At 62.4% G+C, this 57,671-nt stretch carries 49 protein-coding genes and 1 pseudogene (2 of these 50 cut by a window edge); 23 read left to right on the plus strand and 27 right to left on the minus strand.

Annotated elements, in window-relative coordinates:
• From A6V37_RS13270 to A6V37_RS13340, 15 genes are all read right to left on the minus strand, one after another.
• Positions 1 to 5,756, minus strand: the 5' portion of a protein-coding gene (locus A6V37_RS13270; RefSeq protein WP_064286048.1) for an ESPR-type extended signal peptide-containing protein. Its footprint begins 472 nt before the window's first position; 5,756 of the gene's 6,228 nt are visible here — the first part of the coding sequence; the start codon lies at positions 5,754 to 5,756; its stop codon lies off the left edge, out of view.
• A 1,162-nt stretch (positions 5,757 to 6,918) separates the two neighbouring features.
• Positions 6,919 to 9,267 (minus strand): beta propeller repeat protein, encoded by a 2,349-nt coding sequence (locus tag A6V37_RS13275; protein ID WP_064286049.1) that lies wholly within the window; start codon positions 9,265 to 9,267, stop codon positions 6,919 to 6,921.
• Between the two features lie 202 nt (positions 9,268 to 9,469).
• Positions 9,470 to 11,017: a methyl-accepting chemotaxis protein gene (locus A6V37_RS42820; RefSeq protein WP_064265747.1), complete on the minus strand. Its 1,548-nt coding sequence runs from the start codon at positions 11,015 to 11,017 to the stop codon at positions 9,470 to 9,472.
• Positions 11,018 to 11,275: 258 nt separating this feature from the next.
• Positions 11,276 to 13,531 (minus strand): LamG-like jellyroll fold domain-containing protein, encoded by a 2,256-nt coding sequence (locus A6V37_RS13285; RefSeq protein WP_064265748.1) that lies wholly within the window; start codon positions 13,529 to 13,531, stop codon positions 11,276 to 11,278.
• Positions 13,532 to 13,760: 229 nt separating this feature from the next.
• Positions 13,761 to 14,723, minus strand: a complete 963-nt coding sequence (locus A6V37_RS13290; protein ID WP_064265749.1) for a mannuronate-specific alginate lyase — start codon at positions 14,721 to 14,723, stop codon at positions 13,761 to 13,763.
• Positions 14,724 to 14,748: 25 nt separating this feature from the next.
• Positions 14,749 to 15,087 (minus strand): L-rhamnose mutarotase, encoded by a 339-nt coding sequence (locus A6V37_RS13295; protein WP_064265750.1) that lies wholly within the window; start codon positions 15,085 to 15,087, stop codon positions 14,749 to 14,751.
• 145 nt (positions 15,088 to 15,232) lie between these two features.
• A complete protein-coding gene (locus A6V37_RS13300) occupies positions 15,233 to 15,472 on the minus strand; it encodes a hypothetical protein (protein WP_064265751.1) in 240 nt (79 codons plus the stop codon).
• Positions 15,473 to 15,544: 72 nt separating this feature from the next.
• On the minus strand, positions 15,545 to 17,074 hold the full coding sequence (locus A6V37_RS13305) for a UxaA family hydrolase (RefSeq protein WP_064265752.1): 1,530 nt from the start codon (positions 17,072 to 17,074) through the stop codon (positions 15,545 to 15,547).
• Between the two features lie 14 nt (positions 17,075 to 17,088).
• On the minus strand, positions 17,089 to 18,231 hold the full coding sequence (locus A6V37_RS13310) for a mannitol dehydrogenase family protein (protein ID WP_064265753.1): 1,143 nt from the start codon (positions 18,229 to 18,231) through the stop codon (positions 17,089 to 17,091).
• Positions 18,232 to 18,263: 32 nt separating this feature from the next.
• A complete protein-coding gene (locus tag A6V37_RS13315; protein WP_064265754.1) occupies positions 18,264 to 19,274 on the minus strand; it encodes a zinc-binding alcohol dehydrogenase family protein in 1,011 nt (336 codons plus the stop codon).
• A gap of 35 nt (positions 19,275 to 19,309) precedes the next feature.
• Positions 19,310 to 20,170, minus strand: coding sequence for an amidohydrolase family protein (locus A6V37_RS13320; protein ID WP_064265755.1), 861 nt, complete (start codon positions 20,168 to 20,170; stop codon positions 19,310 to 19,312).
• Positions 20,167 to 21,183, minus strand: coding sequence for an aldo/keto reductase (locus tag A6V37_RS13325; RefSeq protein WP_064265756.1), 1,017 nt, complete (start codon positions 21,181 to 21,183; stop codon positions 20,167 to 20,169). Before A6V37_RS13325 ends, A6V37_RS13320 begins: the two co-directional genes overlap by 4 nt.
• A gap of 101 nt (positions 21,184 to 21,284) precedes the next feature.
• Positions 21,285 to 22,232, minus strand: coding sequence for an ABC transporter substrate-binding protein (locus tag A6V37_RS13330; protein ID WP_064265757.1), 948 nt, complete (start codon positions 22,230 to 22,232; stop codon positions 21,285 to 21,287).
• A 37-nt stretch (positions 22,233 to 22,269) separates the two neighbouring features.
• On the minus strand, positions 22,270 to 23,301 hold the full coding sequence (locus A6V37_RS13335; RefSeq protein WP_064265758.1) for an ABC transporter permease: 1,032 nt from the start codon (positions 23,299 to 23,301) through the stop codon (positions 22,270 to 22,272).
• On the minus strand, positions 23,294 to 24,844 hold the full coding sequence (locus A6V37_RS13340; RefSeq protein WP_064265759.1) for a sugar ABC transporter ATP-binding protein: 1,551 nt from the start codon (positions 24,842 to 24,844) through the stop codon (positions 23,294 to 23,296). The genes A6V37_RS13335 and A6V37_RS13340 overlap by 8 nt, the downstream gene beginning before the upstream one ends.
• A 237-nt stretch (positions 24,845 to 25,081) precedes the next feature.
• Between A6V37_RS13340 and A6V37_RS13345 the strand changes: the two genes are divergently transcribed.
• The 3 genes from A6V37_RS13345 to A6V37_RS13355 all read left to right on the plus strand — a co-directional run bounded on the left by A6V37_RS13345 (position 25,082) and on the right by A6V37_RS13355 (position 27,339).
• A complete protein-coding gene (locus A6V37_RS13345; protein ID WP_064265760.1) occupies positions 25,082 to 25,783 on the plus strand; it encodes a FadR/GntR family transcriptional regulator in 702 nt (233 codons plus the stop codon).
• A 183-nt stretch (positions 25,784 to 25,966) separates the two neighbouring features.
• Positions 25,967 to 26,923 (plus strand): alpha/beta hydrolase family protein, encoded by a 957-nt coding sequence (locus tag A6V37_RS13350; protein WP_064265761.1) that lies wholly within the window; start codon positions 25,967 to 25,969, stop codon positions 26,921 to 26,923.
• An 89-nt stretch (positions 26,924 to 27,012) separates the two neighbouring features.
• Positions 27,013 to 27,339 (plus strand): EthD family reductase, encoded by a 327-nt coding sequence (locus A6V37_RS13355; RefSeq protein ID WP_064265762.1) that lies wholly within the window; start codon positions 27,013 to 27,015, stop codon positions 27,337 to 27,339.
• A 268-nt stretch (positions 27,340 to 27,607) separates the two neighbouring features.
• Here the strand turns inward: A6V37_RS13355 and A6V37_RS13360 are convergent, their stop codons facing one another.
• Positions 27,608 to 27,985, minus strand: coding sequence for a hypothetical protein (locus A6V37_RS13360; protein WP_064265763.1), 378 nt, complete (start codon positions 27,983 to 27,985; stop codon positions 27,608 to 27,610).
• Between the two features lie 133 nt (positions 27,986 to 28,118).
• Positions 28,119 to 28,949 (minus strand): immunoglobulin domain-containing protein, encoded by an 831-nt coding sequence (locus tag A6V37_RS13365; RefSeq protein ID WP_131799815.1) that lies wholly within the window; start codon positions 28,947 to 28,949, stop codon positions 28,119 to 28,121.
• A gap of 491 nt (positions 28,950 to 29,440) precedes the next feature.
• Here A6V37_RS13365 and A6V37_RS13370 point away from each other — a divergent pair, with 491 nt between their 5' ends.
• The gene (locus A6V37_RS13370; RefSeq protein ID WP_064265765.1) at positions 29,441 to 29,728 is read left to right on the plus strand and encodes a DUF1330 domain-containing protein; all 288 of its coding nucleotides are present in this window, start codon (positions 29,441 to 29,443) and stop codon (positions 29,726 to 29,728) included.
• Positions 29,729 to 29,991: 263 nt separating this feature from the next.
• Here the strand turns inward: A6V37_RS13370 and A6V37_RS13375 are convergent, their stop codons facing one another.
• Both A6V37_RS13375 and A6V37_RS13380 read right to left on the minus strand, forming a co-directional pair.
• On the minus strand, positions 29,992 to 30,786 hold the full coding sequence (locus A6V37_RS13375; protein WP_064265766.1) for an SDR family NAD(P)-dependent oxidoreductase: 795 nt from the start codon (positions 30,784 to 30,786) through the stop codon (positions 29,992 to 29,994).
• A gap of 459 nt (positions 30,787 to 31,245) precedes the next feature.
• Entirely contained in the window at positions 31,246 to 31,620 is a 375-nt protein-coding gene (locus tag A6V37_RS13380; protein ID WP_064265767.1) for a nuclear transport factor 2 family protein, read from the minus strand.
• A 103-nt stretch (positions 31,621 to 31,723) separates the two neighbouring features.
• Here A6V37_RS13380 and A6V37_RS13385 point away from each other — a divergent pair, with 103 nt between their 5' ends.
• The 3 genes from A6V37_RS13385 to A6V37_RS13395 all read left to right on the plus strand — a co-directional run bounded on the left by A6V37_RS13385 (position 31,724) and on the right by A6V37_RS13395 (position 34,457).
• Positions 31,724 to 32,632, plus strand: coding sequence for a LysR family transcriptional regulator (locus tag A6V37_RS13385; RefSeq protein ID WP_064265768.1), 909 nt, complete (start codon positions 31,724 to 31,726; stop codon positions 32,630 to 32,632).
• 375 nt (positions 32,633 to 33,007) lie between these two features.
• Entirely contained in the window at positions 33,008 to 33,310 is a 303-nt protein-coding gene (locus tag A6V37_RS13390) for an ArsR/SmtB family transcription factor (protein WP_064265769.1), read from the plus strand.
• Positions 33,311 to 33,395: 85 nt separating this feature from the next.
• Positions 33,396 to 34,457: an alkene reductase gene (locus tag A6V37_RS13395; RefSeq protein ID WP_064265770.1), complete on the plus strand. Its 1,062-nt coding sequence runs from the start codon at positions 33,396 to 33,398 to the stop codon at positions 34,455 to 34,457.
• 200 nt (positions 34,458 to 34,657) lie between these two features.
• Here the strand turns inward: A6V37_RS13395 and A6V37_RS13400 are convergent, their stop codons facing one another.
• On the minus strand, positions 34,658 to 35,185 hold the full coding sequence (locus A6V37_RS13400) for a GNAT family N-acetyltransferase (RefSeq protein ID WP_064265771.1): 528 nt from the start codon (positions 35,183 to 35,185) through the stop codon (positions 34,658 to 34,660).
• 137 nt (positions 35,186 to 35,322) lie between these two features.
• Between A6V37_RS13400 and A6V37_RS13405 the strand changes: the two genes are divergently transcribed.
• On the plus strand, positions 35,323 to 35,970 hold the full coding sequence (locus A6V37_RS13405; RefSeq protein WP_064265772.1) for a VTT domain-containing protein: 648 nt from the start codon (positions 35,323 to 35,325) through the stop codon (positions 35,968 to 35,970).
• A 102-nt stretch (positions 35,971 to 36,072) separates the two neighbouring features.
• On the opposite strand, the gene A6V37_RS13410 is transcribed toward A6V37_RS13405, so the two are convergent.
• The 3 genes from A6V37_RS13410 to A6V37_RS13420 form a co-directional block, all read right to left on the minus strand.
• Entirely contained in the window at positions 36,073 to 36,534 is a 462-nt protein-coding gene (locus A6V37_RS13410; RefSeq protein ID WP_064265773.1) for a VOC family protein, read from the minus strand.
• Positions 36,535 to 36,736: 202 nt separating this feature from the next.
• The gene (locus tag A6V37_RS13415) at positions 36,737 to 37,072 is read right to left on the minus strand and encodes a YbjQ family protein (RefSeq protein WP_064265774.1); all 336 of its coding nucleotides are present in this window, start codon (positions 37,070 to 37,072) and stop codon (positions 36,737 to 36,739) included.
• A 44-nt stretch (positions 37,073 to 37,116) separates the two neighbouring features.
• The gene (locus A6V37_RS13420) at positions 37,117 to 37,938 is read right to left on the minus strand and encodes a prohibitin family protein (protein ID WP_082902582.1); all 822 of its coding nucleotides are present in this window, start codon (positions 37,936 to 37,938) and stop codon (positions 37,117 to 37,119) included.
• A gap of 465 nt (positions 37,939 to 38,403) precedes the next feature.
• Here A6V37_RS13420 and A6V37_RS13425 point away from each other — a divergent pair, with 465 nt between their 5' ends.
• The 3 genes from A6V37_RS13425 (at position 38,404) to A6V37_RS13435 (ending at position 40,841) form a co-directional block, all read left to right on the plus strand.
• Complete coding sequence (locus A6V37_RS13425) at positions 38,404 to 38,856, plus strand: MarR family winged helix-turn-helix transcriptional regulator (RefSeq protein ID WP_064265776.1); 453 nt, start codon at positions 38,404 to 38,406, stop codon at positions 38,854 to 38,856.
• 16 nt (positions 38,857 to 38,872) lie between these two features.
• On the plus strand, positions 38,873 to 39,436 hold the full coding sequence (locus A6V37_RS13430) for an isochorismatase family protein (RefSeq protein WP_064265777.1): 564 nt from the start codon (positions 38,873 to 38,875) through the stop codon (positions 39,434 to 39,436).
• Between the two features lie 64 nt (positions 39,437 to 39,500).
• Positions 39,501 to 40,841 (plus strand): MFS transporter, encoded by a 1,341-nt coding sequence (locus A6V37_RS13435; protein ID WP_064265778.1) that lies wholly within the window; start codon positions 39,501 to 39,503, stop codon positions 40,839 to 40,841.
• An 84-nt stretch (positions 40,842 to 40,925) separates the two neighbouring features.
• Here A6V37_RS13435 and A6V37_RS13440 read toward each other — a convergent pair whose 3' ends face one another.
• Together A6V37_RS13440 and A6V37_RS13445 are read right to left on the minus strand one after the other, a co-directional pair.
• Positions 40,926 to 42,449 (minus strand): CoA-acylating methylmalonate-semialdehyde dehydrogenase, encoded by a 1,524-nt coding sequence (locus A6V37_RS13440; protein ID WP_064265779.1) that lies wholly within the window; start codon positions 42,447 to 42,449, stop codon positions 40,926 to 40,928.
• 237 nt (positions 42,450 to 42,686) lie between these two features.
• Positions 42,687 to 43,745, minus strand: a complete 1,059-nt coding sequence (locus A6V37_RS13445) for a hypothetical protein (RefSeq protein ID WP_064265780.1) — start codon at positions 43,743 to 43,745, stop codon at positions 42,687 to 42,689.
• 240 nt (positions 43,746 to 43,985) lie between these two features.
• On the opposite strand from A6V37_RS13445, the gene A6V37_RS13450 reads away from it, so the two are divergent.
• From A6V37_RS13450 to A6V37_RS13460, 3 genes are all read left to right on the plus strand, one after another.
• Positions 43,986 to 44,891, plus strand: coding sequence for a LysR family transcriptional regulator (locus tag A6V37_RS13450; RefSeq protein WP_064265781.1), 906 nt, complete (start codon positions 43,986 to 43,988; stop codon positions 44,889 to 44,891).
• Positions 44,892 to 45,023: 132 nt separating this feature from the next.
• Entirely contained in the window at positions 45,024 to 45,707 is a 684-nt protein-coding gene (locus A6V37_RS13455; RefSeq protein WP_064265782.1) for an HAD family hydrolase, read from the plus strand.
• A gap of 4 nt (positions 45,708 to 45,711) precedes the next feature.
• Positions 45,712 to 46,851, plus strand: a complete 1,140-nt coding sequence (locus tag A6V37_RS13460; RefSeq protein ID WP_064265783.1) for a DSD1 family PLP-dependent enzyme — start codon at positions 45,712 to 45,714, stop codon at positions 46,849 to 46,851.
• Positions 46,852 to 46,861: 10 nt separating this feature from the next.
• Here A6V37_RS13460 and hpaR read toward each other — a convergent pair whose 3' ends face one another.
• Positions 46,862 to 47,269, minus strand: a complete 408-nt coding sequence (gene hpaR / locus A6V37_RS13465) for a homoprotocatechuate degradation operon regulator HpaR (RefSeq protein ID WP_035520696.1) — start codon at positions 47,267 to 47,269, stop codon at positions 46,862 to 46,864.
• 180 nt (positions 47,270 to 47,449) lie between these two features.
• On the opposite strand from hpaR, the gene A6V37_RS13470 reads away from it, so the two are divergent.
• The 7 genes from A6V37_RS13470 to hpaI all read left to right on the plus strand — a co-directional run bounded on the left by A6V37_RS13470 (position 47,450) and on the right by hpaI (position 53,502).
• Positions 47,450 to 48,223: a fumarylacetoacetate hydrolase family protein gene (locus A6V37_RS13470; protein ID WP_064265784.1), complete on the plus strand. Its 774-nt coding sequence runs from the start codon at positions 47,450 to 47,452 to the stop codon at positions 48,221 to 48,223.
• Entirely contained in the window at positions 48,220 to 48,978 is a 759-nt protein-coding gene (locus A6V37_RS13475; RefSeq protein ID WP_064286050.1) for a fumarylacetoacetate hydrolase family protein, read from the plus strand. Before A6V37_RS13470 ends, A6V37_RS13475 begins: the two co-directional genes overlap by 4 nt.
• Positions 48,979 to 49,004: 26 nt before the next feature.
• The gene (hpaE, locus tag A6V37_RS13480) at positions 49,005 to 50,462 is read left to right on the plus strand and encodes a 5-carboxymethyl-2-hydroxymuconate semialdehyde dehydrogenase (RefSeq protein WP_064265786.1); all 1,458 of its coding nucleotides are present in this window, start codon (positions 49,005 to 49,007) and stop codon (positions 50,460 to 50,462) included.
• 89 nt (positions 50,463 to 50,551) lie between these two features.
• Entirely contained in the window at positions 50,552 to 51,415 is an 864-nt protein-coding gene (gene hpaD, locus A6V37_RS13485) for a 3,4-dihydroxyphenylacetate 2,3-dioxygenase (RefSeq protein ID WP_064265787.1), read from the plus strand.
• A 23-nt stretch (positions 51,416 to 51,438) separates the two neighbouring features.
• Complete coding sequence (locus A6V37_RS13490) at positions 51,439 to 51,840, plus strand: 5-carboxymethyl-2-hydroxymuconate Delta-isomerase (protein ID WP_064265788.1); 402 nt, start codon at positions 51,439 to 51,441, stop codon at positions 51,838 to 51,840.
• Between the two features lie 44 nt (positions 51,841 to 51,884).
• Positions 51,885 to 52,688 carry a 2-oxo-hept-4-ene-1,7-dioate hydratase gene (hpaH, locus tag A6V37_RS13495; protein ID WP_064265789.1) on the plus strand — a complete coding sequence of 268 codons (804 nt, stop codon included), beginning with the start codon at positions 51,885 to 51,887 and terminating at the stop codon, positions 52,686 to 52,688.
• 10 nt (positions 52,689 to 52,698) lie between these two features.
• Entirely contained in the window at positions 52,699 to 53,502 is an 804-nt protein-coding gene (gene hpaI / locus A6V37_RS13500; RefSeq protein ID WP_064265790.1) for a 4-hydroxy-2-oxoheptanedioate aldolase, read from the plus strand.
• A 57-nt stretch (positions 53,503 to 53,559) separates the two neighbouring features.
• Here the strand turns inward: hpaI and A6V37_RS13505 are convergent.
• Positions 53,560 to 55,890 (minus strand): annotated as a pseudogene (locus A6V37_RS13505) (EAL domain-containing protein).
• Positions 55,891 to 56,317: 427 nt separating this feature from the next.
• Between A6V37_RS13505 and bcsD the strand changes: the two are divergent.
• Positions 56,318 to 56,773, plus strand: a complete 456-nt coding sequence (gene bcsD, locus A6V37_RS13510; RefSeq protein WP_064265792.1) for a cellulose biosynthesis protein BcsD — start codon at positions 56,318 to 56,320, stop codon at positions 56,771 to 56,773.
• A 27-nt stretch (positions 56,774 to 56,800) separates the two neighbouring features.
• On the plus strand, positions 56,801 to 57,671 hold the 5' portion of the coding sequence (gene bcsP, locus A6V37_RS13515) for a cellulose biosynthesis protein BcsP (protein ID WP_064265793.1). 128 nt of this gene lie beyond the right edge of the window; the window shows 871 of its 999 coding nt (coding positions 1-871); it begins with the start codon at positions 56,801 to 56,803; the stop codon falls past the right edge of the window.

Here is a 57,671-nt window from a genome sequence, read left to right on the forward strand (position 1 = left end):
CCCACCGCAGTCGAACTGCTGCCCGACGCCGTCGAGCCGTTGCCCACCGCCGAGCTGTTGTTGCCGGAAGCCACCGCCCCTTGCCCGCCCGCGGACGAATTCGACCCGGAGGACGCCGGCGGAGTCGGCGTGCCGGGCGAGGACGTGAAGCTGCCGCCGTTGTTGACGGTGGTGGTCTGCTGGCTGATCAGCGTCGTCAACTTGCTTGCCACCGCATCGAGCTGCGAGACATTCACGGCGTCAGTGCCCGCCTTGCCGGCGGCGAGCCCCGTGATCTGCCGATTGCCGACGTTGACCTCACCCGCCGACGACTGCGGACTGCTCAAGCCGTATGCGATGTAATTGCTCAACGCGCCGACTGTCGTAACCGATCCGGCTCCCAACGCGACACTGTTCGCGAACGTCGCGCTCGCGCCGGCACCCAATGCGAGCGCGTCGATGGCGCTACTGCGCGAACCCGAGCCGATTGCAATGGACCCGGCGTTGGCCGCACTTGCGTTTGCGCCCTGCGCGATCGACTGCGCGCCGCTCGCAACTGACCCGCTGCCCACCGCAATCGCATCCGCCTGCGCCGAATTCGCAGCCTGGCCGATTGCGACGCCGCCTGGCGCCGTCGCATCGACGATCGCGCCGTTGCCCACGCCCACGCCGTTATCGCCGTTGACCACCGTCGTCGGCCCGACCGCGATCGACTGCGCGCCCACCGCGAGCGAATCCGCCGCCGTCGAGTTCGCATGGAAGTACAGCTGGCCGGTCACCGCGAACGACGACAATGCGCCGGCCAGCTGCCGGATGGTCACCGCGTCGTGCTGCTGCGTACCGTCGGCGACGTTCGTCAACTGGCGATACGTGTTGCCGCTTGCGCTGCCGAACGACACCGCGCCGAGCAGAGTTTGATCCGAAGTGTTGAACGGAATCGCGTGCGTGCCGTTGGAGATCGAGCCGACACCGGAGAGCACCGCGCGGTCCGACACAGAGCCCGCGCCAATCGCAACGCCCCCCGCCACCGATGCACTCGACAGAGCGCCCAGCGCCACCGCGTTGTCCGCCAGCGCGGCAGCGCCATTGCCGCCGGCAAAGCTGCTCACGCCGCTCGCCGTCGCCGCCACGCCAGCCGCCAGCGCGTTGAGACCGGTGGCGCCGTTGTTGTTGTAGTTGCCGCCTTGTGTGCCGCCGTCGTTGACGCTGTAGTAATGCTTCGCATTGGCCGTCACCGTGCTGGCCAGGTTATCGACGGCCTGATCGGTGGCGTAGAGCTGCGAACCGTTCACGGCATCCGTGCTGCTCGCGCTGACACGGCCCGCGGCCACATTGGTCACGGTGCGCTCGTGACCCGCGCTGCCGACACTGACCGTGCTCGTGGGCGAAGTGCCTGCATACGTATAGGCCGTGCGGTTGATGGTGTCGCCCGGGGTCGCCACGGCGGCGGCGGTCGTCGAGCCGCTGCCCAACGCCACGTCGTTCGCGTTGTTCGCCGTCGCGCCCTGGCCGAGCGCGGTGCTGCCCGCGCCGGCAGCGACGGTCCCCACGCCCGCCGCCAACGCGTTCGTGCCGGTCGCGCCGTCGTTGTTGTAGTTGCCGCCCTGCGTGCCGCCGTCGTTGACACTGTAGTAATGCGTTTTGCCGGCGGCGACGGTGGTCGCGAGAGCGTCGATTGCCTGATTGCTCTGGTACAACTGCGAGCCGTTCACGGCGTCCGTGCTCGTCGCGCTCAGGCGGCCGGCCGCCACGTTCTGGATCTGCCGTTCGGCGCCCGCTGCGCCCACGCTCACCACGCTGGTCGGCGTGGTGCCGGCGAAGCCGTAGACCGTGCCATTGATCGTCGTGCTCGGCGTCGGCGTTGCCGTGCCGGTTTGCGAGCCCGAGCCCAGCGCGACACTGTTCGCGGATGTCGCGCTCGCGCCGGCGCCCAATGCGAGCGCGTCGATCGCGCTGCTGTGTGAACCCGAGCCGATTGCAATGGACCCGGCGTTGGCCGCGCTGGCATTTGCGCCTTGCGCGATCGACTGCGCGCCGCTCGCAACCGACCCGCTGCCCACCGCGATCGCATCCGCCTGCGCCGAATTCGCAGCCTGGCCGATGGCGACGCCGCCCGGCGCCGTCGCATCGACGATCGCGCCGTTGCCGACGCCCACACCGTTATCGCCGTTGACCACCGTCGTCGGCCCGACCGCGATCGACTGGGCCCCGACCGCGAGCGAATCCGCCGCCGTCGAGTTCGCATGGAAGTACAACTGCCCCGTCACCGCGAACGACGACAGCGCACCAGCCAATTGCCGGATCGTCACCGCGTCGTGCTGCTGCGTGCCGTCGGCGACGTTCGTCAACTGGCGATACGTGTTGCCGCTCGCGCTGCCGAACGACACCGCGCCGAGCAGAGTTTGATCCGAAGTGTTGAACGGAATCGAATGTGTGCCGTTGGCAATCGAGCCGATGCCGGAGAGCACCGCGCGGTCCGACACAGAGCCCGCGCCAATCGCAACGCCACCCGCCACCGATGCGCTCGACAGAGCGCCCAGCGCCACCGCGTTGTCCGCCAGCGCGGCAGCGCCATTGCCGCCGGCGAAGCTGCTCACGCCGCTCGCCGTCGCCGCCACACCCGCCGCCAGCGCGTTGAGGCCGGTGGCGCCGTTGTTGTTGTAGTTGCCGCCTTGCGTGCCGCCGTCGTTGACGCTGTAGTAGTGCGTCTTGTCGGCGGCGACGGTCGTCGCCAGACTGTCGATCGACTGGTTGGTCTGGTAGAGCTGCGAACCATTCACGGCATCCGTGCTGCTCGCACTCAGGCTGCCCGCTGCCACATTCTGGATCTGGCGCTCGGCACCTGCCGCGCCCACGCTCACGACGCTCGTCGGATTGGTGCCGGCAAAGCTGTAGACCGTTCCATTGATCGTCGCGCTCGCGGTGGGTGTGGCGGTGCCGGTCTGCGACCCCGAACCGAGCGCGACATCGCCCGTATTGCTGGCGACCGCGTTCGGGCCTATTGCGACGCTGTTGGTCCCGATCGCCTGGCTGTCCGGCGCCGTCGAGTTCGCATGGAAGTACTTGATGCCGGGCGCGCTACCGCCGCCGGTGATAGCGTTGACGAGATTCTGTACCGATGTATAGGTGTTGCCACCGTAACTGAGGTTGGTGGTCAGCGCCCCGGTTGTGCTGTTGTACGTGGTGCTGCCGCCGAGACTCGACGCGATGGTGTTGCCCAGATTGGTTACCTGTGAACCCACGGTCGTGATCGCGGTATCGGCGGCGAACAGTTGCGAGCCGTTGACCGCGTCCGTGCTCGACCCACTCACGCGTCCGGCCGCGACATTGGTGATCTGACGCGGCGCCGCCGACGTGCCGACACTGACCACGCCGGCAGGCGCGCCGCCCGCGTAGATAAAGCTCGTGCCGTCGACGGTGCCGCTCGCGGTAGGCACCGCGGCCGACGTCACCGACGATCCCTGGCCCAGCGCCACATTGGAACCGGTCATGCCGTTAGCGATGCTCGCGCCCTGGCCCAGCACGGTGGAATTCGCCACGCCGTTGTCGGTCGCCTGATTGCCGACCACGAGCGAGGCCCCGCCGCTCGCCGTTGCGCCGAAGCCGCCGGCCGCCGCATTCGCACCCGAGGATACCGGCTGCGTCGACGTGACCGAGCTGTTGGACACGAACGGGCCCACGGTGCCGCTCGTCAGGTTGTCGACTGCCTGGTTGGTCGCATACAGTTCGCTGCCGTTCACCGCGTCGGTGCTGGTCGCGCTCACGCGGCCCGCGGCGAGGTTCGTGATCGTCCGCTCATTGCCCACCGAACCGACGCTCACGGTACTGCCAGGCGTTGTACCTTGCACCGGATGCGTGACGCCGCCAACCGCGACGCTCGCCGTATCGACAGGCGCGGCGGTGGTGCTGCCGGCGCCCAGCGCCACTGCGTTCGCATTGTTGGCCGACGCGCCGGCGCCCAGCGCGATTGCGTCGCCCAGGTTCGCCACTGCCGAGTCGCCGAGCGCGAGCGCGCTCGCGCCGGTCGCGTTGCTCGCGTTGCCGAGTGCGACGGCGCCCTGGCCGCTCGCCGTGTTGCCGTTGCCCTGCGCGAGCGCGCCGTTGCCAGTGGCCGTGTTGTCCGCGCCTACCGCGATTGCGCCGTTGCCCGTTGCGCTATTGGGGTCGCCGATAGCAACGGCACCGTTGCCGCTGACCGTCTGCGCCTGACCGAGCGCCACCGCACCCGTCCCGCTCAGCACCTGGGAGCTGTGGCCACCGGCTATCGAACCGGCGCCTGCCGCCGCCGCAGCTTTGTTGCTATCGCCGATGGCCACGGTCGACGCGGCGAGAGCTTGCGATGTAAAGCCAACCGCTGTCGCATTGCCATTGCTCGCGAGCGCCTGGTTGCCCAGCGCGACGGCGCTGTTGCCCGACGCCGTCGCATTCGTGCCCATCGCGATGGCATTGGCGTTGGTGCCCGTGCCGGCCGAATCTCCTATCGCAATCGACGACGAACCCGCTGAGCTCGCGCCAGAGCCAATCGCTACGGCGCGAATGCCTGACGCTGCGGCGCCCGCCACGGCGGCCGGCGCAGACGAACCGCCTTCCGCGATGGAATCGGACGCACCCAACGCTATCGCATTCGCACCGGTGGCCCGCGAGCCGTTCATCATGCCGAGCGCGTTGAGTCCCGAGGCGAAGGATCCCGCACCCAATGCGACTGCATTCTGTGCCGAAGCTGTGGCCACGGTGCCGGCGGCGAGCGAAGATGGACCTGAAGCCGTGACGTCCGTGCCAACGCCAATGGCACCCGCCGCCGTTGCGCCCGTGCCCGCGACGTTACGCGCGCCCAGATAAACGGCGTTCAGGCCGCTGGCGATGGACTGAAAGCCGACAGCGATAGCGTGCGTCCCTGAGCCGTCGGCGATATAACCCAGTGCGACAGCCGCAGGGCCGCTCGCCACCGACTGGAAGCCGAAGGCGGCGGCATAGTCGCCGGTAGAGGTAACGTCGGTGCCAATCGCGATGGACGATAGCCCCGTCGAACCGGTGCCCGCGGCGGTGCGCGCGCCCAGATAGACCGCGTTGACACCGGTGGCAGAGGCGCCCGAACCAACAGCGACGCCGTTGGTTTGCGAGCCGATGGCTCCGCTGCCCAATGCAACCGCGCCTGACGCGGCAGCGCTGGAGCTTGCGCCCAGTGCAACGCCGTTGTCGCCGGTCGCCTTCGCGGAGGGGCCGACCGCAGTCGACAGGTTGCCACTCGAGACTGAGTCGACGCCAATACCGATGGCAGCCGAACCGCTAGCGGCGACATCAGTGCCGATCGCAATCGCCGACTGCGCGGTCGCGCCGGTACCCGGAGCAGTGCGCGCCCCCAGATAAATGGCATTAATATTAGACGCTATGGCTTGAAAGCCGAAGGACAAGGCATTCAGTCCCGTACTGGTGGCGCCGTAACCTACCGCGGTGGCTCCGCCTCCCGAGGCGGATGACGTGAAACCCACGCACGTGGTGCTGCCGCTGTAGAAGTTGTAGGGGGCCGCGGAGCAGCTCACCTGCGCCTGTGCCTGCGCGGTCCATCCGCCAACCCCCATAGCCAGCAACACTGTCAGCACGCGCGGATTGGCACCGCGCAGCGTCAAAGCACCGCATTCGCCCAGCTCCGCGTTGCGGCCCTCACATACGGCGGCAGCCGCCCCTGACTTCCCTTTGCCGCGCGACGTGTCCAGCTCCGATGCGGCGACGAAAACGCCCAGCGCCTTGTTCCAGATGGTCCGATATGCCTTGTTCATGTCGTTGCCTCGATAAGTAATTGGCCATGCGAATTTTGTAGTGATGGGCATGCTCACCCAATCCTACTAATTAGGATTACTAGTTTTATTCAATAAACGTCTGGCTGCGGCATGCGGTTTTTTAGTGTTTTCTACAGCACGCTGCCTCTGCCCTCGATGAATTTTTAGCGCGAGCGAGTACCTCTTCAAAAGAAGTATTTCGCATGTCTAATTTAAATAATGGCAGCCGACCGGACGGTCGATTCTTTTTAGCGAACTGACCGCCGCGGCGATCGACGCATTGCTGCGTTACGAGGGTCCAAAGGGCTGCGGCATAGGGGCGACGATGGCGCGGCAGAGCACTGATCGCTCGCCTGACTGGTATGCCTGTTTCGCCGGGCCAGCGCCCGACTTTGCCCCAACTGGAATACTCATGGTTACCGGACCCCTCGATAGCGCGTCACATCCGTTTCGTCGGCACATGGGCTTGGCAAACAGCTTCATGCCATGCAGCAAGCGCCGCTTCTTTTGCAACATGAGCACTATGTGAGACAAGGGCCGCTCCATTTTGTATTAGATGTGCGCCCCTTACTCTGGCAATTCGTGTAACACAAAGAAACTTATGTGCTCGTGGGAACTTTCTCATACGCCTTTTCATTTGTCTACAGAAAAGACTTACTTTATTGCGGGCTTTGCAAGATTTAATAATTAGGGAATGGATGCTATTGAGGATTGCCTTGACGCTGCCTTATTTTTTTCGAGGAATTGCCATCCCGACGTGACTAGGAATCCCTGCACGGGCAATGCCCACGCGATGGATATGCCCCAAAACAGTTCAAACACCTCGTCAGATTTTCTATGACAAAATTAAGAACTCACGAGAATTTTTTATGCATTTCGCCTTAAATCATTCTTGCCATCCAATTCTTTCTTCCTCTAATACAGCTTACAAAGAGGTTCGCTGTCTGGTCCGAATTTCATGAAACCACGTGACACTCGTCCTCTGCAAAATTCCGCGGCGCTTCGCCCGCTGCCGCAACACAAATGCAACGGCAGCGGATACACACAACTTACTTACCAGCGATAGCCGACACCCGCGCCTGCACCTACGGAACCGTGGCCCGAAACAGAGGTCGTGATCGAGCCCTTGACCAACCATCCCACAAGCTCGACTGAAGACAGATCAGGTGGACGAAGTACCGTAGAGAATGCCTCGACCGCTGTTGGGCGCCACGTAGACGGTCCCGAACGTCCTGGGGTCCCCGACCACCAGCGTGTAACCGCCCCATTGATGCAGGGCGTCGTTGATCTGCACCCAGGTCGCGCCCTGGTCGATGGAGCGGAACAGGCCGATCACGCCATTGACCGTGCCCGCCAGATAGAAGGTCTGACCGTTCGCTCCCGGCGCCGCCATGCCGAAACCGATCGAGATTGCCGACGTGATAATGCCCGGCTGGAACGCGTTCCAGGTCCAACCCGAGTTGCTGCTGCTGTAGAGGCCGGACGACGTCGCGAGCCAGATCTGCCCCTGAACGCCGGTCACCGTCGAAGCTTGGCCGCCAATGGGCAGGCCGCTGGCGGAAATCTGCCACGTCACGCCCTGATCGCCGCTGCCGTAGAAGACGCCGTGGGTAGCATCCCATGCATAGAGCAGGTTGGCGTTGAGCCCGTCCGAAAGCACCTGGACACCGACTGGCAGCGGCGTTTGCGTCCACGCGCCCAGGCACGGGAGCCAGCTCGCGCCATTGTTGGTGGAGTAGACCGGCGCCACATCGGACGGCGCCCACACGATCGTGCGCCCGTCCGCGGACAAGGCCACTCCACCGGAACCCTTGGACGAGCCGGCCTGACTGGCGAAGGCCGTCCACGTCGCGCCGCCGTCCTGCGAGACTGCACCGTATGCACCCGTGCTGCCAACGCCGGTTCCGACCAGGACCATCTTCGCGGGGACGTTCCGCGCGAAATCGACGCCTGTGCCGTTTCCGTTGGTGATATTTGCGGCTGACTGCGTCGGCGCCGCGGTCAAGCTGGTGTGGACGAACCCGCCCACGTCGCCGAGGCCGCTGATGAGCGTGGCGCCCGCCGTCGGCGAGGCCAGCGCGAGCACCGCGGTTTCTTCGATGCCATTGGCGCCGATGCTCCAGTGGGTCGGCAGACCGCGATCGGCATCGGTCAGATTGGACGTGGTCCAGATGCCGCCGCCGGTCGTATAGAACGCGTGGTCGATGTTCGACGGATCGATCACGGCCTGGGCCCAATTACCGAAGCCGGGCTCCGATTGGCCGTGTGCCATCCAGGGCGCGAGGCTCGCGTCCCGCACAGCGTTCGCGCCGACGTCCGTCCACGTCTTGCCGCCATCGCCAGTGCGATACATCGTGTCTTGCGGCCACCAATGGTCCATCGTCATGACGATCGCGACACCGGGGTTCCACGGATCGAGCGCGAGGCCGCTGAAACCTGACGGGTAGTTGATCGGATCGTGTGGCGTGATGTTCTCCCAGGTGCCGGCGTCGATACTGTACTTCCACACCTGGCCGGCCGTCATGCCGTTGGGGCCTTTGACATTGCCGTACGTGACGTACAGTTGACGATCGGGCCCGATCAGGCCGCGCTGCGGCATCATGGGGCTCGTCGGGCCGCCCGCAACCGGGCTCCACGTCACGCCGCCGTCGCCGCTGCGATAAAGGGTCGACGCCGCCGTGCCGGTGGAAACGCCGGCAAAGATGGTCTGGCTCGGCGAACCATTGCCGCCGGATCGCGGATCGAACGCGATAAACGCCACGCCCGCCCCAGTGCTGTCGCTGGAAAGCGCATTGAAGCCGCTCACCTTCGTCCACGTCTGGCCGCTGTTGGCGCTCGTCCATAGACCGTTGGAGCTTGGCTGGGAGCTGTTATTGGAGCTCCCGTAGAACAGCGTCGACCCATGGTTCGGATCCACCTGCAACCGCTCGCCGACCTGGCGTCCGTCCTCGTTGCCGCCAACCCGAAAGCTCAACGGATACGATGTGAAGCTCGCGCCCTGGTCCGACGACACGAGTACGGCGCCATTCTGTGCCCACCAGCTGGTATAGAGGCCGACGACCATATAAAGCATGTTCGGATTGCCCGGATCGACGGCAATGCTCTCAATCCCCATCCAGTGAGCGTCCGATGGCGGTGTCCAGTCGTTCAGCGGGATCCATGTGCTGGTCGCCGCGTTGTAACGATAGGCGCCGCCGATATCGGTGCGCGCATAGAAAACCCCTTGCTTCCACGGATGCGCGACGATACCCGTGACATAGCCACCGGCGACGACCCGCACGTTGCCCCAGGCATCGGCGGGCTGGGCAGACGCGCCGCCGGCCTTGGCGGCCATGGCCATGGCTTTGACGGATGTCGACGCCGGTCCGCCGCCGTCCGCTCCACCGCAGGCGGAGAGGAGCGTTGCGGCGCCAAGGCTCAACAGAAAGTGCCGTCGAGCGTTGCTTTCGATACTGCCGTCCGCGGATTGATGTGCAGCCGGCACGCGTGCCGGCGTATTGGTTTGATCCATGAATGCACTCCAATTGTCGTTGTTGATGAACGTACGCCAGCGTCAAACGAACAGCACTGCCCGCATCCGCGCAAAACCATCATGTCGTTTGCGATCGTCGGATTCGGTGACTGAGGCAGTATTTGGGGTTTAGCCACTGCGGCGCGGCTGTAGAAGCAAACCGGCTATGTTAGTTATGCAAAGCAATTGCTCGTGACGCAGATTACGCATCAGCGACCTTGAACACCGAGACCACATCTTTAAGGCTCGTCGCCTGCTCTTCAAGCGACTGCGCCGCGGCGGCTGCCTGCTCAACCAGTGCCGCGTTCTGCTGAGTCACTTCGTCCATTTGACCGACGGCCTGATTCACCTGCTCGATACCACGGCTCTGTTCTTCAGAAGCTGCCGCGATTTCTCCAACGATATCGGACACCTGTTTGATTGCCTGCTTGACCTGCCCCATGGTCGTGCTGACTTCTGCTGCCTGTCTTGAACCATCCTGGATTTTGGAAACGGACGCAGTGATCAGTTCCTTGATTTCTTTGGCTGCGGTCGCGGAACGCTGAGCGAGGCTTCGAACCTCACTCGCCACGACGGCAAAGCCGCGCCCCTGTTCACCAGCGCGTGCCGCTTCCACGGCCGCGTTGAGCGCCAGAATGTTAGTCTGGAATGCAATGCCTTCAATCACTCCGGTGATTTCGGAAATCTTGCTCGAGCTACCGCTAATGTCTTCAATCGTTCCAACCATACCCAGAACGGATTCGTTACCGGCGTCCGCCATATCGGTAGCACGGGCGGCTAGCGCGTTCGCCTGACGTGCGTTCTCGGCGTTCTGCTTTACCGTCTCGGTCAGCTGCGTCATGCTGGCAGCGGTTTCCTCAAGCGACGCGGCCTGTTCCTCGGTGCGGGCCGACAGGTCCGTGTTGCCGGCTGCGATCTCTTTGGCCGCTACCGTGACAGACTCGGACGATAGTCGAACCGACCCAACTGCCTCCGCCACGCGCGTCAACAGTTCATTGAACGCGGTAGCGGTATGCCCAATTTCGTCCATGCGCTCTACCGGGGCTCTCCGCGTCAGGTCGAGCGACATTTTCACGTGCTGCAGGGAGTCCCGCATGCCTGAGAGGCTGCTGCTGATTACCCGATGCAATTGGATCGCCATGCCTCCAGCCAGAACCGTTGCCAGGGCGATAATCGCTGTCAGAATCCACACGGTCCTCGTGTGTGACACCAGATTCTCGTTACGCAGATCAACGCCGAGCTGGACGTTGAACGCGATATGATCGTCAAGCGCCTTCTGCAGGGCCCTGTTCGCTTCGCGCACGGCCCCGCCTTCATCCAGCGCTTCTGCTGCGCCTTGCATGTCGTTGGCCTTCACCTGCGCAATAAAGTGGCTCTGCGCCGATATGAAGTCCGCCAGCTTCGCTCGATCGAGATCCAGCAATTTGCGGTCGGCGTCATTGGTTATGTCGTCCTTTTCATATTTGTTCAAAACCTGCCCAATATCTGAATTCATCTTCCGCATTTCAGATTCAAGCGCCTCTCTTTTTGCGCTGGACGTGAAGATGACATAGCGATAGTCAAGAATCCGATCTCGATAAACCAGGGCTCCTTCGTCAGTCAGATTTTTGATTGCCTGAGTGACGTTATTCTGGAAATATTCGAATCGGTTTTGAGCCTGGTTGATTTGCCAAAGTCCAACTATTCCAACGGTCAGCATGGATAGTAGTGCTATGGAAATAGACGACAGTAGCCGGTTTGAGATTGTCATGAGCTAACCCGCGAGATTAAGAGCGGCGCCTTGCCTTCTTCGAGGAAATGGCATCGAAACACTCCCCGTTATGTTTCGTAAGGCAAAGCTGATGGGCACTGTTCGAATTAAGCGGTTTCGATTGTATCGCATACAAACTAGATAGTTAACTTCAACAACTGAGGTATTTTGTAGGGATTTCCTGATTTTCTGGTCAGGCGTTCGCATGCACTCTGCACAGCTTGCGTGACGCCCGGCCCGGTCAGGCAGCGTGAACGTTCAGACAGATGACGCCCCCTGAGCAAGCAACGCGATCTGACTGGCCGACAGCGCGCCGCGGTAGATCCGGAACTCGTCGACGAGGCCGTTGAAATACGGATCCGCTGGAAACTGCGAACGTCCAATCCAGTTCTGCGCTGTCGGACCGATGCGCCACGGCGCAAACGGGACGTTGCTCAGGCTGTTCGCTGCAGCGCCGTTGACGTAGAGCGTTAGTGTCGTGCCTGACAGCATGACCGCAACATGCGTCCATTGGCCTGTCGGCAATGCCGCCGTGCCGTCGAGCCGATACTCGCCATACGGACCGTTGGTCGTGATCGCAAAGCGCACACAATTGTCCGGGCCGCCCTTCGGAGACAAGTACAGGTAGCGTCCCGTGCCGGAGCCGAAATCGAACACGCGCTGCCATGCTGCCCCGCCGTTCCAGTACACCCATGCCGCGACCGTGAAATCCGACACGTCGGCGACGAGGTCTTCGGGCAGGCTCACATAACCGCTCGAGCCGTCCAACAATACGGCGCGGTTCGACTTTCCTGCCGCATGTGTGACGCCACCGACGAGCGTGCCTGCATGGTTGTTGCCGCTCGAATCAGCGGCTGCGGCGCCGCTGGTTTCGTCGAACGTCAGCCAGGTATGCAACTGCGCAACTGTGACAGCTGTGGCTTCGGGCGAGTTTGCGCTCTCACCAGACGACGTCTGAGCGCTCACGACGTAGTACCAGGTGCCGGGCGACGGACTGTCGGTGTACGTCAGCGGATCGGTGACGCCTTGCGCAATGGTCGCGTACGGGCCACCGGATTTTGCCGCGCGCTTCACGTTGTAGCTCGTGCCGTTGGCAACGCCCCACCACGACAGCGCGACCTGTCCCGCGCCCGGCCACGCGGTCAGCCCGCTCGGTGCCACGGCCGGCGCAACGGGGTCGCGTGTAAAGGTCAACGTGCCGTAGCCGAGTTGATCGAAAGCCCCGCTGTCGTTACCGGTAGGGCCGCCTTCCGGTTGGACCTGCACGGCCATCTTCTGTGTCCAGGGCGCGGCCAGTCCCTTCCGGTTGACGTAGTGGTTGTACACCAGCGCCCAGCACGAACGCAGCGTAGGTTGCGCGTTCGACGAGAGCTGCGTCTGCGTGACGTCCTTGTTGGAGTAGGTCAGATAAGGCACGGTATAGATAGTCGTGCCGTCCGGCTCATATAGATTGGACTTGGCGACATACTCCGCGCCGGCGAGGAAGCGATTGTTGTCGTAGCCGTACAGATCGATACCCTGATTCCATGCCATCTCGCAGATCGCGCCACCCAGCGCGATGCCGAGCGTGGTGTGCCCCTGGTCGCGGCCGGTCTCCTGCCATTGTCCGAGGTAACCGGGATGCAGATAGTAGACGGCCTGTCTGATCGCGCCGTTGCCGGTGCCAAAGAGGAAGTAGTTGACTGCCTCGTCGAACAGCGAATGGTCATCGCACAGAACGCCGATCGCCATGATTGAAGCGATGTTGCATAGGTCCCAGTTGGCCCAGTAATGGGTAATGTCGGTGCCGTTGTGGCCGCTCAGAAAGGCGATATTGATCGGATAAAAGACGTTCTTCATCATCGACTGGAATGCGGCAAGATTCGCTGCCGACAGGCCGGGGTAAGTCCGCATGATCTCGCCGACAATCGCGAACTCGTAGCCGTAGATGCCCGCGGCAAGATCCTGGTTCGTGTCTCCCGTCACCTGCTGCAGCGTCGAAGACCACCCATTCATGATCTTCACCGCCGTGTCAGCGTGTGTCGTACTGCCGGTCACCTTCCAGTACAGCGCATTGGCATAGGCCGCTGCGATGTTCTGCATCAGATGCGGATAGCTGCCGCCGGTCGCAGTGCGCGTGATCACAGCCTCCGCGAGGAGCGTCTGGTCCGCACTCGAATGCCCGTTTGCGATCAGCGCCTGCCAGCCGTCGTACCACGGCGCAGCCTGCGCGCCGACCTTGGTGGACATCCGGTCGAAATCCGACTGCAGATGCAGTAGGCCGGGATGCACGAAGGCCGCGCTGGTGGAGACGGCGGTCTCACCCGTCGCGGCTCGGGCGAGCGCGTCGTTTGCTGCGAGGACCATAGCCGACGCCGCGCGGCTGCTCGCTCCCGCCGAAGCGGCCGGGCTCTCACCTCCGCATGCCGAAAGTGCAAGCGCGCCGAGGCTGTACAGGAACGTACGCCGTGAAAGGGTCGTGTTCACGACATCGAATCCGTTGCTTTGCTTGCTCTTCTGCTTGTTGACCAACATGCTCTCCTGCGGTTCGAACGAGGTGGGAACGGATATGAATACATCCGCGCAAACGTTTGCTCTTCGGCTGGCACGACGACAAGCGTAGCCGTCCAGCCTTGATAACGGCCGGGCCGCTGATGGTCTTTAGGAAAAAATACGGCGACGTTGCCGCGAGGCGCTCTGCGCGATGGTTGACGCCCAGTGCAGGTCTACGGCAACGCGCACGGCCAACGGCCTGAAGAAGCGCTCACCGATCCGGCAGCGGTACTCCCCATGCTGCCGTGACGTTGCCACCTAACCGCCATTCGCTGAACGGACGGCGCGGCGCAATGAGCGCCGCTAAACGGCGATCCCTGACGCGCGCGTAATACGGCTCGAACCAGCACAACTCGTCCTGAAAGGTCCATGGGAACAGATCCTGTTTGACTGGTGTGATCTTCGCAAAGCTTGCGGGGTCCTCGACCGATTCGATCACGAGATTCGCCAAACGGTCGATCGCGCGGTCGTTTTCGCGGTAGAGGTCAATATTGCGTTGCCGTACCAGTTCAGCCGCAAAAACCAGCGGAATCAATGCGAACGTGTGATAGTGCAGCGCACGGTTGCCGCGCTTGACTTCCCGCGCCAGCGCACCGTCGGGACCGATATCGCGAATCCCCTCGCGGACGCGCAGAAGTCCCGAGTCGACGAGACTCGCGTTGCCGGTCGCGCTACCGATTGCGATCAGATCGAGCCCTGCCCAATATACGAGATTGTTGTGCAGATGATTGATCGCTTCCGAATCGCGAGTAGCGATCGCGATTCGCTCGAGCCAGGGATCGACCGCGTTGAATCGCGCCTGATTAGTCTCGCGGAATTCGCGCGGCATGCGCAGAATGACCATTGCGAAGTCCGTTCCCGCCCACGAACGTTCGTAGTAGCCCTGATAACCGGAAATATGCCCCATCAACGCATCGGCTTTCGCCCAGCTTTCCAGCAGGTCGAGTGCACATGACCAGTCACCCTTGGCGGCCGAGCTGTTCAGTCGCGCAACGAAGTCGCGCATGGGCTTCACAGCGCGTGCATAACCCGTTGCGTCATCGTAGTAACCCGGCGGGTCGATTGTTTCCACCGGGGCCGGTACCGCGCATGCGTGAGCTGAACGCTCGAAGCCGAAGGCCGCGCTTGCCGCAAGCAGGACAATGAACAACACTCGAACGGATACATGGTGCATCGTGGCCTCGGCGCTGATTTATCCCTTAGAACTGCTGCAAGTCGAATATCCGCTGCATCGGTATCCACTTCTGTCCGGCTGGCGTCCAGGGCGTGGGAGCCTGGAACTTCCACATCAGTTCCTCCCACTGTCGAACCGCCGTATTGGTTTCTGCGGCATGGGCCATTCTGTCAGCATCGAAAGTGGCGTCGTCCGTTTCCATGATCATGAATAATCGCGTCCCCAAGCGGTAGATCTCCATACTCAAGACTCCATGCTCGCGTATGTGCGTGACGACATCCGGCCAGACCTCGCGGTGAAGCTCCTCGTAACGCGCAATCAGACTCGGATCATCTCTCAAATCCAGGGCAAAACAGTACCGCATAGCCGTTTCCTTTCACGAAGCATTCGAATCGACAACGAACGGATCGGCGGCAAAGCGTGTCATTTTCAGACTTCGCCTGACGCGAGCCCGGCGAACCGCCTACCGTCATGCCATCGAACTTCCTGAGTCGTCTGGCATTATCAAATCAATCATGCTGTCCGCTGAATTGCCTTTGCAGCGCGATGATTGCGGGAAGTTGAAAGTCGTGAACATCGGGAGCCGCGTTGCCTCGTCGGCGGCAGACCTCGGTGGCAAGTTCCAGTGCGCGGGCGCGCGTATCGATCAACAGGGATAGCGCCTCCCACAGCAAGCCTCTCTGCAGCGCGGATAGCTGAAAAGCTTGCCCGGCGTCGACAACTGCAAGTTCAAACGCTTCAGTATCCATTGGCAATGGTGCCCGACAGTTCATAGTCACTCCTTGAGTGCGACGCTCATCTTTACCACAAGGCGCTTACCGTCACATGACTGCCGCGCCTCGCAGCCACGGCACGAACTCGCGTTCGCCGATGCCGTTTTCCTCGCTGCAAGTCTTGCCGCCCGAGGCGACGGTCAGCATCAGCTGAAACAGCCGCGCCCCCGCCTCTTCAATACTGAGCGAGCCGTCGACGATCTCCCCGCAGTTGAAGTCCATGTCCGAACGCATCCGTTCAAAAAGCCCCGTGGTTGTCGCGACCTTGATCGTTGGAACCGGCTTCGAACCAAAGACAGAACCTCGCCCGGTGGTGAAGCAGATCAGATTCGCCCCTCCCGCAATTTGTCCGGTTGCGGACACTGGGTCGTAGCCCGGCGTGTCCATGAACACGAGGCCACGTTCGGATACGGGGTCCGCATAGTCGTACACGGCCTTGAGCGCGGTGCTCCCTCCTTTCGACACCGCGCCCAGCGATTTTTCCAGTATCGTCGTGATACCTCCCGCCTTGTTTCCCGGCGACGGGTTGTTGTTCATTTCTCCACCCGCATCGCCTGCGTAGTGCTCCCACCACTGTAGCTTCTCCAGCAGCCGATCGGCCACACCGCGCGACGCGGCTCGCGCCGTCAGCAGGTGTTCGGCACCATAGATCTCCGGCGTCTCGGAGAGTATTGCGGTTCCGCCGTTGCGTACAAGCAGGTCAACGGCTGCACCAAGCGCGGGGTTAGCGGTGATGCCGGAGTATCCGTCGGAACCGCCGCACTGCAAGCCCAGCTTCAATCGCGCTGCGGGTACTTCCGTGCGGCTCGCGCGGTCGGCCGCGTCGAGCAGGTCGCGGACGATCACGACCCCGCGGGAGATCGTCTCGCGTACACCGCCCTCTTCCTGTATGACGAGTGTTTTGATCGGACCTGGATTGAGCGGACCCAGCAATTCGGCCAGATCGTTCACCTGGTTGACTTCGCAACCGAGTCCAACGAGCAACACGCCTGCGAAGTTCGGGTTGCACGCGTAGCCAACAAGCGTGCGGCGCAACAATGCGATGCCGTCCCCCGTGGCCGACAGGCCGCAGCCACTGTGGTGCGTGATGGCAACCACGCCGTCGACCCTTCCGTATGCCGCCATCGCGTCGCCCTTGAACGCATCCGCGATGGCGTGGCAGACACTCGCCGAACAATTGACGCTGCCGATTACACCGACGTAATTGCGTGTTCCGACCTGGCCGTCCGCTCGCTCGAACCCGAGGAACGTATCCGAGCGGTCCGCTTCGACGATGCGATACGCCGCATCGTTCAGCAACCGCTCGCTCTGGTAATGTTCTGGCATCCCGACGTTATGTACGTGGACATGCTCTCCCGCCGCGATGTCGCACAAAGCAACGCCGATCGTCTGCCGATATTTGACGATGTGCGCTCCACGTGGGATATCCCGGGTCGCGAGCTTGTGACCGGCAGGAATGGGAGTCAGGATTCGTAATGGCTGCCCGAGCGCGTCGATCCACCCATCCGCGCTCAATGCGACGAGCGCCACCGCTACGTTGTCTTCGCCGTCAAGTTTCACGACAGTCTGGTCTTTCATGATGCCTGCGCCCCTTATTTGGTCTGCAGCAGCCCGTGCCTCGCCAGGGTGCTCCGCAGACGCGGCTGATCCGCTTGCAATGAGAGCGAATCCGCGAGTTCGATCAGCGGCAATATCCGCCTCCTGACCTTTTCGACATGGTTCTGCGCGATATCCGCGATTCGATGATTGAGATACGGGTTGAGAAACCGCTCACGCACGCTCGCGATATAACACTCGGCGCGACTACGTAAATCCATCGCGGCGAATACCTCAAGGACTTCTTCCTGCCACACTGCCTCGATTCCATCACGCAGCCGTACATCGTTCATTGCGTCAAGAACCGTTTCGGACGAGGCGCGGCGCTCGTTGAGCCACTGATCGGCCAGCCAGGTATGGGCCAGATTGAGGAAGAACAGTTTCAACCGCTCATAACTGCGTAAATCGTCCGTGAGAATGATGTTCTCGTGTACGCATGGAAGTTGCATGCCGTCGCGGCGTTCAATTGCCCACAGCGCATAGGGTTCGGCTACCGCGCCGACCGGATCGATCGGCTCGGATACGATCCGGTCGACGAGGGAGTTCACCCAGACGCAGTCCTCCTGCAAATAGCCGACAAAACTCTGAGGAAGCGTCCATCGTTGAGCCAGACCGAGCACGATGTCTCGAAGCGTGTCGCCGTTGTTCGCAACGAGTTCGCACGGAAGAATTGACACGCCGGCACCGGGCCTCTCGCGCCAGCGTGCATGAAGCAACGTCAGCAGTTTGGCGGGATAACTGTGCGGCGCCTGCGCAGTGTTCGCCAGTAGGTCCGCCGAATCACGCGCGTCGAGCCGATAGCCTGTGTCACCGGTGTTCGACACGATTACGCGGACGTCTTCGATCGTCGCGCGTCGAACTGCAGCCCAGTCTTGATCGGCGGTCCATGCCGTGCGTATGGCATGGCATTCGATCGTTTTGTCCACGACCGAGCCGCCTTCCACGCCGCGAATTCTCACGGGGTAACTGCCCGCTTGCGAGAGCGCAGCGACACGCGCGCGGCTGGATGGATTCGCGGTCGTCTGCACCACACTGATGCCGCCGATCGCATCTCCACGCTCGAGTGCCTGAGACACGAACAGCGCGACGTGAGCCAGCAGGAATCGGCTCGTGCCAAACTGAAGAATAGGTTCGCTCATCCTGTCCGTCCTGATTGGTCCGCCACCACCGGTCAGCACTCCACCAGCGCCTTCACGACGGTCTGCCCCGGTTCGAGCAGACGCGGAAACGCATCCGGCACTTCCGCAAGCTGCATGCGGTGCGTGTTGAGTGCCTGGTCGGGAATGTGTCCCGCGCGCATCGCCTCGAGCACGGTTTCGAAGTCGATGGTCGTGGCGTTGCGGCTCGCGAGCAGCGTGGTTTCGCGCTTATGAAACTCGGGATCGGAGAACGTCACCTGGCCCGGAACGATCGAGATGAGCGTGTATTTGCCGCCATGCGCGACAAAGCCAAAGCCGCGGTTCATCGCGTCAATGTTCCCCGTCGCATCGAAGACGGCATCGAAGAACTCGCCGTCTGTCAGCGACGCGAGTTGCTCCGTATCATCCGTGCCGACCGCGACGGCTGCATGCACACCCAGTTGCGACTCGCAGAATGCGAGGCGGTCGGCACGCGTGTCGAGACAGGTCACGGTGGCGCCGCGCAGCTTCGCGAAGATCATCGCGGCCATCCCGATCGGACCCGCTCCGACCACCAGCACCCGTTGTCCCGCCAGGACATCTGCGCGTCGCACCGCATGCGCCCCGATGGCGAGGAATTCGAGCATCGCGGCCTGATCGAGTGTCACGCCTTCAGCCTTGTGCACGAACTGGGCCGGCACGCTGAGATACTCGGTGAGCGCGCCGTCGCGATGCACGCCCAGCACCTTGATGCTGACGCAACAGTTCGTTTTACCCTGGCGGCACGCAACGCAATGCCCGCACGACAAATATGGCATGACGTAGACGCCATCGCCGACGGCAAGCCCGGAGTCGGGTTCTGTTTCTACGACCACCGCGGAAAGCTCGTGGCCCATCACGCGCGGGTATTCCAGATAGGGCTGATTGCCGGTAAAAATGTGAAGGTCGGTGCCGCAAATCCCGACGCGACTGACTCGCAACAGCACTTCGCCGTTTCCGCGCGCGGGTATGTCGCGTTGTTGCGCGCGCAAGACGCCCGGGGATTCGCAAATCACGCTAAGCATGGTGGTTTCCTTTTGATCAAGTTAAGTGCGGCGGGTCATACGCCGATGCGATAGAAACGGCATGCATTGCCACCAAACACGTCGGGGAGTGCCGCTGCGGCAAAAAGACGCTCGCAGTCGTCTTCGCACGCGGACAGCCACTCGCCATAATCACCGCGGATTGCTGCGAGGCGCAGCACGGGCCAGTCGCTGCCCCACATCAATCGTTGCGGGCCAAATAGATCGGCGAGGATGCGGACATACGGATGAAGGCGCGCGCGAACCGCTTCGACGTCGGCTGCGAAACCTGCTTCGGTCCATAGCCCGGAAAGCTTGCAATGCACATTGGGCAGGTGCGCGAGGCGCGTCATGGCCGAATGCCAGGGCTCTCTTTCGTCCGTCGCGATGTGGGGTTTCGCCGCATGATCAATGACGATCGGCAAATCGGGGTAACGTCGTGCAAACGCGTACAGCGAGTCGAGATGACGTGGCATGACCAACGCGTCGAAGCGAAGATCGTGCTCAGTCATCGCCGCAATCGCGCCGTCGAGAGCCGGGTCATCGATCCACGTATCGTCGGCCAGATCCTGAAGCATCGGCCGTAGAGCGCGAGCCTTCGGATGCGCAGCGAATGCCGCGATCCTGGCCGCGGCATCCGCGGCCTTCAGATCGACCCAGCCGACAACGGCGAGCACGGTCCCGGTTTCATCGGCGAGGTCGAGCAAATAGCGCGTGTCTTCGGCGGTGGGTAGTGACTGCACAAGTACGGTGCCGTCGATGCGGCCCGCTTCGAGTTCCGGTGCCAGATCGCCGGGGCCGAAATCACGGTAAATCGGGCTCAGTTCGCGGGGAGGCCAGTGGCCCGCACGCTCGCTGATTCGCCAATAGTGCTGGTGAGCATCGATACGTGGCGTCACGCGCCCCCCTCGGGTACCGGCGCATTTGCCGCAATCAGCCCTTCGTTGCTGAGCGCGGCCCAGAAGTCGGCTGGCACGTGCTGCTCGAGCCACGCGATGTTCTGCTGCAATTGGGCGACACTGCGTGCGCCCACCACGCATGAAACGACGGCAGGATGTGCGAACGGAAATTGCAACGCAGCCGCCGGAAGGGGAACGTCAAAGCGCTCGCACAGCGCGGACAACCTCTGGACCTTCTTGACGACTTCGGCAGGCGCGTCCGCGTAATTGAACTTGCCATTGCCCGCAAGCACACCTGAATTGAACACGCCACCTGCGACGATAGCCGTCCCCACGCGCGCGCAGTGATCGAGCAGGGGTTGCAGCGCTGTCTGTTCCAGTAACGTGTAGCGACCCGCGAGCAGGATCGCGTCAAGCGGCGCCTCATTCATCGCATCGACCGCGATTTCCCACTCGTTGACGCCAAGGCCGATCGCGCGCACCTCACCACTCTGGCGCAGTTCAGCCAACGCGCGCAATCCGCCGCCCGCAACCAGTTGATCCCAGAAGTGAGGGTGGCGATCGCCATGTGTCATGGCGCCGATGTCGTGCACATAGAGAATATCGATCCGCGACGTCCCGAGCCGCTGCTGGCTATCCTCGTACGAGCGCATGACGCCACTGTAGCTGTAGTCGAAAACTGGCCGGAAAGGAAGCGGTTCGGCCCAGCCATCATCGCCGGGTCGCACGCTCGCGTCGGGCCGCATCAGGCGGCCCACTTTAGAACTCAAAGTGAATGCATCACGCTCGCGCAGCGCGAGTGCGTGCCCCACGCGCCGCTCGGAGAGCGTGTAGCCATAGTACGGGGCGGTATCGAAGTAGCGCACGCCCGCGGACCATGCCGCATCGACAAGCGCCCTCGCGTCGGCCGATGACATGGGACGGTAGAGGCCGCCAAGCTGGGAACAACCCAGACCGAGGGCAGTCAACTTCAGCCCGCTGCGAGGCAAGGCGCGCATTTCATGAGCGTTCATAAACCAGGGGTGCAATCGCGAAGAAATATAGGTTTCCGGACGAAACCGTGAAACGGACCTGCATCGATCCGGCGTAACATCGCCGCAGGTCCGTGGACTCGTCAGTAGAGGACGTTCTTTGCTTCCTGGGAATCGAGGTTCTGCTTGTCGACCATGACGACGCCCGTATCGACCTGCTTCGCGACCGGTTTGTGCTCGATGACGTTCACCACGGTCTGAATACCCTTGTATCCCATCTGATAGGACCCCTGAACGGCGATCGCCTGGATCGTGCCGTCGCGCGCGAAGTCCTGCAGGTCCTGGTTGCCGTCGAAGCCTATGGCCACCAGTTTTCCTGCCTTCCCAGACTGCTTGAGTGCGCGGCCCATCCCCACGGCGGTGGGTTCATTGGCGCCGAAAATACCCTTCAGGTCGGGATTGGCAGAAAGCACGTCGGTCGTCTGATTCAACGCGGTAGCCATCTGCGACTGCGAATAGTACGGCCCGACAATTTGCAGCTTCGAGTGGGCAGCGATGTACTTGCGGAAGCCGCCAACACGCCCGATTTCCGACCCAGCGCCAGGCACGTAGGACATGACGGCGATCTTGCCCGTCTGACCGACGCGATCGATCAGCGCCTTCGCGCACAGTTCCCCGGCTTTCTCGTTGTCGGTGGACAGGAACGACTGGTAGTACTGCTTGCCTGCATCCGAAAGTGCCGAGTCGATCAGCACGACCGGAATGTGCGCCTCCCACGCTTTCTTGATGGCCGGCACGAGGGCATCAGGATCGGACGGCGCGAGCACGATGCCCGCGACGTGCCGGTTCACCGCGTTCTCGACCATATTGACTTCGTCGGCGACGGCCGATTCAGCAGCCGGTCCCTGGAAAGTCATCGTATAGCCCTTCGCCTCGCCGAGCGCGCCATTCGCGCCTTTCTGCACGTTTTGCCAGTAATTCGAATTGACCGTCTTGACGATCACTGCGATCTCGCCGCCTGCCGCATACGCCCCCGTCGTGAACATCGTGCAAAGCAGTGCCGATACCGCCAGTAATGGGAACTTCTTCATGTCTCGCTCCTATGTCGCGTGGTTAAACTTCTTGTGGTCACAATTTCCGGCTTCGCAACTGGTCGATCCAGACGGTGCCCAGAATGACGACACCGATAATGATCTGCTGAATGAAACTGGATACCCCATTCATGTTCAGACCGTTGCGAAGAACGCCGATCACGAACGCGCCGATCGCCGTGCCCGAGATCGCGCCCACGCCGCCCATCAAGGACGTGCCGCCGATCACCGCGCTCGCGATCGCATCGAGTTCGTACATGACGCCTTCGTTGGGCTGGCCGGTCACGAGCCGGGACATCAGCACACATCCCGTCACACCGGCCAGCACACCCGAGAGCACGTAAGTGAAAAGCTTCACGCCCTGAACGTTGACGCCGGAAAGTCGTGCTGCCTCCGCATTCGAGCCGACAGCGTGGATGTGACGGCCGAGCGAAGTCTTCGAGAGCAGCACTGAACCCGCGATGAACAGCACGATCATGATGACGACGGGGTATGGAATACCGGGAAAGGTCGTGTCCGGAAAACCATCAGAACCGATACGGGAGAGGCGAAACAGCGCGCCGTTGCCAAGCGCGCCAAACGCATCGCCGAGGTCGGAGACAGGACGTGCCCCGGTGATCTCCAGCGCAAGGCCTCGTGCGACCAGCATCATGCCGAGCGTCGCGATGAATGGCGGCAAGCCCATGCGCGTCACGCAGATGCCGTTGACGAAACCGCACAGGCCGCCCACCGAGATTCCACCGAGCATGGCAACCGGCACCGGTATGCCGGCTTTGACCAGCAGAGCCGCCGACACCCCCGCAAGCGCGAGCACCGAGCCCACGGAAAGGTCGATGCCGCCCGTGATGATCACGCAGGTGGCGGCGACGCCAAGATACGCGATGGAGGTCACTTGCAAGCTGACGGTCATCATGTTGCCGACCGAGAAGAAAGCCGTGCTCGTGATCGAGAACGCAATCACAAGTGCTACCAGGCTGCCCAATGCCGCGAACTTCTGGATGAGCTCGCGCCGCCGCTGACGCGCCGTCCGTTCCACGGCATGGGTCCGATCCGATGTCATTTCAAGCATGTGTGCGCCCCGAAGCAAAGTGCATGATTTCCTCCTGACTGGTCTGTTTCGTTTCGAGAATCGCCGTCATCCGGCCCTCGTGAAATACGGCAATTCGATCCGTCATCCCAAGCAGCTCCGGCAACTCCGAACTGATCAGCACGACACCGACGCCGTCTGCCGCGAGCCTGTCCATCAGCCCGTAAATGGCGAACTTGGCTCCCACGTCGATACCGCGCGTGGGCTCGTCGAAGAACAGGATCTTCGATCCGCGGTAGAGCCACTTGCTGATCACGACCTTCTGCTGGTTGCCGCCGGACAGGTTCCGTACGATCTGGTCGACCGATGGTGTGCGGATAGCCAGTTCCTGCACGTAGCGCCGCGCAACCGCAGCCTCTTCGCTAAAACGAAGGAAACCGGCGCGCGACGAGACGCCCCGCACGTTCGCAAGCGTGATGTTCGCGGCGACAGGCATAGCAAGCGCGAGACCGTCCTGCTTGCGGTCTTCCGACAGGTACGCGATGCCGTGACGGATGGCTTCGCGCGGCGAGCGTATCGTCACCGGCTGGCCGTGAAGCGATATCGTGCCGCTGTCGAGCCGGTCGGCACCGAAGATCGCGCGGGCGACTTCCGTACGGCCTGCACCCATGAGGCCGGCGAAGCCGAGGATCTCGCCTTTGCGAAGCTCGAATGAAACCGGACCGAACACGCCTGCCCGACTGAGGTCGCGCGCGCTCAGCAGTACGGTGCCGGTGGGCCGCGATTGCCGCGGCGGATAGGCGTCTTCGAGCGGGCGTCCCACCATGCGGGCGACGATGTCGTTCACGCTCAGCGCGGCAAAGTCGTCGGTGGAAATATGGCGGCCATCTCGCAGCACTGTCACTCGGTCGACGATTTGAGCCATTTCGTCGAGGCGGTGCGAGATGTAAAGGATCGCCACGCCTGCCGCTCGCAACTCCTTGATGATGCGAAAGAGCTGGACCGTTTCCGATTCGGTGAGCGAGGACGTCGGTTCGTCCATGATCAGAACGTCGGCGTCAAGCGACAGCGCCTTCGCGATTTCGACCATTTGCTGCTGCGCGATGGACAGTGCTCCGACCGGCGTCGTCGGGGCCACGTCCAGGCCAACCCGTGCGAGACAACGTGCTGCGTCGGCGTTGAGCCTGCGTGAGTCGACAAACGGCCCGCGTTTGGGCTCACGCGCGAGGTACAGGTTTTCCGCCACCGTCAGGTGCGGTACGAGGTTGAGCTCCTGATGAATGATCGCGATCCCGGCCGCCTGTGCCTCGGACGTCGAATGAAACCGCACCGGCTCGCCACGATAACGAATGGTGCCTTCGTCGGGCGAGTACTGACCGCTGATGATCTTCATCAGTGTGGACTTACCTGCCCCATTTTCACCGCAGACGGCGTGGACCTCCCCGCGCCGCAGATCGAGGTGAATGCCGTCGAGGGCGATGACGCCCGGAAAGCGCTTGCCGATGCCCGCGAGGCGCAGGATTTCCCGGTCTGCGAACTCGTGGCGCTCTACAGCAAGGCTGGACGGACTGTGAAGCATTGTCATTGCGTCTCCTGGGAGGAACGGCCGATCTGGCGCTGCGCGCTGGTCAGTCCAATTTGTTTGAATTAAACAGAAATTTCCACAATTGGTCAAGCCAATATGTAATTTACAAATTGATCTTACCAAGACAACCGAACCTCGGAACGGGCATAGATCGGCCGTTGATCGGGCCTTCCCGTGGTTATGCTAGAGTTGGCAAACGGCTCTTGATGCCGCCCATGATTGGCAACGACCTGCAATATGAAATCGACAGAACCAAAGCGGCTTTACCAATCTGTTGCCGCCCAGATCCTCGCGCTGATTCGGCAGGAGGAATATCCGGCTGGGGAGCGGCTACCGCCTGAGCGTGAACTGGCCTTAAAGCTGGGCGTGTCACGTCCCTCGCTGCGCGAGGCACTCATCGCGCTGGAGATCGGCGGCCAGATAGAGATCCGGATGGGGTCGGGCGTTTATGTGCGCGATGCAAGCGCAGACGACGTGAGCGCGATCGGCGCGCTTGGCGACAGTCCGTCGGAGCTCATGCAGGCGCGTGCTGCTATAGAAGGCAGCGTGGTCGTGCTTGCTACGGCGCGCATGACGGCGGCCACGGGGGATCGTCTGCGCCGCATGATCGAACGCATGCGCAGGCTGGCGGCAGCGGGCAAATCACCCGTTGAAGCGGACCGGCAATTCCACATGCTGATTGCGGAAACCGCCGGTAACTCGGTGCTCAGCCGCTATGTTGGAGAACTGTTCGATAGTCGCCACGATCCCATCGCGGCGGCCATGCGTGGCTACACGGAAAGCGCGCAAACCTGGACCGCAGCGGTACGGGAACACGAGGACGTACTAAAGGCGCTGCAGGCCGGCGACCCGATCGCCGCGCAAACAGCGATGCGCGCGCATTTAAGAGCTTCCGAAGAGCGATGGATAAGCGGCGCGTTGAAGCAACACACGGATTGACGAACGTGTTGTCGTCATCGGCTGTACGGGAAGTCGAACATCTGAGCGACCGCATCATCCGAAATCCCGCCCGTGGTGCAAGAGGATAAAGTCAGAACCTGATCGAATTCAGCTTTTGAGCAGTTTCGCCGTGATACCGCCAATCAGCGTATTGAAAGCAAACAACTTGCCTCTCAAACCCACATGAAAACGTTCATCTCGGCCGTTCTGTTGTGCTTGTCTGCGGCAATCGCACACGCCGCGGGAATAAAGTTCGCACAGATTCCGGCCGATGCCGGCGGTCCGGCGTTAAAGGCGATGGTGTGGACACCGTGTGCAGAGCCCGCCCAGGAGGTGCCGATCGGGCCATATGTCCTGAAGGGGCGGCGCGACTGTCCGACCGCTGGCGAAAAGCTTCCCCTCGTTGTCATTTCACACGGCTATGGCGGATCGTACCTTGGCCACCGAGACCTTGCCGAGGCGCTTGCCGACGCGGGCTTTGTCGTGGCGGCAATCAATCATCCAGGCGATACATTCTCTGACATGACTCGCGCCGACGATATGTCTGTGTTCGTCGAGCGACCGACCGACATCAAGCGCCTTATCGATTACATGTTGAGCGCCGCCCCCGACGCGGCCAGAATCGACCCTCAACGGATAGGCTTTTTTGGCTTTTCGCGCGGCGGCTACACGGGCCTGGTGTTGGCCGGCGGCAACCCGGATTTCCCGCACGCCGATATTACGTGCCCGGACCCGAGAGCCCCGATTTGCAAACAGGTCCGAAGTGGAGAGGTACCCACCGATCACCTGACTCATGATGCGCGGATCAAAGCCTTTGTGCTGGCGGACCCGTTCAATGCATTCCCAACCGCGGAGAGCCTGAAGAACGTGCAAGCGCCGGTCCAGCTTTGGGCTTCCCAGTTCGGGGGCGCCGGCGTGCTGCCGCACAACGCTGACGCACTCGCCAGGACCCTTCCTCACAGGCCTGAATATCACATTGTTTCCAACGCGGCGCATTTTGCCTTTCTTGCTCCATGTCCTGCAGCAATGAAGAACAATGAGCCGGCGCTCTGCGTCGATGCGAACGGCTTCGATCGCATCGTCTTTCACACGCAGTTTGACGAAATGGCGCTTACGTTTTTTCAAGCGAATCTTAGGTAGATCCCAGCGTGGTCCGCCAGACCGCGCGTGCCAGATGAGTCGGATCGGGAAGCGGCGCCTCGACTACCGTGCAGCAACAGGAGAACCCGATGATCAAAGTCAGTGTCATGTACCCGTACGCCGCAGGCGCGCGATTCGATCATACTTACTACCGCGAGAGGCATATGCCAATGATGAAACAGCTGCTCGGCGCCGCATGTCTGTACTACACGGTGGACAAGGGCATCGCAGGCGGTGCTCCGGCCACGGACCCTGTTTACGTGGCCAAGTGCGACTTCGTCTGCACTTCTCTCGAAGCTTTCCTGGCGGCCCGCGGCCCGCACGCGCAGGAGATCAGGGCCGACATAGCCAATTACACGGATATACAACCCGTGCTGCAAATCAGTGAGGTGGTAGTGGAGCGTTCGGACGTCTGACCAAGGTTCGGATATCGCCAGGCACCGCATCCGCGTATGGCGTACCCCAGCGACAAGGCGGTGCTTATGCATGCCCTCCACCACTTCACCGACCTACGTAGTCGACGTCATAGAAGTTCTTCCCTTGATACACGAGGGAGCTGTGGTGAGTAATCGTATGTCCGCTTTAGGGCGTTGAATAAGCGTCGCGGAAGGTGCCTCACGGCCAGGCTCCGGGGCCTTCACCTTCAATCCCCGGGGCATCTGGGTTGGATGGCTTGTGCAAGTCTTATGGCTTTCCTGTGACAAGACAGATCAGCATGGCTTTCCCGCTGGCCGAAATAGTTTCATGCCATTGCTCGGTAATGTCTAAACCATGCGAAGTGTAGACGCCGCAAAAGATTCCCGTTGATGCAAAGTCAAGTCGCGCTGCCGAGCCCGATGCGGAAGGTGGCACATCCGCCTGGCATTGGAACATCGTATTGCTGTTGTTGTTCTGCGTGACAACGGCCTTGGAATCGGTCGTGAAGACCAGGTTTCCGTTGCCGTCAGCCAGACCGCAGCCACCGGCCGGGTTGATAACCACGGCTCGCGCAGCGTGCGCCATGGGCGCAGCCAGCGCGAAGAGCGCAGCCGCGGATGCAAGAAGTAGGTGTCTCGTAAACATGGCCATTTCCTAGAAATTATTAGAAGTCGAATCATCGCGAATACGTGGGTCGCTGCCCTCCATCCCGACATCATGTCGATTCACTATCGAAGCCCGCCACGCTGCACCGATGATGCGGTCGCGACGGCCCGAACTACCTGGATGCGGTGGCTTCAGGCGTCACGTTCAACATCGCATCGGCGCTCGTTGTCGAGCCCGCACCGCTACGGACCTCGACGCTGTATCTGGCGCCGTTGTCGGTGAGCGCGACCGGCGGCGTCGTGTAACTGCCGCCAATGGCCGCTGGAATCGCAACCCCATTGCGGCGCCACTGATAGGTGGGTGTCTGGCTGCTCTCGACCGCCACGAAGAACGTCGCGGTCTGCCCGGCGAACACCGACTGGCGGCGCGGCTGCGACGTGATGCTGGGGGCCGTCACACCGGTCTCCGGCGGCCTGACGCTGACTTTGGCACCGGCGCTGGTGACTTTGCCATGCACGTCGCTGACGACCACCGAAAAGACCGAGTCCGTGTCACCGATAGATAGAGGGCCTGTGGTGTACCTCGAACTCGTGGCACCAGCGATCTTGACGTCGTCGATCTGCCATTGATACATCAGCGGCCCGTTGCCCGACGCGGTCACGGAGAAGGTCGCTGTCTGGCCGGAGGTGACGGCAATGCTTTGCGGCTGTAACGAGATCGAGATGCTGGGGGCGCTGATGGCCTTGCCTGGCTCCGATGCCGGATTGCCGCTGGCGCCGGCTTGATTGCCTTCGCCCACACTGACAGCCGTCGATCGGAATCGTGTCGGCGTCGCCGACCCCGAATCGTTATCGCCACCGCAGGCGGCTAGCAGAACCGACGAGGCGGCCAGTACCAAAGCGAACAACCCTCCCTGCATCACCAATGACATGCGAACCACGGGATTGTCTGCAAGGCCGGGTCTAGGGACGGCCATCGCCTGAGCACTTAAGGTTCGGGACATGTGGGTCGCTCCTGTTGGACTCAGTTCCCCCCCGAGGTCTTGACCGGAAAGAACTCGACAGTTTCACCTGGAGCCGCGGTAAATACGGGCGTCAGCGTATGGTCCAAGCCTAGGTGGTTCAGATGCTCATGAATTGAATGGCGTGTGCGCGATGCGGAGTATCCGCAATCCTGAACACATTATTGCCAGAGTCGAAAGCAGGAAAAGGAGGGAAACCCCGCCGAACGGCATGGGTAGAAACCCGCTACGCATCTACGTCTGCACGAGGGGGAGGAAAGCCGCTCACGTGTGTGGTCCAGTTGGTCTTCTCACGCACTCAAGCGTGGCAGGATTGCCCCAACGATCTCCTCGTGAACGTCTGTTTGCGAGGATCGAGTGGTTCTCTCGCGCATCTGACGGGTAGACATCTGCACCGACGCTGCGTATCGAAGCCCGATGCGGTCTCATGGCATCATCGTGCGCACCTTCACTCAACTCCAGGAGCGTCCGCCATGGCGACTTATATCGTATTCACGAAGGAAAGCACGCAAGATCAGGATGAGCTCGACATTTACCAAAGCAAGGTCGGCGAGACCTTCGGCGGTCATCCGGTCAAGATTCTCGCTGCCTACGGACCTCAACAAGTTCTTGAGGGCGAAGCGCCAGAGGGCGTTGTGATCGTGGAGTTTCCGTCGACTGCGGCCGCGCGCGCGTGGTACGACAGCCCGGCCTATCAGAAAGTCGCACAGCACCGGTTCAAGGGCGCGCGCTATCGCGCCGTCCTCGTCGAAGGCGTGTGACGAAAGCCGGCGACGCTCGGGCCCGTGGAGCCAGTCCTTGACCTACCGCTGACGCGCCATGAGCGCGTCAGTGTTCTGTCCGCAAAAAGCACAGACGCGCACTGCCTGTGCAAGGGGTCTGAAGGTTCACTGGGGGGCCGGCCGCCGTCGGCCAATAGCAGCCGTTCGCGATCGCAGCTGCACGATCATTCGAGCGGCTGCTCCGATCGGATAGCGGACCTCCCTGCTCGGACCGCGTTGAACGAGTGAAAAAAGCGTGCGCCCTATGCAATTGTCCGAACGACACCGCCGTCGACACGCAAGGAAGTACCTGTTGTCGCCGACGCCTGCTCCGAGCAGACATAGACGACCAGGTTTGCGACTTCTTCGGTTGTCGCGAAGCGATTGAGGAGCGTGGTCGGGCGATTCGTTTTCAGGAACTGCTGCTCGGCTTCCTCACGCGTAATGCCTTGCGCATCTGCGTTCGCCTGCGCCCAACCACCCATGATCTCCGAATTCGTCGGACCAGGAAGAACCGAATTAACGGTGACGCCCGTTCCGCCGACCACCTCGGCCAAGCCTCTCGCAATGGCGAGCTGAGCGGTCTTGGTCGTGGCGTAGTCGATCATGTCCTTGGGGATGGCAAGCGCGGACTCACTGCTGATGAAAACGACGCGCCCCCAGCCACGCTTCGTCATGTTCGGCACATAGTGGCGGGAGGCGCGAATGCCGCTCATGACGTTAAGTTCGAAGAGATCGATCCACTCGCTGTCCTCAATTTCGAAGAAGGACTTCCAACGCCCAGTCCCCACATTGTTGACGAGAATGTCCGCATCCGGCGCCTGCGCGAACAACTCCGCCGCGCCTTCCGGGGTCGCAAGATCTGCGATGACGCCGGTAAACTCCGTCGTTGGCAAGAGTTCGCGAAGCTCCCTAAGCGCCGTGGAGACGCGCTTCTCTGTGCGGCCGTTGATGACGACCGCGGCGCCTGCGCGCCCCAGCCCTTCTGCAATGGCTCGGCCGATACCCGCCGTTGAGCCGGTAACGACCGCCTTGCGGCCAGTAAGATCGATATTCATGACACCAGTCCTTCAACATGTGGAGAAAGCTGGAGTGTGGGTGATGTCTGAATCAATGATAATGGCTTAATTTGTCATAGTATTAATTCCTGAGAGGAATTAGAACTGACCAGCAGCACGCATGATGTCTCAGGTCTGATCAGGACGGTCGCTCGAATGACTGTTTTACTTTGAAAGTTGCCGTAGTACTCGCGTCTGATCGAAGGGCAGATGTGGGTCGAAATGGGTCCGCTGAGCGACGCGCTGTTAGCGTGCTCAACTTTTGCGATGCCGCAGAGATCACCGCTATCAACCACCAACTACGTAAGCGTTGCTCGAGCACCGTCTAGACCGTTGACGCCAAGGTGGACAAAGTAGGCTCCACCAAACACCTGGTGGAGACTACTTTGTCACCTGAGATGGCGATAGCCGCGAGACGGACGCGTAAGCGTACCCCTACACGGCCTGCGGTTCGGCTCTTCAGTCGAACGTACGCATTACGGCGGACGCCTTGGTTGCAATCAGCCAGCTGCCCTCCACCTTATGCATGACGAAGTGATCGTTGAACAGCTTATTTCCAATCCGCACTCTCACTGTTGCCGTTGAAAGGCTGTCCGAGATGTTCTCCATGGCGAGGATCGCCTCATCTCTGGGCGCACCAGTGGATTGAGGACTCGGCCTCCCGTTGATGAGCGCCGCATATTCCGGCGACGACAGGATGTGCAACTCGCCTTCGTGAACCCACTGGACAAGACAGTTCGGGTGGAAAACTTTATTGAAGTCACGGCTCTTCGGCTCATAAGCCAAATTGAAATAGTCCTCAATTAAAGCGACTACGGCTTGGGTTTGTGTCATTGCGGGCTTTCCTCTGTAGTTGAACGACTCGTACAATGAACGATCCTCCCGCTCTCGAATAGTGCGAACCGGTCATCGCTGCCATTACAGGAAGACATAGATCATGGAAGACATCGCTGGAGGAATAGTTAGCGGCTTGACTGCACTTGCAGCCCTAGCCGAGTCCAAGAGCTTTGGTCGCGCCGCAACTCGTCTGGGCAAGACGCAGCCTGCGATAAGTCGTGCTATTCAACGACTGGAGGACCGCCTGCGGGCGAAGCTCGTGCATCGCACCAGCCGACACGTTGAAGTGACGGACGCTGGGCATGAGCTATTGTCAAAGGTGCTGCCGTTACTTCAGGGGATCGAAGAGGCGACGGTCGGCGTTTCGGATCAAACTTCAATCGTCAAGGGAACGCTCCGTGTGGCGTGCGATGCCGCGTTCGCCCGGCTTGTGTTGGCTCCGGAGTTGGCCCAGTTCCTGAAGGATCACCCCGCTCTTCAACTGAAGCTCGAGACCCGCAACGACCTCACCGACCTGGTGAGCGACGGCTTCGATCTCGCCATACGGTTCGGACCGCCATCCGTTTCAACCTTGGTCTGTCGAAGGCTATACAGTCCGCGGATCCTGACTGTGGCCGCGCCGTCCTACCTGGACCACCGTGGCCGACCGAGGTCGCCGAAGGATCTGGTCGATGACGGCCATGAATGCATCCTGGCCATCGACCCGGCTACAAGCAGACCTTTCGAATGGGAGTTCTGGCGTGGCAATGAGAAAGTGAAGGTGGCCGTTAGCGGGAACCTGACTGTCACGGATGCGGGAACCAAACTCGGGGCCTGTCTTGCAGGCTACGGGATCGCTCAGGTAATCGATCTCGGGATCGACGCACACCTGCGTGCGGGCACGCTAGAGCCGGTTCTGACGGAGTGGCCGGACGAGACGTTTCCTCTTTACGTCTACTACCCCAGCCGGAACCACGTTCCGGCCAAGGTGAGAGCGTTCATCGACTTTGTCGTCGGCATGATGCCTTGAGGGTCAGTGGCGCCGGTGCTTATGTTGGTGACTGAGGCAAGCTATGCGGACATCCGTGCGTGAAAGCGCAATCAACGCCGTGTCAACCTCAGTGACGCGCAATTCGTATCACCCAGCCCTGAAAAGAATCTCCCTCGGTGCTGAGAGATCACCCGTACGAACATGCATCTTGACCGCGTGCTCGCTGAGAACCGTACGCGGTTCTCCAAAAGTGCGATCTTTTTTGTGCGCCGACACCTATCACCCCCATAGAGAGTAGTGTTTTCACACATATCGCAAAAATCCGATATATGATTCGTCCTGTAGCGATGCAGATGCGCGCACGCCGACCGGCACCGCGCCTGCCTGTTGTAGACGACCCTGAAACGACCCCATATGACGCTCGACATCGACGCGATCCACAAAGCGCTGGCCAACCCGGTTCGCCGGGAGATTCTCGGCTGGCTGCGCGAGCCGTACGCGCATTTCGCCGACCAGGAGTTCACGCTCGAGCATGGCGTGTGCGCCGGCAAGATCGACGGACGCTGCGGCCTGTCGCAGTCCACCGTGTCGGCCCACCTCGCGGCTTTGCAGCGCGCCGGCCTCATCACGTCGAAGCGAGTGGGTCAGTGGGTGTTTTTCAAACGCAACGAGCCCGTTATCCAGGCGTTCCTCGAGCACATGAATACCCAGCTCTAGGCACGGCATCCGCATCGCCGCTCTTCTTTCATCACGCTGTTTTTTTAGGCTCGGGCCACGCGCCCGCCGCCAAAGGTGAACACTTATGCCGACTCTTTTCGATCCGCTGCAAATTGGTGACATCACGTTGTCGAACCGCATCATCATGGCGCCGCTCACGCGTCAACGCGCAGAAGAAATCCGCGTGCCGAACGCGCTGATGGCAAGGTATTACGCTGAACGCGCCACGGCAGGCCTGATCATCAGCGAGGCGACGTCGGTCACGCCGCAAGGCGTGGGCTACGCCGAGACGCCGGGCATCTGGTCGCAGGAGCAGGTGGCAGGCTGGAAGCTCGTCACGCAAGCGGTGCACGCGGCCGGCGGCAAGATCTTTCTGCAACTGTGGCACGTGGGCCGTATTTCGGACCCGCTGTTCCTGAACGGCGAACTGCCGGTCGCGCCGAGCGCGATCGCAGCACAAGGCCACGTGAGCCTGGTGCGTCCTGAGCGCCCCTATGTGACGCCGCGCGCGCTGGAACTCGATGAAATCGCCGGCCTGGTCGAAGCGTTCCGCAAAGGCGCGGAAAACGCCAAAGCAGCAGGTTTCGACGGTGTCGAAATCCACGGCGCGAACGGCTACCTGATCGACCAGTTCCTGCAGGACAGCACCAACCAGCGTACCGACGCCTACGGCGGCTCGATCGAAAACCGCGCCCGTCTGCTGCTCGAAATCACCGACGCCTGTATCGGCGTGTGGGGCGCAAACCGCGTCGGCATGCATCTCGCGCCGCGCCGCGACGTGCACACCATGGGCGACTCCGATCCGGCCGGCACCTTCGGTTATGTGGCCCGCGAACTCGGCAAGCGCAAGATCGCGTTCATCGCGGCACGTGAAGCGCTCGGCGACGACCGCCTCGGCCCGCAACTGAAGAAGGCATTCGGCGGCCCGTACATCGCGAACGAGAAGTTCACGAAGGAAACGGCGCAGCAAGTGCTCGACGCCGGCGAAGCAGATGCAGTGGCCTGGGGTCAACTGTTCATCGCCAATCCGGATCTGGTGCGCCGCTTCGAGACGAACGCGCCGCTGAACAAGCCGAATCCGTCCACGTACTACGCGCGCGGCGAAACCGGCTATGTGGATTATCCGGCGCTGGAAACTGTGGAATAAGCACCCAGGCGCGCTGAAAAAATGAAGCCATGTGCTTCGGAGCCGGCGGAGGTCAGGCCGCGAAGTTGATGCGGCCAAAGCATGGCAGTGCGCTGTAACACCACGCGGCGGCGTGTGACCCGAACTGTACGTTCCCGTCATACCCGCCGCGTTTTTTATGCCTTGTCAGTTCGTCAGGCATCACTGGCCCGCGTTGCAAGTCATACCAGATCGCGCCGCATGAATACACGTTTCGATTCGTCGAGTCCTCGCGCGATATGCGCGTCGCGACGCGCAATCAGGGCCGCGTCGAGTTCGGCCGTTTCGAGATCGCGAAACCCGAGGCGCCGGTAGTACGGCGCATTCCACGGCACGTCGCGAAAGGTGGACAGGATGAGTTGACGCAACTGCCGCGCGCGCGCAAGTTGCGCGACCTGCTCGATCAACGCCGCACCGATGCGCCGCCCGGCGTGCGAAGTGAGCACGTCGAGTTCCTGCACATAGATGCGCTCGGGCTGCGGCTCGAACATCACAAAACCGGCACACGTTTCGTCGGCATCCAACGCGACGATAATCTCACGCGCGTCGATTTTGCGCAGGACCACTTCCAGTTCCATAGGCGGCGCATCGGCAATACCAGCCATATCGACGCTCACAAAGCGCCCGCCCGCCTCGTATTCGATCGCGCGAATGGCCTGCGCATCGTGCGGCGCGGCAAAACGGAAAGTGACGGCGGGAGCTTCGTTCATAGGCGTTTTGTAAGTTGATGCCGGACGCCGTGCTTGACGGCCTGCCTCGATACTGACATCACCACCGCAAAATAGACAAGTCGGCGCAGCGCCACGGGACTAAACTCCTGAACATCTGAAATTCTGTTCGAGCCAAGATGGATCTGATGCATGTGCTGCAGGTCGCCCTGCACTTCGACCAGCACCTGAGCGGCCTGATCGTGCAATACGGCACCGCTGTGTACGCGATGCTGTTTCTCGTGGTGTTCGTCGAGATCGGTTTTCTGCCGCTGTTCTTCTTACCCGGCGATCCGCTGATCTTCATTTGCGGTGGCCTCGCCGCTACGGGTGCGCTGAACGTGTGGCTTGTCATTCCGGTGCTGTTCACGGCCACGGTGGCCGGCAGCATCGTCGACTATGCGTTCGGCCGGGCCATCGGCGAAAAAGTCTATACCGCCGACTACCGGTGGCTCGACAAGAGTGCCTTGCGCAAAGCGCACGCGTTTTACGAAGCGCGTGGCGGACTGACCTTTCTGCTGTCGCCGTTCATTGCCGTCGTGCGCACGTTCGCGCCTTTCGTCGCGGGCGTCTCGCGCATGACGTTCGCGCGCTTCGTGTCGTTCGTCAGCGCCGGTGCCGCGCTATGGATCGTGTCGCTGGTGACGGCCGGCTATCTGTTCGGCAATGTCCCGCTGGTACGCGATCACATGAGCTCGATCGTGCTGCTGGGCGTCGCGCTCGGCACCGGTTCGTTGCTCGTGAGCGCCGTGTGGCGCTTCGTCAACCGGCGTTTGCGCGCTCACTGAAACACCCGGAGATCGAGCAGATCGACCACTCGGCTCCGGTCTGGATCGTCAAGGGTGGCCAGGGTGTGATCGAGCGACGCGTGGAGATACAGTCCAATACACTTACACCCAGCCTTCGATCTTCAGGCCACTCACGCGCTCCGCTTCCTCGTGCGAAACCTCGCGCACCGTCTGGCCGAAACTCCACACGTGCCCTTCCGGATCGCGAGCCGCGTAGACACGGTCGCCATAAAACTGGTCCGCGAGTTCACGTGTAATCACCGCGCCCGCGGCACGCGCACGGGCGCAATGCTCGTCGATGCCTTCGCGCAATTGCACGTGCACCGATTGCGTGTTCTTGCCGCCGATCGAGGCCGGGCTCGCCGCGTCTTCCGACCAATCGCGGCAAATCATCACGTAGCTGTCGCCGAAACGCATTTCCGAGTGCCCCAGCTGGCCGTCATTGTCCGTGACGACCAACTGGCGCTTAAAGCCAAACGCTCGCTCGAGCCAGTCGAGCGCGGCAAATGGATCCTTGTAGTACACCGCCGATCCCATTGAAGGACGATGATACGGTTCGCTCATGATGGGCTCCTTTCATCAACGTTCGGGTGGATATTAGGCACCATAGTAAAGCGAAGGGGGAAAGCAAGGCCGCTTTATCCGAAAAAACGTACTTGCCCGCCGGCTTTACGGCAATGCTCGAGTGCTGTCTCGGTGCGAACACGTCGTGTTTCGTGTGTCCGCATTGCGTATCAGCGCTGTGCCCGTCGTGCCGTACGGCACGTCAGGAAGCTGGTTTGACGCGAACAGCGGTTCCGTAGCATAGAACCTCCGAAATGCCCCGTGCGATCTCCGTCGCATCGTAGCGCATGCCGACAATTGCGTTTGCGCCGAGGGCCTCGGCCTCCGCCACCATGCGCTCGTAGGCGTCCCGCCTCGCCCGTTCACAAAGTGCCGTATATAAGGTGATATTGCCGCCAAATATCGTCTGAAGGGACGCGCCGATCGAACCGACAATAGAGCGCGATCGAACAACGATTCCCCGGACGATGCCCAACGAATGTTCCATGCGATACGACGGGATATCTAGTGTCGTAGAAACCATGTGCCGTTCAATCAACGCTTTCTCCTCACAGAACGTGTCCGTCCCTTTCCTGTCGATCCTTATCGATCTACCTTGGTTATGCCAAGATTTCCGAGCATCGGCAGAACTCCGCTACTCCCCAGCACTTCAGGCAAGTGGCCATCCCACTTCGCTACTGCCTGCTGCTGAATGATCTCAGGCGTGATCGTCTGCTGGAGCAGTTTTTGCGCCTCGGCCTGAGCGTGTGCTTCGACAATCTTCTGATCGGCAAGAACCTTGGCCTTCTGCAATTCGTATTGCGCCTGCTGCGCGCGCTGCTGGGCGACCTGTTTTTGCTCGATCGCCTGGACGAACTGCGTGCTGAAGTGGAAGTCGGTGATGTTCACGGAATCCACCACCAGCCGATAGGGTTTGAGTTCCGCGGTGATTTGCGTCTCGATCTGTCCGCGCACCTGATCGCGATGCGTGATCAGATCTTCGGCGTTGTAATGGGCCGTGATCGCTTTCACTGAATTGCTGATAGCCGGCTTGATGATCTTGACCACCAGCGCGGATTCGTTGCCGATGTGCTGATAAACCCACTCTGCGTCGGCCGGAAGAATGTGCCAGTTCGTCGCCACTGTGGTCGTCACATCCTGTAGATCAAGGCTCGCCGCCGTTTCCGCGTCCTGGGAGTTTTGCACCTGAACGTCCATTTTGGCGACCGACTGCGCGAACGGGATCTTCAGATGCAGGCCAGGGTCAAGTACGCCGGGTTCGACCGCGCCCCATGTCATCAGTACACCACGCTGGCCGGGGCCGACTGTCACGAAACCGCCGGTAATCAGGATGAAAGCCAGAAGGACGATCACTGCCACGCCGAGAGCGCGAGGCTTCGCCGGCATGCTCACCTGTACGTTCATTGTTGTTATCCCCCGTTTTTAAGTATTGGAAATGTTTTTCAGCAACCGGAACGTTCTGCAGCGCACATGGCTATACCCGTGAAGTCATCGACGTTTTACGTCACGCCATTCAGAGCGTGGATATACGCTATTGTCAGCACGTCTACTTCAGGCTCTGTACAAGGGTCTCATCCAGATTCTTTGCCACGAACTCAGGCATACCCGTCCCCGAATACAACCCTCTGTCAACGATAGCAATATCGTGACGTATTGCAACCATTCTTGTTATCGGCTTTGCAGCCGTTTTCTGAATGACCAGAAAAGCGGCAGGGTTACCCCTTTTTACGTGCGGTGTAACTTAAACCACGCCTGTTCATCCGTGGCGCATGACGCAAAACACACGCCCTTCCGCCCCACCTTGACTCCGCACAAATACGAAGGTAACCTTCACAGGTAACCTTTGCATCTCTCATCGCACGAGCAAGCATGAGCAAAACCGACCTCCCCGTAGATCCTGAGACCCTGCACGCCATGGCGGAAGACCTGCGCGTGCTGGTCGGCAAACTGCGCCGCCGCATGCGCGAAGAAGCGCATATTGGCGACTTCACCCCTTCGCAGGTGCAAGTCCTCGGCCTACTGGAACGCGAAGGCCCCGCAACGGTCACCGCGCTCGCTCGCGCCCAAGGCATGCGCCCGCAATCCATGGGCGAGACGCTGTCGGTTCTGAAAGCCGCCGGACTCGTCAGCGGCGCGCCCGATCCGAACGACGGCCGGCAAACGGTCCTCTCTCTCACCCCCGCTTTTCGCAAGAAGGTCAAGGCAAGCCGCGCGGCCCGCGAAGACTGGCTGTTTCGCACTATCCAGACGCGTTTCTCGCCTGCCGAGCAGCAACAACTCGCGATAGGCGTCGACTTGCTCAAACGCCTGATCGTCTCGTAACCCCCAGGAGCACTCCATGGCACTTACCACCCTCGACGCAAAAACCGCGTTGGTCGTCATCGATTTGCAGCAGGGCATCGTCGCGCTGCCTACCGCTCACCCCACCGGCGAAGTCGTCAAGCGCGCGGCCGTCCTCGCCCAGGCATTTCGCCGCCATGGGCTGCCCGTCGTGCTCGTCAACGTAGCCGGCGGCGCGCCGGGGCGCGCGGACCAGGCGCGCCACACGGGCGACTTTCCGGCCGACTTCGCCGATCTGGTGCCGGAATTGAACGCGCAACCGTCGGATCATCGGGTGACCAAGCGCACCTGGGGTGCGTTCACGAACACGGATCTCGAAGCGTATCTGCGCGGGCAAGGCGTCACGCAAGTGGTGATCGTGGGCGTGGCGACCAGCATCGGCGTCGAATCCACCGCACGTTACGCGCACGAACTGGGCCTGCACGTCACGCTCGCCGTGGACGCCATGACCGACCTGAACGCGGACGCTCACGTCAACAGCATTACGCGCATCTTTCCGCGCCTTGCCGAAACCGGCACAACGCAGGAAGTTCTCGATCTGCTCGAGCGTTCGCGCGCATGATCGGGCCCATGAGCACGCGCCGCGGCCTGCATGCCGCACGGCTTGTTCGCAGGGGAATACCCCAGTGACAGGCACGTTCCGTTCGCTGCGAAATTTCAACTATCGGGTCTGGGCGAGCGGCGCGATCGTCTCCAACGTCGGCACGTGGATGCAGCGCACGGCGCAGGACTGGCTGGTCCTTACGGAGCTCACGCATCACAACGCGACCGCCGTGGGTATCGTCATGTCGCTGCAGTTCGGCCCGCAAATGCTGCTGTTGCCGCTGACCGGCTATGCGGCGGATCACTTCGATCGCCGCAAGCTGCTGTTCGCCACGCAGGCGGCCATGGGTTCGCTCGCGCTCGGCCTTGGGCTGCTCACCGTCACCGGACTCGTGCAGCTATGGCAGGTGTACGTATTCGCGGGGCTGCTCGGCTGCGCCTCCGCGTTCGATTCGCCGGCGCGCCAGACCTTCGTATCGGATCTGGTCGGAGAAGACGATCTATCGAACGCGGTCGCGCTGAACTCCACATCGTTTAACGCGGCGCGCATGATCGGGCCCGCGGTCGCGGGCCTGTTGATCGCGTCGATCGGTACCGGCTGGGTGTTTCTGCTCAACGCGCTCTCGTTCGTCGCCGTGCTCGGCTCGCTGCGCATGCTGCGCAAGAGCGAGTTGCATCTGAAGCCTCGGGCGGTGCGCTCGCGCGGCAGTTTCGTGGAAGGCTTCAAATACGTGTGGACGCGTCCCGATCTGAAGGCGGCACTGCTCATGCTGTTCCTGATCGGCACATTCGGCCTGAACTTCCCGATCTTCATCTCGACCATGTCGGTCACCGCGTTTCATGCGGGAGCGAGCGAATACGGCGTATTGAGCTCGACCATGGCGATCGGTTCGGTAACGGGCGCGCTGCTCGCCGCGCGCCGGGCAAAACCGCGCATGGCGCTGCTGCTCGGGGCGGCGGCGGTGTTCGGAGTGGGCTGCACAGTGGCCTCGCTGATGCCGAACTATGTGCTGTTCGGCATCGTGCTCGTCGTGATCGGCGTGTCGACGCAAACCTTCACGACCTCCACGAACAGTCTCGTGCAACTCTCCACCGAGCCCGCCATGCGTGGCCGGGTCATCGCGATCCTGCTGGCGATCGCGCTGGGCGGCACGCCGCTCGGCGCGCCCATCGTGGGCTGGGTCGCCGACCGCTTCGGCCCGCGCTGGGCGCTCGGCGTGGGCGCGGCATCAGGTTTTGCGGCGGCACTCGTCGGCGTGCTGTATCTCGTGAAGTACCACCAGTTGCGCGTGTATGTCGAGGCGGGGCGCCTGCGCTACAGCGTGGGCGAGCCACGCGTTGCGCCCGCTTACGTCGGCGCCGCTGCCGCCGTGCGCAACGCCGTCCTGGACGAAGCTGAAGAAGATTCGGCTTCGAGCGTCTAGCGCGCCGTTGCCGGGCCCAGATGCGAAAAAGCCGCGCCTGAATCAGGCGCGGCTTTTGTCACTGCCGGGATCTTGCCTCGAGACTTACTTCGCCACCGGCATCGTGAATTCGGCACCCTTGGCGATGCTGTCCGGCCAGCGCTGCATGATGCTCTTGTAGCGCGTATAGAAGCGCACGCCTTCCTCGCCGTATGCATGATGGTCGCCAAACAGCGAACGCTTCCAGCCGCCGAACGAATGCCATGCCATCGGCACCGGGATCGGCACGTTGATGCCGACCATGCCCACCTGAATCTGCCGGCCGAACGCGCGTGCCACACCGCCATCCGACGTGAACAACGACACCCCGTTGCCGAACTCGTGCGCGTTGATCAGCTCGACAGCGCTCGCGAAATCGGGAACACGCACCACCGCCAGCACCGGGCCGAAAATCTCTTCCTTGTAGATCTTCATGTCCGTGCCGACATGGTCGAACAGCGTGCCGCCGATAAAGAAGCCCTCTTCGCTCGCCACCGGATGCGCGCGCCCGTCCACGATCAGCGTCGCGCCTTCCGCCTCGCCCGATGCGATATAGCCGGCCACCTTGGCCTTATGTTCGGCCGTCACCAACGGTCCCATTTCCGCGTCGAGGTTTTCGCCGTTCTTGATCACCAGCGATTTGACGCGCGGCACCAGCTTCTCGATCAGTTTGTCGGCGACATTACCCACCGCCACCGCGACCGAGATCGCCATGCAACGCTCGCCCGCCGAACCGTAGGCAGCGCCGATCAATGCGTCGACGGCCTGGTCCAGATCGGCGTCCGGCATCACCACCAGATGATTCTTCGCGCCGCCGAGCGCCTGCACGCGCTTGCCGCGCTTCGACGCCTCCGTATGGATATATTCGGCGATCGGCGTGGAGCCCACGAACGACAGCGCCGCCACGTCCGGGTGCTCGATCAGCGCGTCCACGGCCACCTTGTCGCCGTTCACGACGTTGAACACGCCGTCCGGCAAACCGGCTTCCTTCAGCAATTCCGCAATGCGCAGCGATGCCGACGGATCACGCTCCGACGGCTTCAGCACAAACGTGTTGCCGCAGGCGAGCGCCACCGGGAACATCCACATCGGCACCATGAAGGGGAAATTGAACGGGGTGATGCCCGCGACCACGCCCAACGCCTGGCGCAGATTCCAGTTGTCGATGCCGCCGCCGATCTGGTCAGTGAAGTCGGTTTTGAGCAGGTTCGGAATGCCGCACGCGAACTCGACCACTTCAATGCCGCGCACCACTTCGCCTTGCGCGTCAGTAAACACCTTGCCGTGCTCGCGCGTAATCAGCATGGCCAGCTCGTCGTGGTGCTGGTTCAGCAGTTCCTTGAACTTGAACAGAATGCGTGCGCGCTTGATCGGCGCCGTTTCGCTCCAGGCCGGAAAGGCGGCCTTGGCAGCCTGCACCGCGGCATCCACTTCCTCGACCGAGGCGAGCGCGACCGAGCCGGTCACCTTGCCGGTCGCCGGATTGAACACGTCCTTGAAGCGGCCGCTCGCGGGCGCCGCCGGCGCGCCGCCGATGTAATGGCCCAACTGCTGCACCGACAGCTTCGCTTGTTCGTTCACTGCATTCATGTCCTGACCTCGGGTTCGGGATAGGCCGCGGCGCAGCGGCGCCGGGCGATAGGCAAAAAGTTTCAGGCGACGTCGCGTCGCGCCAGAGCGGCGATCCGCGCGCCGGCGGGCTCCATCGAGTCCTGCCAACTGTATCGACGGCGCCGCTCAGATTCCCGATACAGCGGGATAAAACCGCGCCTCACTGTATTGTTTTTTGTATGGCAACTGTATTGGCTCGACCCACCGCCTCCCGGCTCAGCGCCAGGCATCGGTCAGTTCGTTGGCCAGCACCATCTTCTCGCGAACCACGTCCACGAGAGCGGCGTCAGTGCCGGCTTGCGCCTTGAGGAACTTGAACGCGGCCGAATGGACCGCGCGCATCGACCTTCCGTCGATACCGGCCATCCGTGCCGCGCTGCGCCGTGTCTCCTCGACCAGGTCACGCGCGGCGCTTAAGTCGGGCGATAGGCCGCTTTGCGTCTCGAACCCGGCGCGCAATTGCGCCGCGTAGTCGCGCGATGTGCCGAGCCGGTCGATGTCGATCAGCAAATCGACGCCCTCGGCCATGCGCAGTGCGCCGAGAATCCACAACGCGATGAACGCCCGATAGGCGTTATTCCCCTCCGCCGTGCGCGCGTACTGCTCGCAAGCCATCGCGTAGGCGTCGTCCGAAGCGGGCGCGACGGGCGGCAGGCTCACGCCGCAGACCTCGATGACCTGCCTGACCAGCGGGTCCGCCTGATTCATGCCCAGCACGCGAAATGGCGCGGCCACGAAAAACGGATTGCTCCATTGCTGACTGAGCAGCCACCCCGACGCGAACTGCGACGCCGGATTTCGCAACACGCCCACATGCATGGCCTGCACGAACGCCTGCCGCAACCAGGGCAGCCGGCCCGATGAGCGGCAGAATTTGAACACCGGCACGCGGCCCTGTGCGGCAGTGTGCTCGCACAGGTTCTGCAAGTAGGCCCGCAGCGCCGGGAAGTCGCCATCCGGCGCGCTCGCGAATCGATCGATATTGAATTGCTTTCTATACCCGGCCACACCGCGCGTGCGCTCCTGCAGAAACGGCCGGTATTCGTCGAAGTACGGCGAGTCAAGCGGCGGGTGCCCTGAAGTCAATGTGGGCCGCAAGCCGGAAACATCAGCGAGGCTCAGGTCCGCGAGCACGCCGCTGAGCGGTTCATAGAAGCCGGTCACCGTGTCGAGTTCGCGCAAACGCGACCAGATCCACGTTCCGGCACTACGCCAGCCGGTGTGCAGAAATACGGCCTGTTTCACGCCACTCGACGGTTCATGTGACAACGTCATTGGACTTCTCTTCAAAGGAAAGCGACAAGGAATCGATGCACGTCAGACGGTGCCTCGCTCACACCACGCAAGCGCACACTTTAGCGGGTCAAGCTGTCGTCCGCGTAACAGACACGTCACGACGCGTCACTTTACCTTGCCAGCCTGCGCCGCAATCCTGAACGGGCCTACCGGGCCAAACTGGAACAGCGGGCCCAAACACTTTAAGCTGCCCGCTTCGCGAACTCAAACGTTGCTGACATGAACGATTCGGCCGATATCCGGTTCCTCTTGACGCTGCGCGAAGGCGGCAGCCTGATCGCCGCCGCGCGAAAGCTGGGCGTGTCGCCCTCGGCGGTCACGCAACGCCTCCAGCAACTCGAGAAAAAACTGGGCGCGCAACTGGTGAACCGCACGTCGCGCCGCCTGCAATTCACGGAAGAAGGCACCCTGTTGTGCGAACGCGGCGCCGAGCTGATCCAGCAATTCGACTCGCTGTTCGAAGATCTGCACATGCGCCGCGGCGGACTGATCGGCACGCTGAAAATCAACGCACCGCTGGGGTTCGGGCGGCGTCATCTTGCACCCGCGATTTCAGGCTTCCAGCAGCAGAACCCGGATATCGAGGTCGCGCTTACGCTGTCCGACAAACCGCTGACCGGGACGATGGACCGCTTCGATATCGTCGTGCATATCGGCGAGTTGCCGGCATCGAATCTGGTCGGCTACACGATTGCACCGAATGCGCGCTTTGTTTGCGCCGCGCCCGCGCTCATCAAGCGTATCGGCGCCCCGGATTCTCCGGATGATTTGAGCAAGCTGCCCTGCATCGTGCTGCAGGAGAATAACGAAGATGTCTCGCTCTGGCAGTTCAGCAAGGGCCGCTTGCGCCGCAGCGTGCGCGTGCCCGCCCGCCTGAGCTGCAACGACGGCGACGTGATCCGCCAGTGGGCATGCGAAGGCCGCGGCGTGATCCTGCGCTCCGAATGGGACGTCGCCGACGACATCGCGCAGGGCAGACTCATCCGTTTGCTGCCCGGATGGAAAGCGCCCGACGCCAACGTGATGGCGCTCACGCACCAGCGGGCGGGTCTGCCGGCGCGCACTCGCCATTTCATGCAGTATTTGCAGAGCCGGTTCAGACCATTGCCGCCATGGCGGCGATAAATGCGCGAAATCCCGTGGCTGCACGTTTCGAACGGTATATTCAGTTTGATTGAATCTATGAGTTAGCGCCCCTGAACGATACGTCACTGGCGTAACTCTATAATCGATTCACCGCCCCCCGCCGGTCAGATCATGACTTCCGTACCCGCACCCGCTCCCGCTGCGTACCCCAAAGCAGTCCTGTTCGATCTGCTGACTGCCCTGCTCGACTCGTGGACATTGTGGAATCGCGCAGCGGGGTCCGAACAGACGGGCCGTGCATGGCGCGCCGCTTATCTGCGCCTGACATACGGCTGCGGCCAATACATTGCGTATGAACAACTGGTTCGCGAAGCCGCCGCGCAAGTCGGCCTGCCGGAATCCGCCGCGCTCGCGCTGGAAGCGCACTGGCTGACGCTGTCGCCGTGGAGCGGCGCCGTCGACGCGTTGCAGGCGCTCGCGTCGCATTGCAAGCTGGCGATCGTCACCAACTGCTCCGTGCGTCTCGGCACACAAGCGGCTCATCTCCTGCCGGTTCGCTGGGACGCAATCGTGACCGCCGAAGAAGCCGGCGTGTACAAACCGGACCCGCTGCCCTACCGCCTCGCGCTCGACAAACTCGGCGTGACAGCGCAGGAAACCGTGTTCGTGGCCGGCTCCAGCTATGACATGTTCGGCACCGCGGCGGTCGGCTTGCGCACCTACTGGCACAACCGCGTCGGCCTGCCGTTGGTGGCCGGCGCGCAGCCGCCCGAGATCGAGGCGCCGACGCTCGACTCGCTCGTTGCGTGGCTCAGCCGCTTCGGCACGACCCAACCCTCATTCATTTCCCGGTGAACGCATGAAACTCGACCAGATCGACACCCCTGCCGCATTGATCGACATCGCGCGGATGCAGAAGAACATCGCGCGCATGCAGGGACGGATGAACACGCTCGGCGTGGCGTTTCGTCCGCACGTGAAGACCACCAAGTGCCTCGACGTGGTCCGCGCGCAGATCGCTGCCGGCGCACGCGGCATTACGGTCTCGACCTTGAAGGAGGCGGAGGCGTTCTTTGCCGCCGGCATCAGCGACATTCTTTACGCGGTCAGCATGGCGCCTGCCAAGCTGCCCCGCGCGCTGGCGTTGCGCCGCCAGGGCTGCGATCTCAAGCTGGTGGTGGACAACCCGACCGCCGCCGCGGCCATTGCCGCGTTCGGTGACCAGCACGGCGAAACGTTCGAGGTGTGGATCGAAGTGGACACGGACGGCCACCGTTCGGGCATCACGCCGGAACAGGACACGTTGCTCGACGTGGGCCGGATTCTGCATGAGAACGGCGTGAAGGTAGGCGGCGTCATGACTCACGCCGGCTCGAGCTACGAACTCAACACACCGGAAGCACTCGCCGCGTTGGCCGAGCAGGAACGCGCGGGCTGCGTGCGCGCGGCGCAACGGCTGCGCGAAGCCGGCATTGCATGCCCTGCGGTCAGCGTCGGCTCGACGCCGACCGCACTCGCCGCAGCGCATCTGGAAGGCGTGACCGAGGTGCGCGCGGGCGTGTACGTGCTGTTCGACCTCGTCATGCACAACGTGGGCGTGTGCACGATCGACGACATCGCGCTCAGCGTGCTCGCCACGGTCATCGGTCACCAGCCGGACAAGGGGTGGGCCATCCTCGACGCGGGCTGGATGGCGATGAGCCGGGATCGCGGCACGTCGAAGCAGGCGCACGATTTCGGCTACGGCAAGCCGTGCCTGCTGAACGGCACGCCGCTCACCGGCTACGTGGTGAGCGGCGCCAATCAGGAACACGGGATTCTTTCACCGACAGAAGAAAGCGCAGGCGACGCCGACGATGTCACACAGCAATTCCCCATCGGCATGAAACTGCGCATCCTGCCGAATCATGCGTGCGCCACCGGCGCGCAGTTTCCCGAGTATCACGCCGTTTCGCCGGATGGCGAGAGTGTGGCATGGCGACGCTTTCAGGGCTGGTGACGTAAAGCCGTCACTCGTCGTCTTCCTCGAGGCCGGCGAGCAGATCGTCCACCGCGCGATACACGCGCTCGACGATCTCCGGCCCCACCTTGCGCTCCAGTTCGCGGTAATGCGCTTCGAGATCCTTTGAAATCACCCGTACCAGTTCCACGCTGGTATCCGTCAATGAGACCAGCACGCGGCGCTGGTCTTCCGCAAAACGCTCCTTGGTCACCAGTTCCATGCTCTCCATGCGCGCGAGCACACCGGCCATGCTCGGGCTCGAAATCGTGCAGATATCGGAGATGTGGCGCGGCTCCATCGGACCGTGCTCATTGAGCGCGCGAATGACGCGCCATTGCTGCTCGGTCAAACCGTGCGCGGTGATCAACGGACGGAAACGCTCCATCATTTTTTCTCTGGCGCGCAGCAGCAACATCGGCAGGTTGCGGTGCAAAACTCGGGTCGAGGCGGAAGCGGACATGTTGGTGGATGATTAAAAAGCAGCCATCGGAGCTTAAGGGAAAACCCGCGCTCAGCCGACAGGCTATTGACCGTGGATCATATCAAGCGCAATACTACTAACATGTTAGTGTTTTTGCCGAGAGACCGCTAGTTTATGTTTGCACTTGCCGATCACCTGCTGCATCCCGAAGGCGAGGCGCTGCCTCGCGACGTGGATGCGCCCACCGCGGCGGCCCTGCTGGCGGGCGGCATGGCATGCCGCCCGCCGGTTTGCGGCGCCGTCTACGGAACCCTGCTGAATGACCGCGACGCGGTGGCGGCGCTTGGCGATGAGATGCACGCCGCGCCGTACAAAGCGCCGCCCAAGGCGCCGGTTCTTTATCTGAAACCACGCAACACGCTCGCCGGGCATCGCGCGCGGGTCGTCGTGCCGGACGATGCTTTGGGCGTGCAGGTCGGCGCTTCGCTGGGTATCGTGATTGGCCGCACTGCAACACGCGTCAGCGTGGATCGTGTGTTCGACCATGTGGCCGGCTATACGCTGGTCGCCGATCTGAGCGTGCCGCATCAGAGCGTGTACCGGCCTTCGGTACGGTTCCGGGCACGCGACGGTTTCTGTGTGATCGGGCCGGCCGTGGTGGCGGCACGTCACGTTCCGGCGCCGGACAATCTGCCGATCAACGTCTCGATCAACCAGGCTGGCACATTCACCGCCAGCACCGCGGCGTCGGTACGCAACGTAGCGCAACTGCTCGCGGACGTGACCGATTTCATGACGCTTGCCGCCGGCGACGTCATCACGCTGGGCGTGCCGCATGACTCGCCTGTCGCGCATATCGGCGACACGGCCACGCTGTCGATCGGCAACATGCCGCCGCTCACGGTATCGTTTATCGGCGCAGAACAACTGAACGGAGACCAGCCATGATGCGCGGCCGTGTTGCGTATGCGGGCGCGATTCACGAAGCCTATCCTGACGCGAACGGCGTGCGTCTCGCGGACGGCCGCGTGCGTCGCGAGGACGAAGTGGTCTGGCTAGCGCCTATCGAAGTCGGCACGATCTTCGCTCTCGGCTTGAACTACGCCGAGCACGCAAAGGAACTGCAGTTCAACAAGCAGGAAGAGCCGCTCGTGTTTCTCAAAGGCCCGGGCACGGTGGTGGGTCACCGCGGTTTCACGCGCCGCCCCGCCGACGTCACCTTCATGCACTACGAGTGCGAACTGGCCGTGGTGATTGGGCAAACCGCGCAAAACGTCGCGCGTGAACATGCGATGCGGCACGTAGCGGGTTATATGATCGCCAACGACTACGCGATCCGCGACTACCTCGAAAACTACTATCGCCCGAACCTGCGCGTGAAGAATCGCGACGGCGGCACGGTGCTCGGCCCCTGGTTCGTCGACGCCGCGGATGTCGAAGACGTCGCGCAGCTCGAACTGCGAACGTTCGTGAACGGCACGCGGCAGCAACTGGGCAACACGCGCGACCTCGTGACCGACATTCCCGCGTTGATCGAATACCTGAGCAGTTTCATGACGCTCGCGCCCGGCGACGTGATCCTGACCGGCACGCCGGAGGGCATCGTCAACGTCAACGCGGGCGATGAAGTGGTCTGCGAAATCGACGGTTTAGGCCGTCTCGTCAATACGATTGCATCCGACGCGGATTTCGGCCGCGCGTGATCGACGGCACTGATAAGGACAACGCAATGCGAATCGAACATCTGATCAACGGCCAGGCCGGCACCGCGAAAGACTATTTCGAAACGGTCAACCCGGCCACGCAGGAAGTGCTCGCGGAAGTCGCCCGCGGCGGCGCGCAGGAAGTCGACGCCGCCGTGCGCGCCGCCAAGGACGCGTTTCCCGCGTGGGCCGGCAAGCCCGCCACGGAACGCGCGAAGCTGGTGCGCAAGCTCGGCGAACTGATCGCGAAACACGTACCGGAGATTTCGGAAACCGAAACAAAAGACACCGGCCAGACGATCTCGCAGACGCGCAAGCAACTCGTGCCGCGCGCGGCCGACAACTTCAGCTACTTCGCCGAGATGTGCACGCGCGTCGACGGCCATACGTATCCCACCGACACGCATCTGAACTACACGTTGTTTCATCCGGTCGGCGTCTGCGCGCTGATCTCGCCGTGGAACGTGCCGTTCATGACCGCAACGTGGAAGGTCGCGCCCTGCCTCGCGTTCGGCAATACCGCCGTGCTGAAGATGAGCGAACTGTCGCCGCTGACCGCCTCGATGCTCGGCAATCTCGCGCTGGAAGCCGGCATTCCGGCGGGCGTGCTGAACGTCGTGCACGGCTTCGGCAAAGAAACCGGCGAGCCGCTGGTCGCGCATCCTGACGTGCACGCCGTGTCCTTCACCGGATCGACGGCGACCGGCAATCGCATCGTGCAAACGGCCGGATTGAAGAAATTCTCGATGGAACTGGGCGGCAAGTCTCCGTTCGTGATTTTCGACGACGCCGATTTCGAACGCGCGCTCGACGCCGCGGTGTTCATGATCTTCTCGAACAACGGCGAACGTTGCACGGCCGGTTCGCGCATTCTCGTGCAGCGCTCGATTTACGCGCGTTTCGCCGAGCGTTTCATTGAGCGCGCGAAGCGGTTGACCGTGGGCGATCCGCTGGCCGACAGCACCATTATCGGACCGTTGATCAGCCAGGGGCATCTGGCGAAAGTGCGCAGCTATATCGAACTCGGACCGAAAGAAGGCGCGACGCTTGCCTGCGGCGGCCTCGACACGCCCAACCTGCCCGATGCCATGCGCCACGGCAATTTCGTCATGCCGACGGTATTCGTCGATGTCGACAACCGCATGCGCATCGCGCAGGAAGAAATCTTCGGCCCGGTCGCCTGCCTGATTCCGTTCGACGACGAAGCGGACGCGATCCGCCTCGCCAACGACATCTCCTACGGACTGTCCAGCTACATCTGGACCGAGAACACGGGCCGGGCTCATCGCGTGGCCGCCGCCGTCGAAGCCGGCATGTGCTTCGTCAACAGCCAGAACGTGCGCGATCTGCGCCAGCCGTTCGGCGGCACCAAGGCGTCGGGCGTGGGCCGCGAAGGCGGTACGTGGAGCTATGAAGTGTTCCTCGAGCCGAAGAACGTCTGCGTGTCGCTCGGCTCGCACCACATTCCGCGCTGGGGCGTTTGAACCACCGGGCCACACTGAACCGCAACTACGTTGCGTGGGAACCGGGTAAGGCGCTAAAGCGCCAACTCGGGTCGACAAAGGGAATCGCGATGGGCAAACTTGCATTGGCAGCAAAAGTGACGCACGTGCCGTCGCTATATCTGTCCGAACTCGACGGTCCGCACAAAGGCTGCCGCCAGCCGGCGATCGACGGTCACCACGAAATCGGCCGGCGTTGCCGCGAGCTCGGCGTGGATACGATCGTCGTGTTCGACGTGCATTGGCTGGTGAACAGCGAATACCATATCAATTGCGCGCCGAAGTTCGAAGGTATCTACACGAGCAACGAACTGCCGCATTTCATCAAGAACATGCCCTACGCGTATCCGGGCAATGTCGAGCTCGGCAATCTGATCGCGGAAGTCGCCAACGAAATGGGCGTGAAAAGCCGCGCGCACAGCGAGACCACGCTCGAACTCGAGTACGGCACGCTGGTGCCGATGCGCTATATGAACGCCGATCAGCATTTCAAGGCCGTATCCGTAGCGGGCTGGTGCATGTGGCACGACCTCGACACCAGCGCGCGCTTCGGTCTCGCGGTGCGCAAGGCGATCGAGGAGCGCTACGACGGCACCGTCGCGATTCTGGCAAGCGGCTCGCTCAGCCACCACTTCGCCAACAACGGCACCGCCGAGCAGTTCATGCACAAGGTATGGAGTCCGTTTCTCGAACAGATGGACCGGAGGGTGGTCGAGTTATGGGAGGCAGGCGACTGGAAGACTTTCTGCGAGATGCTGCCGCTCTACAATGAGAAATGCTGGGGCGAAGGCGGCATGCACGACACCGCCATGCTGCTCGGCGCGCTCGGCTGGGATCGTTATGACGGCAACGTGGAAGTCGTCACGCCGTACTTCGGCAGTTCGGGGACCGGCCAGATCAACGCGATCTTCCCGGTCACGCCCCTGCCCGCCTGAACCTGCAAGTTGAGGAGAACAACGTGCCGCATTTGACACTCGAATACAGCGCCAATCTCGCCGGCGAAGAAAGCATCGGCCAACTGTGCAACGCCCTTGCGCAATGCCTCGATGCCGTGCGCGACAACGGCGAGCGGATCTTTCCCGTCGGTGGCATCCGCGTGCGCGCACTGCGCTGCGACCAGTACAGCATCGCCGACGGACGACCCGATGCCGCGTTCCTGCACGCCAATCTGAAAATCGCCGCGGGCCGCTCCGATGCCGCGAAAAAGACTACCGGCGACGCACTGTTCGCGCTGATCAAACAGCATTTTGCCGCTGAGTTCGAGCAGCACGGCCTGGCGTTGTCGCTGGAAATCAACGAATTCAGCGAAGCCGGCACGTGGAAACACAACAACTTGCACGCGCGCCTCAAAGCGCAATAGCGGGCTGCAACGGCGGGCCAAATAGCGGCCCCAAAGAATCCATCATGCTAGACGAACAGACTATCCGCGAACTTGCCGCCCAACTCGACCATGCCGAGAAAACGCGGACTCAGCTGCGCCATTTCTCCGCCGCGTATCCGCACATGACCGTGGAGGACGGCTACGCGATTCAACGCGAGTGGGTAAAACTCAAGCTGGCCGAGGGCCACGTAATCAAGGGCCGCAAAATCGGCCTCACATCGCGCGCCATGCAGCGCTCGTCGCAGATCGACGAACCCGATTACGCGCCGCTGCTCGACAGCATGTTCATCGAGAACGGCCAGGACATTCGCGCGGACCGCTTCATTGCGCCACGCGTGGAAGTGGAACTGGCATTCGTGCTGAGCAAGCCGCTGAAGGGACCGGGCGTGACACTCTTCGACGTGCTCGACGCCACCGCCTACGTGACCCCCGCAGTTGAAATCATCGACGCGCGCATCGAGCAGTTCGACCGCGAAACCAAAGCTCCCCGCAAGGTCTACGACACGATCTCGGACTTCGCCGCCAATGCGGGCATTGTGCTCGGCGGCCGTCCGGTGCGTCCGCTGGATGTCGATCTGCGCTGGGTCGGCGCGCTGCTCTACAAGAACGGGGCGGTCGAGGAAAGCGGCCTCGCCGCCGCGGTGTTGAATCATCCTGCGACCGGGGTGGCCTGGCTTGCCAACAAGATCGCCCCGTACGACGAAATGCTGAACGCAAACGACGTGATCCTGAGCGGTTCGTTCACAAGTCCGATCCCGGCACGAGCCGGCGACACGTTCCATGTCGACTACGGTCCGCTCGGCGGAATCGGTTTGAATTTCATCTGAGCGCGCCGCCATGTCTCTACCGCGTAACACCTTCAAACACGCGCTCAGCGAGGGCAAGCCGCAATTCGGCCTGTGGGCCGCGCTGGCCGACGCCTACGTGACCGAGCTGCTGGCGACCGCCGGCTTCGACTGGCTGCTGATCGACAACGAGCACGCGCCGAACGACGTGCGCAGCACGTTGGCGCAATTGCAGGCGGTGGCGGCGTATGCAACGCATCCGGTAGTGCGTCCGGTGCGCAGCGACAGCGCGTTGATCAAGCAATTCCTCGACATCGGCGCACAGACGCTGCTGCTGCCGATGATCGACACGGCGCAGCAGGCGGCCGACGCGGTGGCCGCCACGCGTTATCCGCCGCAAGGCATTCGTGGCGTGGGCAGTGCGCTGGCACGCGCCTCGCGCTGGAACCGGATACCGGACTACCTGACCACGGCGGCTGACGAGTTGTGCGTTCTGGTGCAGGTGGAGACGGTGCAGGGTATGGAAAACCTGCCGGCGATCGCGGCCGTCGATGGCGTGGACGGTGTGTTCTTCGGACCGGCTGACCTGAGCGCGTCTATGGGACTCCTCGGCAAGCCGGGTGACGCCCGCGTGCGCGAGGCGATTCGCGGCGGCATCCAGACCGTGCGGCACGCGGGCAAAGCGGCCGGCGTGCTGGCGCCCGATCCGGCCATTGCCGCCGACTATCTCGACGCGGGCGCCACCTTTGTGGCGGTGGGCACGGACACGAGCCTTCTGAGCCGCGCGGCGGCGGACCTCGCTGCGTCGTATAAAAACACCGCTGGAGCGGCTGCGGCGGTCAAGGGCGGATACTGACCCGCTTTCACCCACCGCGCCGCCTCGAACCGTGCGAGCCCGCCGCGTGGCAAGACCCTATTCTCTCGCGGGCCAAGGCAGCCCCAAGGACGACCAGTCCAATTCCACGCCAATCACGGACCGCTCATCCGCAAGCTGCACGGCCAGCGTCACCGCGATACATGGCCGCCCGCTCGCCAGCGAAAGGTAAGGATTGCTCGCCACCGCCACACCCGGCAACAGCACCGCATTGCGGTAATACGGCCGGTGATCCCAGCGCGCATCGCGCGGATTCGCCACCGGGTGCAGCGAAGCGACATCGCTGCGCCAGGCCGGACCCGGCACTTCATGACCGATCTGCCGGCCCGAGCCGTCGAGGATAAAACAGCTGATGCAACGCTCGAAGGTTGCGAGCGTGGCGAATGCCTCGTCCATCAGCACGCCGTCCAGCAACGCGTCGGCAGCGAGCAGTAAGCCGGCCCGGTAAGGCTCCACCTGAGATTCGAACAGCGCATATTGATGCGCGCGCCCCTGCGCGATCACGTCGAACGCCTCGTCGATGCGCCGGTGCACCGACTCCGGCGGCGCGAGCTCCGCGGCCGGCCGCCCGAGCAAGTAGCCTTGCGCGAAATCTACATTCGACTCCACGGCGAGAATCAGCTCCTCGGTCGTCTCCACCCCTTCGACCACCACCAGCATCCCCGCCTGATGCAGCAGCGAGACGAGCTTGGGCAGGATCGGCTGTTCGGTGCCGTGACTCGTCGCGCGAATCAGTTCACCGTCGAGCTTGACGAGGTCCGGGCGAATCCTGAACAGCCGGTCGAGATTCGAATGCCCGGCGCCGAAATCGTCGACGGCGATCAGGAAGCCGTGCTCACGGTACGACGCCGCCGCCCGCGACATGTCGTCGACGCTGCCGCCGCGCGATTCAAGAATCTCCAGAATGACCCGGTCAGGTTCGAGCCCGGCCTCCCGCGCGATCGCGGCGAGTTGACCGGCGTAACCTTCCGCCGTGAACGTGGCGGGCAGAATGTTGAGGAAGAGCCAGGCGTCGTCCGGCAGCGACTTGCACGCATTGCGCAGATGGACCGCATGGCTTGCGCGGTCGAGCGCGCCTTCGTCGCTGGCGGGCCTCGGCGCGAACAGCACCGCGGGCGGCACCAGCTTGCCGTCGTGCTGCTCGCCGCGCAGCTAGGCTTCGAACCCCACCTGCTTCTGGTGCGACAAACTGTAGAGCGGCTGAAAATGCGATGTCAGGTAGTAGTCGTCCCAACGGTGCCGCTGCGTCGCGCCGCCCTCGCCCGCCGTGTCGCCCGCCCCCCATTGCCGCGCGCCGGGCTGCAAGGCGCGCTCGGCGCACACGCGGTTTCGTCCCGAGTGCTTGGCGCGCAGCAAGGCCTCGTCGGCACGGTCGAGCAGCACCATGATGCTTTCGCCGCCCCGGTGCTCGGCTACCCCGAAACTCGCGGTCAGATGGCCGTCGGGCCGCTCGATCGTGGCAATCGCCCGGCGCAGCCGCTCGGCCACATGAAGCGCGCCGTCGATTCCGTCGCGCAGCAGCACCGCGAACTCCTCGCCGCCAACCCGGCTCACGCTGTCGCCCGCGCCGGTCTCGTCCATCAGCACGTGCGCGACCTGGTACAGCGCGTGGTCGCCCACCGCATGGCCGAACCGGTCGTTCAGGGACTTGAAGTTGTCGATGTCGATAAAGATCGCGCTAATGCGCGTCTGCGGCGCGAGCGTGGCGAGTCGGCGCTCGGCTTGCTTGACGAAGGCGCGGCGGTTTTGCAGGCCGGTCAGCGGATCGGTCGCCGCGAGCTGGGCGAGCTGGCTTTCGAGCAGGAAGTGGTTACGGCGAAACCGGTAGAAGCCAAAATGAAAGACCGTGGAGGTCGGCACGCCGATCGCCACGATCCACATCCACGTGACGACCTGGGCGTCGTGAGCGAGCGGCACGCCGAACAGGAGCGCGGCCGCCGCCGCATAAAACAGCGCGCTGCCGACCACGAAGTGCGTCGGCGTCAGCCACAGCGGCGCCGCGCAAACCGGTATCGCGACCATGGCCGGCAGCACCCACAGCAAGGGTTGCGCGACGCCGGCGAGGTTGATCGCGAGGCCCGCCACCAATACCAGGGAGTAGGCCACGCCGATCAGGCCGAAGACCCCGGTCGACTTCGCGTACGGGATCGCCAGCACCAGCAGGGCGAGCACCGGCGCGCACGCCAGGCGGTAGGCCAATGGCGCGGCCGGGCCGCCGACCAGATTGCGCGCCGCGACGAAACACAGGAACGCGACGACCGTGAACGCCAACGTCACCGTGGAAAGGGGCCGCTGGTGCTCCAGCGAGCGCCGATGGAAGCGTTCGCGCAAGCCGGAGTCGGACAGATGCTGCGTTGAGGTGGAAAGCATATTGATAGTTATCAGGCTGGCTCCGATCACTCTGCCCTTGGTTATCGGCAAACGTCTGACAAATATTTATGCCTTTCACGATAAAGTTGCCCCTCGTCCGGTCCACGCGATGATGTATCCGTTGTGACGAGCGCCGCGTTAGAGGACGGCATGGCGAAAACACCGCCACGCAATTCGATTACCGGAAGTTGCGTCGCCAATATGCAACGAGGGCAATCGATTGCGCATATGAACATACGATCTGAAAGTGGCTAAAAGTTAATCTCTTAAGTAGACTCCTTCAAAATGTGGCGTACGAACTAGACAACCCGGTAAAAGTAACCTAGGCCGCGTGCAACACGCGACTTCCCGAAACACTTTTCTTTGCATCCGGTCGTTGGCGCCCGTTCGTTGAGCGGTTGAAAGCAACGGCCATTTCCCGGAAAACATGGCCCAAATTCTCGACTTTCTGCTGGAACGTCAAATCTCGCCGCAGTGGCGCGGCATGCTGACTGCGCTGGCCGCCGAGTTCGAAGCGCAGATCGGTCGCGACGAACTTCGCCAGTTGATGCACCGGGTCGGCTGCCGGTTTGCGGCGGCGCATCCGCTGCCCGCCTGCGGCTCGACGGACGAACTGGCGCAAGCCCTGAATCTCTACTGGCATGAGATGGATTGGGGCTATGTCGAATTGGCGGATGAACCTGATGCACTGCGCATCGTTCACTACTGCGCGCCGCTTCGGGCATTCGGCGGCACGGCCCTTGGCTGGACGCCGGCGTTTCTCGAAGGCGTCTATCAGACGTGGTTGAGCGCGTTGGGCGCGCAAGGCCTGTCGGTGGCGCAGACGAGCGAATACAGCGAAAACAGCGCGATCGAGTTTCGGCTGGGCCGTCACCCTGTTTGAACTGGTCATGGATAAGACGGCGGCACTATGAGTTCATCGAGCGACATCGAAAAACTGTTCGAACATTTCGGCGGCGACGCCACGGCGTACCAGGAAATCGGCCGCGAGAACGAAGCGCGTACGGCGCGCACGCGCTGGCCGCTGCTGGAGACGCTCGACCTGACGCAGCCGGCGATCCCCGCCATCGGCGAGCGGCGCGAGCTCAATCCGCAGACGCCGGCAAACATCGCGCAGCCGGTTGTTGCAGACGAAGACACGACGCCGAAAGACGCCGCCTCGGTCACGCGCGCGAAGGCGCCGCTGTTCACCCGCTCGCCTCGGCGGGACATCCCGGCGGTCGTCGTGACCGCGCCGCCCACCGCGCCGAGCGGCGGGTCGCGCTTTGGGGCGCTGGAACCGGGCGATAAGGCCGAAGCGTCATCGACACCCGGCGAGGCGCGCGTGGAAGCCGTGGCGCCGGTGGCGGCATCCGCCGCACCGGTCGTGACTCCTGTCGTTGCGCCGGCCGTTGCGCCTGTCGCTGCCCCGGCTCAAACGGCCCCGGTGGCCCCGGTGGCCCCAGCCGCTGCCGCTCCTCAAGTGACTCCGGTGACTCACGCGCCGCAAGCCTGGCCGCTCGCCGCCGTGCCGCCCGCCGTATTGACGCAGGCCGCCAAGCCCCTCGCCAGCGTGGCGCCGACATTTACCTTACGCACACAAGCGACGCCAACCATTCCGCCCGCCGTGCCCAACTGGGCACAGGCCCCGGAGCCTGCGCGGGCATACGCACCAGCGCCCGCCACACCCACAGCCTCCGCCACACCTGCCGCCCCGGCGCAACGCGCGTCGATCCTCGGCAAGCTCTTCGCGCCGGCCCCCCAACCCGCGCCGCAGCAACCCGCCGCAGCCCATAGCGAAG

The organism is Paraburkholderia ginsengiterrae (assembly GCF_001645125.1).
GTDB classification, from domain to species: Bacteria; Pseudomonadota; Gammaproteobacteria; order Burkholderiales; family Burkholderiaceae; genus Paraburkholderia; species Paraburkholderia ginsengiterrae.

Coding starts and splice junctions, on each gene's coding strand:
- A6V37_RS13275 (WP_064286049.1), bottom strand. CDS start 9,267: ATGGATCAAACCAATACGCCGGCACGCGTGCCGGCTGCACATCAATCC.
- A6V37_RS42820 (WP_064265747.1), bottom strand. CDS start 11,017: ATGACAATCTCAAACCGGCTACTGTCGTCTATTTCCATAGCACTACTA.
- A6V37_RS13285 (WP_064265748.1), bottom strand. CDS start 13,531: ATGTTGGTCAACAAGCAGAAGAGCAAGCAAAGCAACGGATTCGATGTC.
- A6V37_RS13290 (WP_064265749.1), bottom strand. CDS start 14,723: ATGCACCATGTATCCGTTCGAGTGTTGTTCATTGTCCTGCTTGCGGCA.
- A6V37_RS13295 (WP_064265750.1), bottom strand. CDS start 15,087: ATGCGGTACTGTTTTGCCCTGGATTTGAGAGATGATCCGAGTCTGATT.
- A6V37_RS13300 (WP_064265751.1), bottom strand. CDS start 15,472: ATGGATACTGAAGCGTTTGAACTTGCAGTTGTCGACGCCGGGCAAGCT.
- A6V37_RS13305 (WP_064265752.1), bottom strand. CDS start 17,074: ATGAAAGACCAGACTGTCGTGAAACTTGACGGCGAAGACAACGTAGCG.
- A6V37_RS13310 (WP_064265753.1), bottom strand. CDS start 18,231: ATGAGCGAACCTATTCTTCAGTTTGGCACGAGCCGATTCCTGCTGGCT.
- A6V37_RS13315 (WP_064265754.1), bottom strand. CDS start 19,274: ATGCTTAGCGTGATTTGCGAATCCCCGGGCGTCTTGCGCGCGCAACAA.
- A6V37_RS13325 (WP_064265756.1), bottom strand. CDS start 21,183: ATGAACGCTCATGAAATGCGCGCCTTGCCTCGCAGCGGGCTGAAGTTG.
- A6V37_RS13330 (WP_064265757.1), bottom strand. CDS start 22,232: ATGAAGAAGTTCCCATTACTGGCGGTATCGGCACTGCTTTGCACGATG.
- A6V37_RS13335 (WP_064265758.1), bottom strand. CDS start 23,301: ATGCTTGAAATGACATCGGATCGGACCCATGCCGTGGAACGGACGGCG.
- A6V37_RS13340 (WP_064265759.1), bottom strand. CDS start 24,844: ATGACAATGCTTCACAGTCCGTCCAGCCTTGCTGTAGAGCGCCACGAG.
- A6V37_RS13345 (WP_064265760.1), top strand. CDS start 25,082: ATGAAATCGACAGAACCAAAGCGGCTTTACCAATCTGTTGCCGCCCAG.
- A6V37_RS13350 (WP_064265761.1), top strand. CDS start 25,967: ATGAAAACGTTCATCTCGGCCGTTCTGTTGTGCTTGTCTGCGGCAATC.
- A6V37_RS13355 (WP_064265762.1), top strand. CDS start 27,013: ATGATCAAAGTCAGTGTCATGTACCCGTACGCCGCAGGCGCGCGATTC.
- A6V37_RS13360 (WP_064265763.1), bottom strand. CDS start 27,985: ATGTTTACGAGACACCTACTTCTTGCATCCGCGGCTGCGCTCTTCGCG.
- A6V37_RS13365 (WP_131799815.1), bottom strand. CDS start 28,949: ATGTCCCGAACCTTAAGTGCTCAGGCGATGGCCGTCCCTAGACCCGGC.
- A6V37_RS13370 (WP_064265765.1), top strand. CDS start 29,441: ATGGCGACTTATATCGTATTCACGAAGGAAAGCACGCAAGATCAGGAT.
- A6V37_RS13375 (WP_064265766.1), bottom strand. CDS start 30,786: ATGAATATCGATCTTACTGGCCGCAAGGCGGTCGTTACCGGCTCAACG.
- A6V37_RS13380 (WP_064265767.1), bottom strand. CDS start 31,620: ATGACACAAACCCAAGCCGTAGTCGCTTTAATTGAGGACTATTTCAAT.
- A6V37_RS13385 (WP_064265768.1), top strand. CDS start 31,724: ATGGAAGACATCGCTGGAGGAATAGTTAGCGGCTTGACTGCACTTGCA.
- A6V37_RS13390 (WP_064265769.1), top strand. CDS start 33,008: ATGACGCTCGACATCGACGCGATCCACAAAGCGCTGGCCAACCCGGTT.
- A6V37_RS13395 (WP_064265770.1), top strand. CDS start 33,396: ATGCCGACTCTTTTCGATCCGCTGCAAATTGGTGACATCACGTTGTCG.
- A6V37_RS13400 (WP_064265771.1), bottom strand. CDS start 35,185: ATGAACGAAGCTCCCGCCGTCACTTTCCGTTTTGCCGCGCCGCACGAT.
- A6V37_RS13405 (WP_064265772.1), top strand. CDS start 35,323: ATGGATCTGATGCATGTGCTGCAGGTCGCCCTGCACTTCGACCAGCAC.
- A6V37_RS13410 (WP_064265773.1), bottom strand. CDS start 36,534: ATGAGCGAACCGTATCATCGTCCTTCAATGGGATCGGCGGTGTACTAC.
- A6V37_RS13420 (WP_082902582.1), bottom strand. CDS start 37,938: ATGAACGTACAGGTGAGCATGCCGGCGAAGCCTCGCGCTCTCGGCGTG.
- A6V37_RS13425 (WP_064265776.1), top strand. CDS start 38,404: ATGAGCAAAACCGACCTCCCCGTAGATCCTGAGACCCTGCACGCCATG.
- A6V37_RS13430 (WP_064265777.1), top strand. CDS start 38,873: ATGGCACTTACCACCCTCGACGCAAAAACCGCGTTGGTCGTCATCGAT.
- A6V37_RS13440 (WP_064265779.1), bottom strand. CDS start 42,449: ATGAATGCAGTGAACGAACAAGCGAAGCTGTCGGTGCAGCAGTTGGGC.
- A6V37_RS13445 (WP_064265780.1), bottom strand. CDS start 43,745: ATGACGTTGTCACATGAACCGTCGAGTGGCGTGAAACAGGCCGTATTT.
- A6V37_RS13450 (WP_064265781.1), top strand. CDS start 43,986: ATGAACGATTCGGCCGATATCCGGTTCCTCTTGACGCTGCGCGAAGGC.
- A6V37_RS13455 (WP_064265782.1), top strand. CDS start 45,024: ATGACTTCCGTACCCGCACCCGCTCCCGCTGCGTACCCCAAAGCAGTC.
- A6V37_RS13460 (WP_064265783.1), top strand. CDS start 45,712: ATGAAACTCGACCAGATCGACACCCCTGCCGCATTGATCGACATCGCG.
- hpaR (WP_035520696.1), bottom strand. CDS start 47,269: ATGTTGCTGCTGCGCGCCAGAGAAAAAATGATGGAGCGTTTCCGTCCG.
- A6V37_RS13470 (WP_064265784.1), top strand. CDS start 47,450: ATGTTTGCACTTGCCGATCACCTGCTGCATCCCGAAGGCGAGGCGCTG.
- A6V37_RS13475 (WP_064286050.1), top strand. CDS start 48,220: ATGATGCGCGGCCGTGTTGCGTATGCGGGCGCGATTCACGAAGCCTAT.
- hpaE (WP_064265786.1), top strand. CDS start 49,005: ATGCGAATCGAACATCTGATCAACGGCCAGGCCGGCACCGCGAAAGAC.
- hpaD (WP_064265787.1), top strand. CDS start 50,552: ATGGGCAAACTTGCATTGGCAGCAAAAGTGACGCACGTGCCGTCGCTA.
- hpaH (WP_064265789.1), top strand. CDS start 51,885: ATGCTAGACGAACAGACTATCCGCGAACTTGCCGCCCAACTCGACCAT.
- hpaI (WP_064265790.1), top strand. CDS start 52,699: ATGTCTCTACCGCGTAACACCTTCAAACACGCGCTCAGCGAGGGCAAG.
- bcsD (WP_064265792.1), top strand. CDS start 56,318: ATGGCCCAAATTCTCGACTTTCTGCTGGAACGTCAAATCTCGCCGCAG.